Annotated in this window: 58 protein-coding genes, 2 tRNA genes and 4 pseudogenes (2 of these 64 only partly in view); 34 read left to right on the top strand and 30 right to left on the bottom strand. The window is 64.4% G+C overall.

Annotated features, from left to right (window positions below):
* The 11 genes from BLV25_RS10080 to BLV25_RS10030 all read left to right on the top strand — a co-directional run.
* Positions 1 to 783 carry the 3' portion of an enolase C-terminal domain-like protein gene (locus BLV25_RS10080; protein WP_092732832.1) on the top strand. 393 nt of this gene lie to the left of the window's left edge, so only the last 783 of its 1,176 coding nucleotides appear in the window; its start codon lies beyond the left edge, outside the window; the stop codon is at positions 781 to 783.
* A 526-nt stretch (positions 784 to 1,309) separates the two neighbouring features.
* Positions 1,310 to 2,437, top strand: a complete 1,128-nt coding sequence (locus tag BLV25_RS10075; protein ID WP_092732829.1) for a zinc-dependent alcohol dehydrogenase — start codon at positions 1,310 to 1,312, stop codon at positions 2,435 to 2,437.
* 388 nt (positions 2,438 to 2,825) lie between these two features.
* Positions 2,826 to 4,301, top strand: a complete 1,476-nt coding sequence (locus BLV25_RS10070) for an aldehyde dehydrogenase family protein (protein WP_092732826.1) — start codon at positions 2,826 to 2,828, stop codon at positions 4,299 to 4,301.
* Positions 4,302 to 4,501: 200 nt separating this feature from the next.
* On the top strand, positions 4,502 to 5,815 hold the full coding sequence (locus BLV25_RS10065) for a TRAP transporter substrate-binding protein (RefSeq protein WP_162047682.1): 1,314 nt from the start codon (positions 4,502 to 4,504) through the stop codon (positions 5,813 to 5,815).
* 30 nt (positions 5,816 to 5,845) lie between these two features.
* Positions 5,846 to 6,379: a TRAP transporter small permease gene (locus BLV25_RS10060; protein WP_021074384.1), complete on the top strand. Its 534-nt coding sequence runs from the start codon at positions 5,846 to 5,848 to the stop codon at positions 6,377 to 6,379.
* Positions 6,376 to 7,677 carry a TRAP transporter large permease gene (locus tag BLV25_RS10055; protein WP_039401476.1) on the top strand — a complete coding sequence of 434 codons (1,302 nt, stop codon included), beginning with the start codon at positions 6,376 to 6,378 and terminating at the stop codon, positions 7,675 to 7,677. Before BLV25_RS10060 ends, BLV25_RS10055 begins: the two co-directional genes overlap by 4 nt.
* 679 nt (positions 7,678 to 8,356) lie before the next feature.
* Positions 8,357 to 8,974 carry an SRPBCC family protein gene (locus BLV25_RS10050; protein ID WP_039401479.1) on the top strand — a complete coding sequence of 206 codons (618 nt, stop codon included), beginning with the start codon at positions 8,357 to 8,359 and terminating at the stop codon, positions 8,972 to 8,974.
* Between the two features lie 93 nt (positions 8,975 to 9,067).
* Positions 9,068 to 9,139 (top strand) — tRNA-Ala (locus BLV25_RS10045).
* Positions 9,140 to 9,495: 356 nt separating this feature from the next.
* Positions 9,496 to 9,690 carry a hypothetical protein gene (locus tag BLV25_RS10040; protein ID WP_021074388.1) on the top strand — a complete coding sequence of 65 codons (195 nt, stop codon included), beginning with the start codon at positions 9,496 to 9,498 and terminating at the stop codon, positions 9,688 to 9,690.
* Between the two features lie 75 nt (positions 9,691 to 9,765).
* Positions 9,766 to 10,170: a VOC family protein gene (locus BLV25_RS10035; protein ID WP_021074389.1), complete on the top strand. Its 405-nt coding sequence runs from the start codon at positions 9,766 to 9,768 to the stop codon at positions 10,168 to 10,170.
* 50 nt (positions 10,171 to 10,220) lie between these two features.
* Positions 10,221 to 10,901, top strand: a complete 681-nt coding sequence (locus tag BLV25_RS10030; protein WP_092732823.1) for a hypothetical protein — start codon at positions 10,221 to 10,223, stop codon at positions 10,899 to 10,901.
* Positions 10,902 to 11,015: 114 nt separating this feature from the next.
* On the opposite strand, the gene BLV25_RS10025 is transcribed toward BLV25_RS10030, so the two are convergent.
* Both BLV25_RS10025 and BLV25_RS10020 read right to left on the bottom strand, forming a co-directional pair.
* Complete coding sequence (locus BLV25_RS10025) at positions 11,016 to 11,366, bottom strand: type II toxin-antitoxin system PemK/MazF family toxin (RefSeq protein WP_092732820.1); 351 nt, start codon at positions 11,364 to 11,366, stop codon at positions 11,016 to 11,018.
* A 15-nt stretch (positions 11,367 to 11,381) separates the two neighbouring features.
* A complete protein-coding gene (locus BLV25_RS10020) occupies positions 11,382 to 11,651 on the bottom strand; it encodes an AbrB/MazE/SpoVT family DNA-binding domain-containing protein (RefSeq protein WP_092732817.1) in 270 nt (89 codons plus the stop codon).
* A gap of 79 nt (positions 11,652 to 11,730) precedes the next feature.
* On the opposite strand from BLV25_RS10020, the pseudogene BLV25_RS10015 reads away from it, so the two are divergent.
* Positions 11,731 to 11,898, top strand: a pseudogene (locus BLV25_RS10015) (type II toxin-antitoxin system HicA family toxin); the annotation flags it as partial.
* 205 nt (positions 11,899 to 12,103) lie between these two features.
* Complete coding sequence (locus BLV25_RS17435; RefSeq protein WP_021074391.1) at positions 12,104 to 12,268, top strand: hypothetical protein; 165 nt, start codon at positions 12,104 to 12,106, stop codon at positions 12,266 to 12,268.
* A 93-nt stretch (positions 12,269 to 12,361) separates the two neighbouring features.
* On the opposite strand, the gene BLV25_RS10010 is transcribed toward BLV25_RS17435, so the two are convergent.
* Together BLV25_RS10010 and BLV25_RS10005 are read right to left on the bottom strand one after the other, a co-directional pair.
* Positions 12,362 to 12,766: a hypothetical protein gene (locus tag BLV25_RS10010; protein WP_021074392.1), complete on the bottom strand. Its 405-nt coding sequence runs from the start codon at positions 12,764 to 12,766 to the stop codon at positions 12,362 to 12,364.
* A 201-nt stretch (positions 12,767 to 12,967) separates the two neighbouring features.
* On the bottom strand, positions 12,968 to 13,342 hold the full coding sequence (locus tag BLV25_RS10005) for a tautomerase (RefSeq protein ID WP_092732814.1): 375 nt from the start codon (positions 13,340 to 13,342) through the stop codon (positions 12,968 to 12,970).
* Between the two features lie 233 nt (positions 13,343 to 13,575).
* Here BLV25_RS10005 and BLV25_RS10000 point away from each other — a divergent pair, with 233 nt between their 5' ends.
* Positions 13,576 to 15,000: a sodium-dependent transporter gene (locus tag BLV25_RS10000; protein ID WP_092732811.1), complete on the top strand. Its 1,425-nt coding sequence runs from the start codon at positions 13,576 to 13,578 to the stop codon at positions 14,998 to 15,000.
* Between the two features lie 121 nt (positions 15,001 to 15,121).
* On the opposite strand, the pseudogene BLV25_RS09995 reads toward BLV25_RS10000, so the two are convergent.
* A pseudogene (locus tag BLV25_RS09995) lies at positions 15,122 to 15,421 on the bottom strand (acetate--CoA ligase family protein); the annotation flags it as partial.
* 428 nt (positions 15,422 to 15,849) lie between these two features.
* Between BLV25_RS09995 and BLV25_RS09990 the strand changes: the two are divergent.
* Positions 15,850 to 18,126: an outer membrane protein assembly factor BamB family protein gene (locus tag BLV25_RS09990; protein ID WP_176819474.1), complete on the top strand. Its 2,277-nt coding sequence runs from the start codon at positions 15,850 to 15,852 to the stop codon at positions 18,124 to 18,126.
* A 112-nt stretch (positions 18,127 to 18,238) separates the two neighbouring features.
* On the opposite strand, the gene BLV25_RS09985 is transcribed toward BLV25_RS09990, so the two are convergent.
* A complete protein-coding gene (locus BLV25_RS09985) occupies positions 18,239 to 19,042 on the bottom strand; it encodes a TrmB family transcriptional regulator (protein WP_039401492.1) in 804 nt (267 codons plus the stop codon).
* Between the two features lie 378 nt (positions 19,043 to 19,420).
* On the opposite strand from BLV25_RS09985, the gene BLV25_RS09980 reads away from it, so the two are divergent.
* Both BLV25_RS09980 and BLV25_RS17430 read left to right on the top strand, forming a co-directional pair.
* Positions 19,421 to 20,221, top strand: a complete 801-nt coding sequence (locus tag BLV25_RS09980) for a TrmB family transcriptional regulator (protein ID WP_092732802.1) — start codon at positions 19,421 to 19,423, stop codon at positions 20,219 to 20,221.
* 152 nt (positions 20,222 to 20,373) lie between these two features.
* Positions 20,374 to 20,523: a hypothetical protein gene (locus BLV25_RS17430; protein ID WP_021074400.1), complete on the top strand. Its 150-nt coding sequence runs from the start codon at positions 20,374 to 20,376 to the stop codon at positions 20,521 to 20,523.
* 63 nt (positions 20,524 to 20,586) lie between these two features.
* On the opposite strand, the gene BLV25_RS09975 is transcribed toward BLV25_RS17430, so the two are convergent.
* The 3 genes from BLV25_RS09975 to BLV25_RS09965 form a co-directional block, all read right to left on the bottom strand.
* A complete protein-coding gene (locus tag BLV25_RS09975; RefSeq protein ID WP_092732799.1) occupies positions 20,587 to 21,492 on the bottom strand; it encodes a hypothetical protein in 906 nt (301 codons plus the stop codon).
* Between the two features lie 175 nt (positions 21,493 to 21,667).
* Complete coding sequence (locus BLV25_RS09970) at positions 21,668 to 23,089, bottom strand: hypothetical protein (protein WP_092732796.1); 1,422 nt, start codon at positions 23,087 to 23,089, stop codon at positions 21,668 to 21,670.
* Between the two features lie 139 nt (positions 23,090 to 23,228).
* Positions 23,229 to 24,059: an MBL fold metallo-hydrolase gene (locus BLV25_RS09965; RefSeq protein WP_092733012.1), complete on the bottom strand. Its 831-nt coding sequence runs from the start codon at positions 24,057 to 24,059 to the stop codon at positions 23,229 to 23,231.
* A 134-nt stretch (positions 24,060 to 24,193) separates the two neighbouring features.
* On the opposite strand from BLV25_RS09965, the gene BLV25_RS09960 reads away from it, so the two are divergent.
* Entirely contained in the window at positions 24,194 to 25,174 is a 981-nt protein-coding gene (locus BLV25_RS09960; RefSeq protein ID WP_021074404.1) for a PLP-dependent cysteine synthase family protein, read from the top strand.
* A gap of 102 nt (positions 25,175 to 25,276) precedes the next feature.
* Here the strand turns inward: BLV25_RS09960 and BLV25_RS09955 are convergent, their stop codons facing one another.
* Complete coding sequence (locus BLV25_RS09955; RefSeq protein ID WP_092732793.1) at positions 25,277 to 25,687, bottom strand: DUF7475 family protein; 411 nt, start codon at positions 25,685 to 25,687, stop codon at positions 25,277 to 25,279.
* Positions 25,688 to 25,814: 127 nt separating this feature from the next.
* Positions 25,815 to 26,690: a hypothetical protein gene (locus tag BLV25_RS09950; RefSeq protein ID WP_092732790.1), complete on the bottom strand. Its 876-nt coding sequence runs from the start codon at positions 26,688 to 26,690 to the stop codon at positions 25,815 to 25,817.
* Between the two features lie 183 nt (positions 26,691 to 26,873).
* On the opposite strand from BLV25_RS09950, the gene BLV25_RS09945 reads away from it, so the two are divergent.
* Together BLV25_RS09945 and BLV25_RS09940 are read left to right on the top strand one after the other, a co-directional pair.
* Positions 26,874 to 29,009, top strand: a complete 2,136-nt coding sequence (locus BLV25_RS09945) for a response regulator (protein ID WP_256335699.1) — start codon at positions 26,874 to 26,876, stop codon at positions 29,007 to 29,009.
* Positions 29,010 to 29,099: 90 nt separating this feature from the next.
* Positions 29,100 to 30,374: a PAS domain S-box protein gene (locus tag BLV25_RS09940; protein WP_092732784.1), complete on the top strand. Its 1,275-nt coding sequence runs from the start codon at positions 29,100 to 29,102 to the stop codon at positions 30,372 to 30,374.
* Here BLV25_RS09940 and BLV25_RS09935 read toward each other — a convergent pair.
* Positions 30,371 to 30,826 (bottom strand): DUF892 family protein, encoded by a 456-nt coding sequence (locus BLV25_RS09935; protein ID WP_021074409.1) that lies wholly within the window; start codon positions 30,824 to 30,826, stop codon positions 30,371 to 30,373. The genes BLV25_RS09940 and BLV25_RS09935 overlap by 4 nt on opposite strands.
* Before the next feature lie 204 nt (positions 30,827 to 31,030).
* Between BLV25_RS09935 and BLV25_RS09930 the strand changes: the two genes are divergently transcribed.
* From BLV25_RS09930 to BLV25_RS09920, 3 genes are all read left to right on the top strand, one after another.
* Positions 31,031 to 31,951: a universal stress protein gene (locus BLV25_RS09930; RefSeq protein ID WP_092732781.1), complete on the top strand. Its 921-nt coding sequence runs from the start codon at positions 31,031 to 31,033 to the stop codon at positions 31,949 to 31,951.
* Between the two features lie 93 nt (positions 31,952 to 32,044).
* A complete protein-coding gene (locus BLV25_RS09925; RefSeq protein WP_092732777.1) occupies positions 32,045 to 32,500 on the top strand; it encodes a CoA-binding protein in 456 nt (151 codons plus the stop codon).
* Positions 32,501 to 32,589: 89 nt separating this feature from the next.
* Positions 32,590 to 32,820, top strand: coding sequence for a hypothetical protein (locus BLV25_RS09920; protein ID WP_021074415.1), 231 nt, complete (start codon positions 32,590 to 32,592; stop codon positions 32,818 to 32,820).
* Here BLV25_RS09920 and BLV25_RS09915 read toward each other — a convergent pair.
* Positions 32,817 to 33,734 (bottom strand): proline iminopeptidase-family hydrolase, encoded by a 918-nt coding sequence (locus tag BLV25_RS09915; RefSeq protein WP_021074416.1) that lies wholly within the window; start codon positions 33,732 to 33,734, stop codon positions 32,817 to 32,819. The genes BLV25_RS09920 and BLV25_RS09915 overlap by 4 nt on opposite strands.
* Positions 33,735 to 33,853: 119 nt before the next feature.
* On the opposite strand from BLV25_RS09915, the gene BLV25_RS17425 reads away from it, so the two are divergent.
* A complete protein-coding gene (locus BLV25_RS17425) occupies positions 33,854 to 34,003 on the top strand; it encodes a hypothetical protein (RefSeq protein WP_021074417.1) in 150 nt (49 codons plus the stop codon).
* Entirely contained in the window at positions 34,003 to 35,505 is a 1,503-nt protein-coding gene (locus tag BLV25_RS09910) for a sodium/proline symporter (RefSeq protein WP_021074418.1), read from the top strand. Before BLV25_RS17425 ends, BLV25_RS09910 begins: the two co-directional genes overlap by 1 nt.
* A 132-nt stretch (positions 35,506 to 35,637) precedes the next feature.
* Here the strand turns inward: BLV25_RS09910 and BLV25_RS09905 are convergent, their stop codons facing one another.
* Positions 35,638 to 36,270 (bottom strand): hypothetical protein, encoded by a 633-nt coding sequence (locus BLV25_RS09905; protein WP_092732774.1) that lies wholly within the window; start codon positions 36,268 to 36,270, stop codon positions 35,638 to 35,640.
* A gap of 46 nt (positions 36,271 to 36,316) precedes the next feature.
* Entirely contained in the window at positions 36,317 to 37,474 is a 1,158-nt protein-coding gene (locus BLV25_RS09900; RefSeq protein WP_092732771.1) for a hypothetical protein, read from the bottom strand.
* Between the two features lie 216 nt (positions 37,475 to 37,690).
* Between BLV25_RS09900 and BLV25_RS09895 the strand changes: the two genes are divergently transcribed.
* From BLV25_RS09895 to BLV25_RS09885, 4 genes are all read left to right on the top strand, one after another.
* On the top strand, positions 37,691 to 38,197 hold the full coding sequence (locus BLV25_RS09895; RefSeq protein ID WP_092732768.1) for a type IV pilin: 507 nt from the start codon (positions 37,691 to 37,693) through the stop codon (positions 38,195 to 38,197).
* A 430-nt stretch (positions 38,198 to 38,627) separates the two neighbouring features.
* The gene (locus tag BLV25_RS09890; RefSeq protein WP_092732765.1) at positions 38,628 to 38,852 is read left to right on the top strand and encodes a hypothetical protein; all 225 of its coding nucleotides are present in this window, start codon (positions 38,628 to 38,630) and stop codon (positions 38,850 to 38,852) included.
* Positions 38,853 to 39,011: 159 nt separating this feature from the next.
* Entirely contained in the window at positions 39,012 to 39,329 is a 318-nt protein-coding gene (locus BLV25_RS16785) for a hypothetical protein (RefSeq protein ID WP_143114423.1), read from the top strand.
* A 91-nt stretch (positions 39,330 to 39,420) separates the two neighbouring features.
* Positions 39,421 to 41,223, top strand: a complete 1,803-nt coding sequence (locus BLV25_RS09885; protein ID WP_092732762.1) for an ATP-dependent nuclease — start codon at positions 39,421 to 39,423, stop codon at positions 41,221 to 41,223.
* Here BLV25_RS09885 and BLV25_RS17420 read toward each other — a convergent pair.
* The 4 genes and pseudogenes from BLV25_RS17420 to BLV25_RS17885 all read right to left on the bottom strand — a co-directional run.
* Positions 41,187 to 41,354: a hypothetical protein gene (locus BLV25_RS17420; protein ID WP_176819473.1), complete on the bottom strand. Its 168-nt coding sequence runs from the start codon at positions 41,352 to 41,354 to the stop codon at positions 41,187 to 41,189. The genes BLV25_RS09885 and BLV25_RS17420 overlap by 37 nt on opposite strands.
* A gap of 192 nt (positions 41,355 to 41,546) precedes the next feature.
* Positions 41,547 to 41,693: a hypothetical protein gene (locus tag BLV25_RS17415; RefSeq protein ID WP_176819472.1), complete on the bottom strand. Its 147-nt coding sequence runs from the start codon at positions 41,691 to 41,693 to the stop codon at positions 41,547 to 41,549.
* 337 nt (positions 41,694 to 42,030) lie between these two features.
* A complete protein-coding gene (locus BLV25_RS09880; protein ID WP_092732759.1) occupies positions 42,031 to 42,642 on the bottom strand; it encodes a hypothetical protein in 612 nt (203 codons plus the stop codon).
* Between the two features lie 255 nt (positions 42,643 to 42,897).
* Positions 42,898 to 43,440: pseudogene (locus tag BLV25_RS17885) on the bottom strand (Eco57I restriction-modification methylase domain-containing protein); the annotation flags it as partial.
* 65 nt (positions 43,441 to 43,505) lie between these two features.
* Here BLV25_RS17885 and BLV25_RS09870 point away from each other — a divergent pair.
* Positions 43,506 to 43,973 carry a hypothetical protein gene (locus BLV25_RS09870; protein ID WP_092732756.1) on the top strand — a complete coding sequence of 156 codons (468 nt, stop codon included), beginning with the start codon at positions 43,506 to 43,508 and terminating at the stop codon, positions 43,971 to 43,973.
* Positions 43,974 to 44,123: 150 nt separating this feature from the next.
* Positions 44,124 to 44,390 (top strand): type II toxin-antitoxin system HicB family antitoxin, encoded by a 267-nt coding sequence (locus tag BLV25_RS09865; protein WP_092732753.1) that lies wholly within the window; start codon positions 44,124 to 44,126, stop codon positions 44,388 to 44,390.
* A 62-nt stretch (positions 44,391 to 44,452) separates the two neighbouring features.
* On the opposite strand, the gene BLV25_RS17410 is transcribed toward BLV25_RS09865, so the two are convergent.
* The 4 genes and pseudogenes from BLV25_RS17410 to BLV25_RS09850 all read right to left on the bottom strand — a co-directional run bounded on the left by BLV25_RS17410 (position 44,453) and on the right by BLV25_RS09850 (position 46,370).
* A tRNA-Trp gene (locus tag BLV25_RS17410) sits at positions 44,453 to 44,626 on the bottom strand.
* Between the two features lie 75 nt (positions 44,627 to 44,701).
* Entirely contained in the window at positions 44,702 to 44,926 is a 225-nt protein-coding gene (locus BLV25_RS09860) for a DUF5795 family protein (RefSeq protein ID WP_092732750.1), read from the bottom strand.
* 307 nt (positions 44,927 to 45,233) lie between these two features.
* Positions 45,234 to 46,169 (bottom strand): annotated as a pseudogene (locus BLV25_RS17880) (DUF5794 domain-containing protein); the annotation flags it as partial.
* Positions 46,170 to 46,370, bottom strand: a complete 201-nt coding sequence (locus BLV25_RS09850) for a hypothetical protein (RefSeq protein WP_092732747.1) — start codon at positions 46,368 to 46,370, stop codon at positions 46,170 to 46,172.
* Positions 46,371 to 46,727: 357 nt separating this feature from the next.
* Between BLV25_RS09850 and guaB the strand changes: the two genes are divergently transcribed.
* The gene (guaB, locus tag BLV25_RS09845; protein WP_092732744.1) at positions 46,728 to 48,224 is read left to right on the top strand and encodes an IMP dehydrogenase; all 1,497 of its coding nucleotides are present in this window, start codon (positions 46,728 to 46,730) and stop codon (positions 48,222 to 48,224) included.
* A 165-nt stretch (positions 48,225 to 48,389) separates the two neighbouring features.
* Positions 48,390 to 49,001, top strand: coding sequence for a HalX domain-containing protein (locus BLV25_RS09840; RefSeq protein WP_092732741.1), 612 nt, complete (start codon positions 48,390 to 48,392; stop codon positions 48,999 to 49,001).
* Positions 49,002 to 49,041: 40 nt separating this feature from the next.
* On the opposite strand, the gene BLV25_RS09835 is transcribed toward BLV25_RS09840, so the two are convergent.
* The 6 genes from BLV25_RS09835 to BLV25_RS09810 form a co-directional block, all read right to left on the bottom strand.
* Positions 49,042 to 49,935 carry a mechanosensitive ion channel family protein gene (locus BLV25_RS09835; protein ID WP_092732738.1) on the bottom strand — a complete coding sequence of 298 codons (894 nt, stop codon included), beginning with the start codon at positions 49,933 to 49,935 and terminating at the stop codon, positions 49,042 to 49,044.
* A complete protein-coding gene (locus BLV25_RS09830) occupies positions 49,935 to 50,180 on the bottom strand; it encodes a YhbY family RNA-binding protein (RefSeq protein ID WP_021074432.1) in 246 nt (81 codons plus the stop codon). Before BLV25_RS09830 ends, BLV25_RS09835 begins: the two co-directional genes overlap by 1 nt.
* A 138-nt stretch (positions 50,181 to 50,318) precedes the next feature.
* Entirely contained in the window at positions 50,319 to 50,597 is a 279-nt protein-coding gene (locus BLV25_RS09825; protein WP_092732735.1) for a ribonuclease P protein component 4, read from the bottom strand.
* A 103-nt stretch (positions 50,598 to 50,700) separates the two neighbouring features.
* A complete protein-coding gene (locus BLV25_RS09820; protein WP_021074434.1) occupies positions 50,701 to 51,144 on the bottom strand; it encodes a hypothetical protein in 444 nt (147 codons plus the stop codon).
* A 224-nt stretch (positions 51,145 to 51,368) separates the two neighbouring features.
* On the bottom strand, positions 51,369 to 51,563 hold the full coding sequence (locus BLV25_RS09815) for a cold-shock protein (RefSeq protein WP_021074435.1): 195 nt from the start codon (positions 51,561 to 51,563) through the stop codon (positions 51,369 to 51,371).
* Positions 51,564 to 51,654: 91 nt separating this feature from the next.
* Positions 51,655 to 53,187 carry a phosphohexomutase domain-containing protein gene (locus BLV25_RS09810; RefSeq protein ID WP_092732732.1) on the bottom strand — a complete coding sequence of 511 codons (1,533 nt, stop codon included), beginning with the start codon at positions 53,185 to 53,187 and terminating at the stop codon, positions 51,655 to 51,657.
* A 53-nt stretch (positions 53,188 to 53,240) separates the two neighbouring features.
* Here BLV25_RS09810 and BLV25_RS09805 point away from each other — a divergent pair, with 53 nt between their 5' ends.
* Entirely contained in the window at positions 53,241 to 53,537 is a 297-nt protein-coding gene (locus BLV25_RS09805) for an acylphosphatase (protein WP_092732729.1), read from the top strand.
* Positions 53,538 to 53,601: 64 nt separating this feature from the next.
* Here BLV25_RS09805 and BLV25_RS09800 read toward each other — a convergent pair whose 3' ends face one another.
* Positions 53,602 to 54,392, bottom strand: the final stretch of a protein-coding gene (locus BLV25_RS09800; protein ID WP_256335701.1) for a DEAD/DEAH box helicase. The gene runs 2,095 nt beyond the window's last position; only the last 791 of its 2,886 coding nucleotides appear in the window; the start codon falls outside the window, past its right edge; the stop codon is at positions 53,602 to 53,604.

The following is a 54,392-nucleotide window of genomic DNA, read 5'->3' as shown; positions in this document are numbered from 1 at the left end:
CCGGCGTACGCGTCCACGTACTTCGCGCAGCTCGACTCCGGACTCAGTTCGCCGGCGGACTTCGCGGACTTCGCCGAGACGTGTTACGAGTACGGCTACCGGGGGTTCAAAACGCACACGTGGTGTGAAACGGGCGCATACGACGTCGAGGACGAGATCGAGCTGATCGAGGCCGTCGGCGATCGGGTCGGTGACCGAATGGCGTTGATGCACGACCCGGTCGGCAAGTACGAGACGCGTGCGGACGCGCTCAGAGTCGGGCGGGCGTGTGACGAATACGGATATTTCTGGTACGAGGACCCGTACAAGGACATGGGACGGTCGCAGCACGGCCACCGGAATCTCCGGCAGTCGATGGACACGCCCATCCTCCAGACGGAACTCGTTCGGGGGGTGGAACCGACGGTCGACTTCGTCGCGAACGACGCGACGGACTTCGCCCGCGCCGACCCGGAGTGGGACGGCGGGATCACTGGAGCAATGAAGATCGCCAGGGCGGCTGAGGGTCTCGGCGTCGACATCGAGTACCACCTGGCCGGCCCCGCACAACGGCACTGTATGGCGGCGACCCGCAACTCCAACTTCTACGAGCTCGGATTGGTCCATCCGACCTCCAAGGAGCCGCACTCGGAATACCCGGTGTACCAGGACGGCTATACGGACCGCATCGACGGCATCGACGCGGACGGGACGGTGGGCATCCCCGACGGACCGGGTCTCGGCGTCGAATACGATTGGGACTACGTGAGCGAAAACAGGGTTGAGAGGACCGTCTACGAGTAACCGGCGGGGACCGACTCCAGCCGGAGCCATCGTCGGACGAGCGTGACTGACGGTATGCTCGGAAACGCGAATCGAACGGCGTTTCGCCCACCCGGAGGATATTCGATTAAATCGAACGATTTTGCGTCCCCGACCACGAGGATCGCCGCGTGAAACGGCCGAAAGATCGACGCGGCTGATACGGCTGGAATCCGATGACGATAGTTGTCGTTTGATGCATAGCTGCTTCTTATGTATTTATATACAATTTCGTTCGCCGATCGTGGATGATCATTGGATTCAGTCGGTCGCGAGGAACGATGCTCGACCCCTTAAATTACAAAACTACATCAGTAATTTCGTCGGAACTCGGACGTGCCGATCGTTCGCTTCATTCGAACGAATTACTATAATTATTTTTTATTTATTCTAACTCGCCGTGCGATCCTCGTCCCTCCCGGGCGTTTCGTGCCGAAACCGCGGGGCGTCGTGATACCAACCCCCACAACACTTATTAACCCGGTTGCTCTTAGCCGATGTGACTACGATGAAAACGACCGCTATCGTCATGAACGAACCCGGTGAGCTCGAGGTCCAGGAGATAACGATCCCCGACGTTGGTCCCGATGACGTGTTGCTGCGCGTCGAGGTGACCGGGATCTGTGGAACGGACGTCCACATGTATAATGGCGGGATGGATCTCGATTTCCCCGTCGTGCCGGGACACGAGTTCACCGGGGTGATCGAGGAGGTCGGCGAAAACGTGGAGCGGGACTCCAAGGGGACCGAGATACGGGAGGGCGATAACCTGTCGGTCGTTCCGGCGATGGACAACGACGGCACCGACTGGTACTCGCGAAACATGCCGGGCCGTCCACGGTTGAGCGAGAACGCCGACCGGTTCGGCTTCGATAACGTCGCGGACCAGTACGCCGGCGGGATGAGCAAGTACGTCGTGTTGCCGCCCAAATCGTTTTACTACAAGCTTCCCGAGGACGTTCCCCCCGAACTGGGCGCGCTCGTCGAGCCGATCTCGGTCGGGATGCACGCCTTCGAACGGTCGATGCAACCGGGACATCCCCACATCCGGGAGGGGTTCGGCGTGGGGCAAAGCGTCGCGGTACAGGGCGCGGGACCGATCGGCCTCTTCGCCATCGCGTCGGCGAAGGCCGCGGGCGCGGGACAGATCATCGCGATCGACGCGATCGACGAACGGCTTCAATTGGCGTCGGCGTTCGGGGCGACCGATCTGGTCAACCTCACCGAATACGAGGCGGACGAACTCATCACGACGGTCAAGGAGCTCACCGCGGGTAACGTCGGGCCGGACATCGTCATCGAAGCGGCCGGCGTCCCCACGGCGGTCGAACAGGGGATCGAACTTCCCCACGACGGCGGCACCTTCGTCGAGGTCGGACACTTCGCCTATAACGGCGAGGCCGAGATCAACCCGACACGAATCGTCCAGAAGGAACTCGACGTCCTCGGGAGCCTCGCCTACCCGCCGACGCAGTTCGAGTCGGCGATCGCCCTCATCGACCAGTTACAGGACGAGGTCCCCTTCGGGGATCTGTTCAACTTCAAAACGACGTTCGAGGACGCCGAGGACGCGTATGCAGCACAGGAAAGCGGCGAGGCCTATCGAGCAACGATTCACCCCCATGGATTGGAGTAACCGCGAGCCGCACCTTCGAGGACGTGTCCGTGATGACCCGTACTGACGGACGACGCGGGCGGTCCCGGTAGCACGACCGGACTCCGCAGCGACGCTGCCCGCAGATACACGTGTATCGGTACTTTGGATTCGGTCCGTACTCCTTCCGGATCCATGTTTCCTCCGAATCGTGTTCCCTCCGAATCCGTTCTTCCGACTTCGTGTCTTTTCCGACTTCGTGTCTCTTCCGACTTCGTGTCCCTTCCGACTTCGTGTCCCTTCCGAATCCGTGTCCCTTCCGGTTCGTGCTCTCCGTGTTCGGTCAGGAGGTCGTGCCTCGGAGCGTGTGCCCCGTTCGATCCCGCGCGTCCCAAATGTTAATGTACGAGCGCCGAGTTCCGACGGACGCATGTCGCTAGACCAATCAGAACGCACGGACAAGGATATGCTCATCGACGGGTCGTGGATCGAGGGCGACGACCGAACGGACGTGATCAATCCGTACGACGGGACGACCGTCGGAACGATCCCGTCGGCGAGTCGCGAGCAGGTAACCGACGCCATCGAATCCGCCAGGGACGCAGCCGAGCGAACGTCGCTTTCGGCGTACGAGCGGTACGAGCTCCTGTCGATCGCTGCGGATCGCCTCGAGGAGCGGGCCGAGGAGGTCGCGGAAATAATCACGAGCGAACAGGGCAAACCGATAACGGAGGCGAGAACCGAGGCCGACCGTTCGGTGCAGACGCTTCGACTCTCGGCCGAGGAAGCCAAGCGTCAGTTCGGGGAGTACGTTCCGATGGATCCCCAGAAGGGAATGAGCCGGGATCACTGCTTCACGCAGCCGGAACCCGTGGGGGTGGTGGCCGGGATCACCCCGTTTAACTTCCCCCTTATGTTGATGGCACACAAGGTCGGTCCGGCGGTCGCTGCGGGGAACGCGTTCGTCGGAAAGCCGGCAACCGCCACTCCGCTTTCCGCGCTCGTGCTGTTCGAATGTCTCGACGCCGCGGTCGAGGAGATGGACGCGCCCGACGGTCTCGTGAACGTCGTTACCGGAAGCGGGTCCGTGGTCGGCGAGGAGATCGTCGATCACGAGGCGGTCGACTCGATCTCCTTTACCGGTTCGACCGCGGTCGGGAAATACCTCGCGAACAACAGCGGGATGACCGACGTGACGCTCGAGCTCGGCGGCAACGACCCGACCATTCTGTGGTCGGATACCGACGTCGAACGGGCTGCCGCCGAGATCGTGGACGGGGCGTGTTCCAACGCGGGGCAGGTCTGCAACAGCGTCGAACGGGTGCTCGTCGACGAGAGGGTCGAGGACGAGGCACTCGCGGCACTCTCCGACGCCGCAAGCCGGTTGACCGTCGGCGATCCCGTCGACGACGAGACCGACGTCTCGGCGATGGTCAGCGACGAGGAGTTCAACGGCACCGTGGAGCTGTTCGAGGAGACGGTCGCCCAGGGAGCGACCGTCGAATACGGTGGCCGGTACGGCGGCGATCTCGGCGAGCGGGTCTTTGAACCGACCGTTCTCGGCGGCGTGACGCCGGACATGCCCGCAGCCAGCGAGGAGACGTTCGGACCGCTGATCCCGGTTATCCCGGTTAGCGACTTCGATGAAGCGCTGGAGGAGGCGAACAATACGGAGTACGGCCTCGAGGCCGGAGTTTTTACCCAAGACATCGACCGCGCGAAGCGGGCGGCGGATGCGATCGACGCCGGCGGAGTGAACGTCAACACCGTCAGCGGGTTCCGGACGGACCATATGCCCTACGGCGGGTTCAAGGACAGCGGGACGGGGAAGGAGGGGATCAAATACGCCGTCGAACACTTCAGCAGGACGAAGCTGGTCGGGTTCCACGACGGGATGAACGGCTAATACGGCTCCGCCCGATCGACGGCGTTCGGCGTTTTACTCGACTGCTCGTCGACTTCATCCGCTCCTCGAACCGGGTTCGATCGACCGAATCGTTCGCTTTTCCCCGCTTCGGATGCCGTTTCGGTCATCACCATATGATACCTATTAAACCTCATATTCGGGGGAAAGATTTATATTATGGGTGTGAGTACAGATGTCTCGTGACACCTGATAGCACGCGGTCATCACGGCGCAGAGTTCTGAAAGGAGCTGCTGGTTCCGCCAGTCTTCTCACGCTAGCGGGATGTGTTGAAGACGGCGGCGGCAACGGTGGCGGCAATGGAAACGGCGGCGGCAATGGCAACGGTGGCGGGAACGGCAACGGCGGCGGCAATGGCAACGGCGGTGGAAACGGTAACGGTGGCGGCAGCGCCGAGCTGGAGTTCACCATCGGCGGCGTGATGTCACCCCCCGGAAGCGGATGGGAGGGTGCACAACCCTCCGGTCACTGGGAGTTCGAACGGCGAGTCGAAGAGCAAAGCGACGGGCGCATCCAGGTCGAAAACGTCGCCGAGGGCCAGATCTGTGGCGAACTGGACTGTCCGGAGAGCGTCCGTAACCAGACCGTCGAGATCGGGAGCGCCTCGATCGGCAACTCGAGCGCGAGCTTCCCGATGAACGACATCTGGATGATTCCGTACACGTTCCCGAGCGAGATCTCGCTCGCACACACGCTCACCCAGGCGGAAACGTACGAGCAGTTCTGGGTGCCGTTCGCCCAGGAGTACGGCGTCATCCCGCTTTGGTACCACGCGCCGGCGTTACGGGCGATACACATCGGCGTCGATAGGGCGGACAGTACGGACTTCACCCATCAGGTTCCCGGCGACGTGGAGGGGATGGACTGCCGGAGAACGGCGAGTCAGGTCTCCGGGATCGCGCTCAACGAGCTCGGCATGAATCCGGTCTCGCTCTCCTGGGCGGACGCCCTCCAGGGGCTCCGGTCGGGAACCGTCGACGGGGCGGAAGCGGCCGCCTCGCCCATCTGTGCGTACGGCGGGAACAACGCCGAGGCGCTCGCCTCGAGCATCATCAACAAGTGGACCATCCACAACGACACGAAGTGGGCCAACGTCGAGTGGCTCAAGAGCCTCTCGGACGAGAACCTGTCGCTGCTCGCGGACGTGTCGAAGTCCGTCTACGAGGATCTCGTGCAGATGAACATGGAGGAGATCCATCAGCAGCGACTCGGAATGTACACGGACGATCCCCCGGAGTCCTCGTGCACGATCGAACACGACCTCGAGTACAACTACCTCAACGAGGATCAGATGCAGCAGTGGGAGGACGCCATCGGCTACCAGGACAATCTGGATCTGTACTCGGACATCATCGATTCGGCAGGGCAGATCGGCGTCGACGGCGAAGCGTTCCACGAATACCTCGTCGACACAGCTCGGGAGGACTCCGTCCCATCCAGTCACAGCGACTTCACCGTCGACGCGTGGTGGGACGAATACCTCTCGGAAATGTAACGCGGGTGGTTCATTTTATTCGGAGAAAATATGTCAGCTTCCACTAAATATGGTGAGACGTTGGGAAAGCTAGAGGAGAACTTCGAGGGGTACATCGCGATCGTTTTGATCAGCCTTTATACGCTTCTGATCTTCTACACCGTGGTCCAGCGGGTCACGTTCGAGAATCCGCCGTCGTTCACGCTCAACGGAACGCTCTTTCTGTTTACCTGGATGGTGTGGGTGGCAGCGGCGTGGGCGATCCGCCACGAATCGCACTTCCGATTCTCGCTGGCCAGATCGAAGCTGTCGAACAGGGCGAACTACGTGTTACGGTACGTCGATTTCCTCACGTGGGTTTCGTTCGCCGCCATCATCGGGTACTACTCGATAGAACTCGTCCAACGGCGGCTCGCGACCGGTAGGCCCATCCTCGGCACGCCGATCCCGCAGTGGATGGCGTATTTGGCGATCCCCGTCGGGATGGCGCTCATCATACTCCGGGCGACCCAGCAGATAATCATAATCAAACGGAAGTACGAGAGCGGTGAAGACGTCACCCCGACATCCGACATCTCAAAATGAACTCAATACTCCTCTTCGCGTTCTCGCCGACCGAGTTCCTGGTTGGTATCACCATACTAACCGTCATCGCGTTTATATTAGGTATCCCGATATATCTGGTGTTCGGGTTGTGGGCGCTCGGATACCACGTCGGGTTCGGGAGCTTCCCGCTGATCAACATGTCCCAGAACCATTACGGGGTGCTACAGAGTTTCTCGTTCACCGCGATCCCGCTGTTCATCCTTGTTGGGGATCTGATACGAGAGGCGGGGATCGCCGAAAACCTCGTCGCGTTTACCCGGGAGGTCATCGGCTGGATCCCGGGAGTGACGGGCAATACGGCGATCGGTACCGCCGCGATCTTCTCGGCGATCACGGGATCGAACGCGGCAACGACGGCATCCGTCGGCTCCGCGCTGTATTCGCCGCTCTGTGAGCAAGGGTACGACAACGATTACGCCGCAGCCACCATCGCTTCCGGCGGCGTGTTGGGAGCGATCATCCCCCCGAGCCTTCTGCTGATCATCTACGGGGCGGCCTTCGGCGTCTCGATCGTCGATCTGTTTCTCGCTGGCGTCATCCCCGGATTGGGGATGTTGTTCGCCCTTCTGGCGACGAACACCGTCATCGCGTATCGCAACGATTACGGCGTCACGGATGAGTTCGGAATCGATCCCAAGCAGCTCCTGATCAAAACGTGGCACGCAAAGGTCGGTCTCGGTACGATCGTGGTCCTGCTCGGCGGTATCTTCCTCGGGATCTTCACTCCAAGCGAGTCCGCCTCCGTCGCCGTCGTGTACATCCTGGTTGCGGCGATCGGCTCCCGCCAAATCACGTCGATCGATGCGATCGTTCGTGCCTGCTACTCCTCGATCCTCCTGATCGGGATCATCCTGCCGATGGTCGTCACGTCGATCCTGATCCAACAGAGCCTCTCGGATCTCGGTCTTCAGGAGGCGATCTCCAACGCGATCATCTCGCTGGGGAACCCCGTGTTGATCGCGTTGGTCATGACCGTGATCATGTTGTTGGCGGGATCGGTCCTCGATGGGACCCCGAACATGCTCCTTACCGCACCGATGCTGTCCGGAGCAGCGGCTTCGCTCGGCTGGTCGCCCGTTGCCTGGGGCATCATCTTCATGATGGGCGCTTCCATCGGATACATCACCCCTCCATACGGGCTTAATCTGTACGTCATCAGCGGCATCGCGGATATCGATTATATCAAGGTCGCGAAGGCCGCGAAATGGCACTGGGCCGGATTCGTCGTCGTCTGGATCGGCGTTATGGTCTGGTATACGGGGGCCGGTGGGATGTAGGTAGCCGTCCCGTCTCTGACGACGCCGGTGTCCGACCACGTGTCGGCCGTTCCCGACCGACGTGATCGAAATATTTGAAAACGAACTTGTTCGTCATCCTTTCGTTTTACTTATCTGTTTCACGCCACGTCGATTTCCGGGTCGTGATACCCACAGCCGAGACCTCGCCGGAGGGCTGTTCGGAGCCGGTTGGCGCTCGCAACGAAACCCCGGCGTCGCCGCGGCGTCTCTCGCGTGGAGCACGGAGATCCCGTGGAGCACGAGGAACGGTATCGGGGATACCGTTCGGATCCGGACTGAGCGTGCATATGGGGTAGTCCTTGGTTCGGGATCGGAGGGCGTCCAGCCGGTACCGGTGGTCGCGAACGCGATTCACGATTTCGTTGAACGCGATCCGCTCCGGACTTCAGCAGCGTTCGGAGCGTTTGAGACGGATAATTAAAATATAAAGACTGTATATTCAAATGATATAATGTCATATCCCCGACCGTCGCGCTTCGTCGTGGACTCGGACGTTCGCCCTTCCCGAAAGCCGTCGATCCGACCGGCGTTTCCGGTGCGGCGTCCGAATCCCGGTGGAGAGAACCACGAACCCACCGTGTCTCGCTTTTGCGCCGGGACGAACCGCCGCCGGCGACCGAGCACGAGGCTTTAGGTCCACGCGGCCGGTAGCTCCCGCGTGGACGAACTCGTCGTGCGGACGACCGTGTACGCCGAGCCGACCGCGGTCTACGACCTGCTGGCCGACTTCACCCGGTATCCGCGCTACGCCGAGTACCTCGACCACGTCGACCGGATCGACGGGGACATCGACGCGGCGGCCGGCGTCGACGGCGACGACTGCGGCGGGGAGGGCACGGGAGCCGGGAGCCGATACGCGCTCACGTTTCGCTGGTGGAAGCTCACGCACACGGTCCGCTCGGAGGTGACCGCCGTCGATCCGCCGTCCCGGATCGAGTGGGCGATCCGGACCGACATCGACGCGCACGGCCACTGGCTGATCGAACCGGTGGCGGGCGCTGCGGCGTCGGACGCTGCGGACGATGCTGTCGAGGCGGACGGAGCGGCGGACGCCCCCGCCTGTGAGATCGAGTTCCGGGTCCGGTTCGACCCGGATTCGGCACGCGCCGGCGCGCTCGATCTCCCGCGGTTCGTCTCCTTCGACTGGGTGCTCCGCAAGGCCACCCCGCTGATCCGCGAGGAGGCGGCTCGAACCGTCGAGCGGGCCGTCGCCGACCTCGAGGGAGACCCGCGGTCGGTCGACCTCGAGGTGTCGGTCGACTCCGACCGGATATAGATCCGACCCGGGATCGCGTGTGTGAGTCGATCCCGGAAGGCCGGCGATTCGAAGCCCTTATGATGGAACCGCCGGTACGATCGGTCGCGGCGCGGGCTCGTAGATCAGTGGTAGATCATCCCCCTGGCACGGGGAAGGCCCGGGGTTCAAATCCCCGCGAGTCCATCGGAGCGACTGAGTTCTACGAGGGAGCGAGAATGGTCGAGCGGTGATTTTGAATCCTACCAGTCGCGCGCAGCGAGCAACGTGAGCGAGCACGTCTGGTTCCGGTTCAAATCCCCGCGAGTCCACTCGGCTCACTTCGTTCGCCTCGTTCCCTCGCGTGGTCCCCCTCGCTCCCTGCGGTCGCTCGCGGGACCCCCGCGAGTCCATTCCGTTCCTTCCTCGGAGGGTGGTTTTCAGAACCAGTCAGTACGTGACACTGCTCTCGACGAGGTGGCGATCGTAAAGCGGATCGGAGTGGTAAAGGGTGGACTTCAGTTATACTTGGGATTTATATTCCGATACTAGTAGCTGCCTGTATGGTGAGTAAGAGAGGTGTTGCCACAGGTGTCGGAGGAGTTGTTGGCGGCGCTGTGGGTATCGGGCTGACTCTACAGAGTACGATCCCCGTCGAGCGACTTATAGGGGTCTTTCGAACGACGCCCGATGAAGCACTCATCGTCTCCATGTTCCTCATCGCTACCGTGAGTCTGATCGCTTTGTCCGTCTACTAACGGGAAAACGAGGATCCGAGATGTACCATCTCGAAAATGAAAACACGTAACGCGAGTCGCCGCGAACGTATCCGAATGGACGTCATCCACGTGGCGATCCCCGTCTCCGACCTCGAATCCACGCTCGAGTTTTACGTGGACGGGGTCGGCCTCGAACGGTCGAAATCGTTCACCGGCGACGACGGGATCGAAAACGTCTACGTGTCGGGCGATTCGGCCCCCGAGATCCAGTTCACGTACGATCCGGAGACGCCGCTCGAGCGCTCCGGACGCGACGCTCGCCCGCTCCGGGAACACGTCGCCATCGGCGTCGAGGACGTCGACGAAACGTTCCGCCGGCTCGTCGACCGGGTCGATCCGCCGGTCGTCGCCGAACCGTATCGGGAAGCGGCCAGCGGAAGCCGCATCGCGTTCGTCCGTGACCCGGACGGGTACGTCGTGGAACTCGTCGAGCGGACTACACGACCCGAGGACTCGTAACGCGCCCTCGACCCCAATCGCTTACACGGGGCCGCCGGATCCCACACGGTATGGGGACGCTCGCGATCGACATCGAGACGGCAAGTCCGGACGAGGCGCCATCCACACAGGAGCAGTTCCGGGAGACGAGCTACTTCGAGCTCGTCGCGATCGCGGTGGGGTATCGTGATGGGAGCGGGACGGAGTCGGACGTCCTCTTTCGAGCGGGCGGCTGGGAACAGGAGCATACGGCGGACCTCCTCGAGCGGCTGTTCGCGTGGTGTGAGGGGAGGGACGTCGAGACGGTGCTCACCTACAACGGGAACGGGTTCGACCGCATTCACTTGGAAAACTGGTCCCGATCGCTGGACGAGAACGGCGTCACCGCCGGGATGGCTCGGCGAACCGAATCCCTGTTTGCCACCCACCGGGATCTCGCGGAGGTCTCCCTCGACAAGTACCGAAGCCGAATCTCGGGCGGCGGAACGAGCTTTGAGCGGATCTGTCGGTGGGAAGACGTCGACGTCGCGGAAACCAGATACGCCGATTACGACCTTCACGAAAGCGTCCACGAAGGGTACGGGAGCCACGTGAAAGGGCAGCATATCGGTGACTCGCTCGGCGAGCTGTATGTGGATCTCCACGTCAGCGGCGCAACCGAGACGACGACGTATCGACAGCTGAAACGGATGCTGACGGAGTACGCGGTCGCGGACGTGCTTCCGCTGTTCGAGCTCGACGCGAATCTGTAATTACGGAGCCGCGATCGGAATCCACCAGTGCAGGTGTGGTCGAGCGGCTTTCACACGAGCGTCCGGGAGCTTGAAGTCGGTCAGTACAGACGATACACTGACGGAACTTTTCGTTCAAATGCCGAGGCTATTTTTGATTGCCGAGTCGATTTTCACTATATCTGATGACGGGACAGATCCAATGTTCTCTTTTACGCGGTCGTCGATGTCGACAACCCGGATTTGACTGAGATCTGCTACTGAATCGTGATCGAGGGCAGTATCCGAAGCCAGTACTTCCACCTCGAACGGGTAGGTGTCTCCAGACGTGTATTGCTTTGTGAATGGAGCGATGATGGTTGTCGGTGAGTACTGATTTCCAACATCGTTCTGGATGACAACACAGGGCCGGCTCTTTCCTTGCTGCTCACTCCCTTTCGTGGGATTCAGTTCAACGATGACAATGTCGCCGCGGCGTACCTGCACAGTTGACTCCGGAATTCACTCGCTCCAGTCGGGTGCGTCACCGAGATGCCCGGTTGCTTCTGCGGATGCGTCTTCCATTTCTGCAGCCAACTCACGAGACCGCTCGGCTCTCTTTCGATATCCTTCAGCAAGCCGTTCCTCATCCGTCGGCGGTTTGAGTATGATCTCGTCATTCACTTCGACGAATTCAATTTCGTCACCGCCTTCGATGCCACGACGGTCCCGCAGCTCCTTCGGAATCGTCACCTGCCCCCGATCTCCGACTTTCCGTTTGTGTTCAGGCATACCTATTCATACTTTTTTCATACTGATATAGATGTCGGTGGCATAGTCATTCAATTCGCAAGCTCAACGGAACGGAGATCACGCGATTCTCGTCCGGGACCCGCCTGCCGACCACGACGTCGACGCACGAACGGTCCCTGTCCCACTCCACGACGAACTCTCCGAGGGGACACTGAAGAGCATCGGCGAACAGGCTGGAATGAAGGATTTCCAAGCGTTCAAGGATTGGATCGACCGGAACCGCTAAGAGCCGAACGTAGATCCATCGACATTCTCTCTGTAGACTTATTGGACGTGAACCAACCGTTCGGTAGATCCACTCGTCGATTATTAATTACGGCTGGCTTTGTTGAAATCCTCAGTAGGTGATCGTTCTGAACCAGCTCCGGTCAGTACAGCAGAGGCAGCTACCGGCCCCAAACAATTATCTGAAGCGTTTGTGGATCTCAGGTATGGCTGCAATAGAGTTCGTTCTATTTTGGACGCCGATCGCCTTTGGTATCTTCGTCGCGGCGTCTTATATTGGAACAAAACTCGCGCTCCGCTCCTACTTTGATGACGAAGAGATCGAAGTCTCGGATGTCTTTCGGCTCGAAGATGACGAAGGAGATCAATAGCTTTGCACCGCTTACGTGCTGAAAGCGGAATACGCGTTTGGTCAGCGTGGCTGTTCTCGGACGTCCGTCGCCACTTCCGGTTGTCCGTTCTCCTCACTCGTCCTGCCGCGTCTCCCGTTGTTGCTCGACGCACCACCGGTAGAGGTCCTCCTTCAGGTCGGTGGGCGTGTCGTCGAACAGCATCCCGAGCCGCCAGCCGAGGTTATGCCACGACAGTCCTTTCAGCGCTCGCGGACCGAACTCCTCGCCGTTTTCCGCCTTCGTCCACCCGGCCTTGAAGGATCCAACTCGGTCGTTCCCGGGTTCGGGAAAGACTCGTTGGTCCGCGTCCCAGTCGTGTTTCAGCCCGTCAAGCCGCTCCTCGCCCGCGTCGGACCCGTCCAATTCCCTGACGCCCGCGACGAACAAGCCCGCCCAGGTCCGACCCTGGGCGTCCTTGATCTCCTTCATCTCCTCGTACCGGTCGTCGTCGAGCTCGAACCGTATCTCTCGCGCCATACTCACACATCTATTTCGAAATCATTTATGTCTTTTATCTCACTTTGAGTTTTGTCTCTGACCTGCTTAATAGGCCTGAAAGTGGTGAAAACAGTCTTTTATATACTAACTACACGATGAATATAGGGTGAACGGATAACGGAACGGGGGAGAGGAGGGAAGGAGATCCGTGGGCGATGGCGGCCGTCGACGCCCCGTCCGCTACTCCTCGTTCCACTCGTCGCCGACGCGGTCGACGCCCATCATCGCGTCGCCCGGGTGTTCGGTGAAGACGGTCTTCATGTTCTCGTCGGGGACGTCGAACGTCGCCCCGACGTGCTCCATCACCGCGAGCGCGAACGCCCGCTTGCGCTCGGAGGACCGTCCCTGCCGGATCTCCGCGTCCAGGAACACCAGCGGCCCTTCGACGGCGCGGCCGAGATGGAGATCGGTCGGTTCATGGTCGCGGATCGTCACGGCGACGTGGCCCCGCGTCGTCGCCATCTCGGTCGTATATAGCTCCGTGACCGTCTCCGCGAACGCGGTTTTCTCCGCGGGCGAGAGCGCGAGCGTCGTATCGAACTGCAGCAACGGCATACGGCGACTTCCGGCGCCTCGGTCTTGTATGTTGGCGCAGCCGATGTCGCGGCATTGACGACACGGTGCGGTACCGTTCCACGACGCACGCCATCCTGACGATCGACTCCGTCCGCAGCTGGTCGACTTTCGTCGGGAACGACGCGAGGACGGCTGCAGACCGTGTTGCGTCCGTCGTTCGATCGCCGGTCGAACGACCGGTATTTAAGCTTTCACTGTGCGCATACCGACGTATGACTACCGCACGGTGGTCCTCCGGGCTCGGGTTTGTTCTCGCAACGGTAGGGGCGGCAGTCGGCCTCGGGAACATCTGGCGGTTCTCCGCCGTCGTCGGACTGAACGGCGGCGGTGCCTATCTCGTCCCCTACCTGCTCGCGGCGTTCGTCTGTGCGGTGCCAATGCTGGTCTTGGAGCTCGCCATCGGACGTCGTCTTCGGACGGACGTGGTTTCCGCATTCCGTTCCGTGAGGTCCGAGTACACGGCGCTCGGCTGGCTTATCCTCGGTGGCGTGCTCCTCATTCTGAGCTACTATCTCGTCCTCACCGGATGGGTGCTCGGATTCTTCCTCTCGTGGCTGGCCGGGTCACGGACGACGTTCGCGCCGTTCACCGCGAGCTGGCTCCCCGTTGCGTACTTCGTCGTCGCGACGGCGGTGACTGGTGGCGTCGTCTCGATGGGGGTCCGTGGCGGGATCGAACGACTGTCGAAGATCGTGATGCCGACCGTGTTCGCCCTTCTCATCGTGCTTGCACTGTATGCAGTCACGCTCTCCGAGTGGGAGCTGGCTGTCGCCTTCCTGTTCACTCCCGAGTTTTCGGTGCTCACGGACCTCGGCATCTGGAGTGCGGCGTTCGGACAGGTCTTTTTCTCGATGTCCGTCGGTCAGGGTATCATGCTCACCTACGGGAGTTACGTGGACGAGGGAACGGACCTATTCAAATCGTCGCTCGTGATCGCGATCGCCGACATCGGGGCGGCCGTCATCGCCGGCCTCGTCATCTTCCCGATCGTGTTCAGTTTCGGCCTCCAGCCGACCCTCGGGACCGAGCTCGCGTTCACCACGCTGCCGACCGCCTTCGCGACGATGTCGTTCGGGCGGGTGATCGCCGCCGCGTTTTTCGGACTCCTCTTTTTCGCCGCACTGTCCTCGTCCGTGGCGCTCCTCGAGGTCGGCGTCGCCGCCGCGGAGAACACGACGCGACTCTCCCGTCAACGGGCGACGCTGCTTTTGACAGGTGGGGTGTTCGTGGCCGGCGTCCCCTCCGCATTGAGTTATAGCCCCGTCACTCTCGCAGTCGCTGGGCGTCCGATCCTGGACCTGGTCGACGGATCGGTCGGAACGTTCGCACTACCCATCTCGGCGCTTTGTCTCGTGTTCGTCTTCGTCTGGGTTGCCGATCTCGAGACCGTCCACGAGGAACTCGGCCGGCTCCTCCCGGTGGTTCGCTATCTGATTCCGGCCGTCCTCCTCATCGTCACCGCCGCCCGAATCCTTGGCATCGCGCGTCCCGCGTGGCGACTCCTCGTCGGTCACGCTCGAACCGACCCGCTCGGCCTGCTCATCGCCGTCGTCCTCCTGCTCGTCTTTGTGGTGATTGGATGGGGACTCCGAAATCGACACCCTGATCCGCCCCGCCTCCGGAGTCGTCGCCGGTGACCGGCGTGCCGACGCGGTGGCCTTCCGGAAACACGTACCTGGCGTGGTTTCGGACACGGACGTCGGGACGGGGATGTAGATGTTCGTTACCGTTCACCCGACAACACGTCTCGATCGACCGTTAGCCGCAGATCAACGGACATACGCCGTCCGGGCCAACGACGAGTGGATTAACGTCGAGTTCCTCGACTCGCACACCGAGGATGGTCGCGTCGGGGTCGTGACTGGCTGCCCGATCGCGAAGGGCCCGGTAGGTATCGCGAACGTCCTCGCTGTGGATCCCCACTTCGACGCCGCCGATATCCGACTTCTGAAGAACGTCCGGGCTGGCGATCGTCATAACGACCGGACCGCCGATCTCCTTCGCAACCCTCTCCGCCTCTCGGGCACTCTCGACGACGCTCCCCGATGGCGTTGCGACCCCATACGCGTCCGAGTAGCCGCATCGCTTCGACGCTCAGATGGCCACTCTCGCGTTCGATCGCCGTCGAGAGTATCTCACGGGCGCGTTTCCGATCGACGTTGAACTCAGCGGCGGATCGTAGTCGCGGTCCCTGCCGTCTTCATGCTCCGCGAGTGATTCGAGACCGGAAACCGCTCTCGTTGGATCGAAGTAGTTGGGGCCCCGTCGGTCGCCAGCGTGTCCCCAGCACGCTCCGCCTTGTCACCACCCATCAGACAGGCGACGACCGAGCCACGAACGGAACGTCCATCTCGGGGGACACGCGGAACCTCCATATAAAAGGACACCGCAGCAAACGTCGTCCGTCCCCGCGTGATGACGGCGTCGGTTCAACGGGCGTTTGCGTCCACGGAAAGCACTTATCAGTCGACTGTTTGGGTCGGCGTATGCGCCGCAGAGCCCTCCTCCTCGGATCCGCCGCCGGAATCGCGGCCTCGGCGACCGGCTGTCTCGGACGCGTCGGCGCCCCGGAAGCCGTCGACGGGACCGCAACCGACGATCTCGACGATGACGCTGGCGACGACCCGGACGACCCGACCGGCGACTGGACGCAGTTCCAGGCCGACGCCGCCCATACCGGGGCGACGGCCGCGGCCGGCCCGGACGGCGGCGGGCGGGTACGCTGGTGGAGCGACACGTGGGGACTCCCGACCGGCCCGGTCATCACGGACGGACGGGTATACGTCGGCAGCGGTCTCCGCAACCAGTCCGTCTTCGCGTTCGAGCGGGCCACCGGAGACCGACTCTGGCGGGCGCCGATCGGCGACGACGTCGAGCGTGCCCTGGCGGTCGACGATGGGACCGTGTACGCCTCGGCGAGCGGCGTGTACGCGCTCGACGCCGGGACGGGCGAGACGGAGTGGACGGAGCGCGTCGACGCCTCGTGGGGACTCGCGGTCGCCGATGGCGCCGTCGTCGCCGCGTCCGGCGGAGGCGGTCCGATCCTTTCGCTGGACGCGTCGACCGGCGAGGAACGCTGGACGCGTGAGATCCACACGATAACGACGCCGTCGGTGGCCGACGAGCGCGTCTTCGCGGTCGGGAACGACGATCTGATCGCGCTCGACGCCGGGACGGGCGAGACGGAATGGACCGAGTCGATCGACCGCGCCGGCGGCGCGCCCACGGTCGCGGACGGGACGGTCGTCGTCGGCACGCGGGAGGACCTGTTCGCCCACGATGCGGCGACCGGCGACCGCGAGTGGACGCTCGAGGGGAGCTTTCGCGGCACCGACGTCGCAACGAGCGACGGGACGATCTATCTCGCGGGGCGGCAGCGGGAGGATGACGAGTGGCTATCGCGGGCGCTCGCGGTGGATGCGGCGACCGGCGACGTGCTGTGGACCCGGGACGACGACGGCCTGGGAGCCGGAAGCGTCGTCGTCGCCGACGGGATCGTCTACGTCGCCACGCGACACCGGGTGTATGCGATCGACCGCGCGACGGGCGACGTCGAGTGGTGGCTCCGGTTCCAATGGCCCGTGGGGAGTCCGGCCGTTTCCGACGGGACCCTGTACGTGACCGTCGGCGGCCGGTTGCTGGCGATCGGATCGGGGACGGGACGTGCCGGGGTGTGGCCGTTCGATGCGGAGCCGGTCCCGGACCGCGACGCCGCCCCGCCCGAGCCGAGCTACGTCGGGAGCGACTTTCCCTTCGGGCTGGCCGGCTTCGACGTGCGGTCGGACTGGGACGTCGCCGTCGACGAGGGCGCGCCGATCGACGTGTCGTTCGTCATCGACGGGGATCGCGTCGACGACGACGAGACCGTTACGCTCACGCTCGCCGTGACGAACGAGGGCGACGAGACGCTGCGGTTCACGACCGGCGCGCCGACGCCGTTCGGCATCCTCCGGTTGCGGGGTACGGAGAACCGGATCGTTCCCTGGACCCCGTCCTACGAGGACAGCGGCCACGTGCACACCGCCCCCCATCTCGGGATCACGGGCGTGAACGCCGTTGCTCTCTCCGCGGAGCTGCCCCCGGGAGAGACGATGCGGGAAACCTACACGATCTCCGAGGAGACGCACGGCATTCGACCGGATACCTACGACTTCTCCATCGCGCAGACCCTCTCGACGGGCGACGTCGGGGGCGACGGAGACGGCTGGGAGTTCGAGGTGACGGGAACCGTCGAACTCACGGCGGACGAACCGGAGTCGGGCGACGTGGTTCACGATCTCGTGGTCGCCGACGAGGTGGATCTCCCGACGACGTTTCTGGGTCGGTTCACGGTCGACGTCCTCGAGCCGGTCACCACGACCCATCCCGGTCTGATCGAGGTGACCTTCGAGAACGTCACGGACGAGCGGTCGCTGGTCACGTCGCTGCGGCGCTGGCCCCTCGGATCCGTCCTCGGTCTCGGCCCCGACGGCCGCCGCCTGGTGCTCCTCCCCGCGAGCACGTACGCCCCCGGGTTCGTCACCCGAACCGACGACGGCTGGTGGGAACCCACGTTGCTCCCCCACGAATCCGTCGTCCGGGGGCGGAGCACGACGGCGTACGATCCCGGCGAAACGACCACCGAGCGGTTCATCGTCACCACCCATCCCGGGACGGACGCACCCCGGAACGGTGACGGCTACGCGTTCGAACAGGGGTTCGGAGACGACGACGTCGACGTGACCTGGGGATTCACGCTGTCGACGCTCGACCCGGACGGATAGCGAACGTCCTCCCGATTCGCAATGCCGTTTTGATACGCACGGCCATAGTACGTGCGGTGAGCGTCGTCAAGGGTCGTGATCCGCCGTCGCTTCGGCGAGCGTCGTCGAGATCTCACGCGGCCGGGTCCCGTGCAGTCAGGAGCCCCTGTGCCATGAGTCGGCGGGCGATCACGACGAGACCGTTCCCGAACCCCTCGCCGAAGATCGCTTGTTCCTCCTTCGTCCCCGGGATGATCGAGCTCACGAGGATCGTCGATCGGTCGACGAGTAACAGCCGGCCGATCGCGGCCTCGTCCTCGGTGGTGCCCGCGCCGTGTAACCACTCCAGCCCCGAGATGAACGTCGTGGCGTCGGGGACGGCGCCCTGAATCCGGTCCTGCAGCGATTCCGTTAACGCCCCGACGAGCAGTTCGACGTCGTCCTCGATCCCGTTGAGAACGGCGACGAGGCCCTCGGTCAACAGCGACTCGTCGCCGATGACGAGGACGACCTCCTCCGTCGCCGTTTCGATGAGCTTCTCGGTTCGCGTTTCGATCCCGTCGTTTCCGGACAGCGACCACACCTGCTGGACCGGCTCCTCCTCGTCCTCCTCGACCGTTTCGACCGTGTCGAGCACGTCGTGGAGTCGCTCGACGCGGGCGTCGTACTGGTCGCGGAGCGTCGTAGTCGCTTCCTCGAGGGAGACGGCACGGTATCGCTGTGGATTCGAATGGTGAATCTCGACCAGGCCTTGGGCCTCCAGTACCCGAACTGCGTCGTATACCCTGGTCCGAGGCACCTTCGTCAGCTCGCTGAGTCTTTTCGCCGTCCCCGTCTCCACCCGTGACAAGCCGACGAAACACCGTGCCTCGTACTCCTTCAACCCGAGCTGCTGGAGTACCTCGATCGCCTCCTCGATGGTTTCGGATGCGGTCATTGTGTCCCAACCGTTCCGGCTGAACGGAACGGGTCATCGATTGGTCCGGGATACGGATAGTGTTTGTCACTCCGTTAGTGATCGTGGAATCGCATACGATGCCGAAACCACTGAAAGTCCCCGTTAGACCATAAACGGCGACGTTGGATCTGAATTCTGTGATACTGCGAATAACAACCTCTCACCGACGAAAGCGGTCGAGTCGAGTCCGACGATCTCGACCCGGATTCTTCACCCGATTACTCACAACAAATATATTCGGGAGGACCACGTAGCTCACAACCAGCACGCAGTGCAGCACCGTGTCCCGCCCACGCGCTGCTGCCTGCTGCCCCGGCCACCTCGCGTGGCGGGGTTCGATATGCTTCACCCCCATCGATGACCACCGACCTCACCCAGGACCCACAGTCCGCCGCCGTCGAGCAACTCGAACGGTTCGGATTGAGTTCGTACGCCGCACGCACGTTCGTCGCGCTCGCGAGCCTCGGCACCGGGACGGCCAGGGACGTCAGTCAAGCATCGGAGGTCCCCCGAACCCGCGTGTACGACGCCGTCGACGAACTCCAGGACCGGGGGCTCGTCGACGTCCAGCAATCCTCGCCCAAACGGTTCTGGGCGATCTCCGCCGAGACCGCGAGTCGGACCTTCGAGCACGAACTCCAACACCGGACGGAGATCCTCCGGACCGCGCTGACCGAGCTGGAACCCGTCGAGCGGCGGGACGAGCAGCGCGGCGTCTGGACGGTCGACGGCCGGACCGCGGTCACGGACCGGGTCGTGGAGTTTTTCGGGAGCGCGGAGGAGGAGATCGTCTATATGACCGTCGAGGACCTGCTCACGGACGAGCTGATCGACGCGTTGAGCGACGCCGCGGACCGGGGCGTCTCGATCAAGCTCGGCGGCGTTTCGGCGGACGTCCAGGAGCGCATTCAGGACGACGTTCCCGGTGCGACGATGTTCGAGTCGCTGTGGATCTGGTCGGACACTCCGGCCGGGCGGCTGCTGATGGTCGACCGGGAGAAAACGCTCGTGAGCGCGCTCGTCAACGGCGTGGACGCGAGCCCGTCCGACCCACGCTCGGAGACCGCCATCTGGGGCGAAGGCGAGACCAACAGCCTGGTCGCCGTGCTGAAAGCGATCTTCACGTGGCGGCTCGACGACGTCGATTCCGATCCGTAACGTGGTCCGGCCCGGACGACGTCCTCCCACACACCCAACACGTATATCGTTCCGTCCGGTAGAGGCAACAACGACGGCTCACCGGGCCGCGGCGTTACGCCGGGTCGGCGTGCGTACCGCAACCCGAGCCCGAACGAGCCGAGGACCGAACGATGCCTTGGGGAGTACACACGGAGTTCACCGACGAGGAGGGACCGGACGTGGAGATCGACGAGGATCGGGAGACCGTCGACCGCGGCGAGGAGGGATCCGAAACCACGGAGACGTTCGACGTCGACGACGCGATCTCGGAGCTGGAGTGACCGAGCTCGTTCGGGCCTTTCGTCCGTGATGCAGCGAGGGCGCCGGCCACGGCGCGACGGACGTCACACCGAGAGCACGGAGTCCGCCTGCTCGCGAACGAGTCGACGGCGGACGCGGTCGACCGTCTCGGACGTCTCCGCCGCGTTGGCCATCAGGACGGTCTCGCTCGGGAAGAGGTGTTCGCCGAGGACGAGCCCGTGCTCGCGGGCGGTCGAGCCCGTGACCGTCAGGTAGACGCCGATGCCGGTCTCGACGATCGCCGCCTCCTCCTCGTCGGCGTCCCGCGACGGGTAGGTGAAGGAGACGTTCTCGGTCGCGTCGGTGCCGAGCACCGCGGTCACCAGGCGCTCGTACCGCGGCGAGATGCAGAGGTCGCCCTCGTAGTCGGCGAGGAAGTCCCGGTCGAGGTCGGCGCCGGCGGGCAACAACTCCGGCGTCGCCATCAGCGTGTGATGGACGGTATCTCCGAGCCCGGTCACGACCCGTACGTCCGACTCCTGGGGGTCGATCCGCGCGTTGACGTCCTCGAGATCGCTCACTCCGGAGGGGCGAAGGTCGACGACCTCCTCTAAGACGAGGTCGGCCGAATCGAACCCGAGCGCGAACTCGTGGGTCCGGAGCGCGCGGAAGGGCTCCTCGCGGCCGACCAAGTGCACCGGCACGTCGCCGACGTCGATCAGGACCGAGTCGAAGACGATCCGGCGGGGCATCCCGTCGCGGTCGTCCCGAAGCAGCGTGTACTCGGGCGCGTGCGGCTCCGTCGGCGAGGAGTAGTCCGCAAGTCGCTCGTAGGGCCCCCGAGAGTCCTCGAGGTCGCCCTTCGTGACGGCCTTCTCGTACCGGAGGGTCGAACTGACGTCGTCGGCGAGCGACTCGGCGTCCGTCCCCGCCACGCTCGCGAAGCGTTCCAACACGGCCTCGAGCGGGCGTCCCTTCCGGGGGACGGCGATCGGTACCGGCGTGGTCATCGGCGGTACTCCGCGCCGGAGGCTCAAACGGGTTGCGGAACGGTTCGGGTCGGGAAGCGGGTCCAGTCGGACCGGGAGAGGAAGCAGGTTCTTCGGGCCGGGAAGCGGGTCCGGTCGGACCGGGAGGGGAAGCAGGTTCGGTCGGCGTCCGATCGGCTCGCGTCGACGCTCCGACTCAGGTGCCGAACGCGTCGCTGAGCCGGTCGCGGAACGCCTCGAGCTCCGCCAGCTCCTCGTCGATCCGGTCGATCTCCGACTCGAGCGACGCGACGTCGTCGTCGACGTCCTCGAGGTCGTGAACGCGCGCGTCCAGGTCCGCGATGTCGTCCCGCACGTCGCCCAGCTCCGCGTCCAGATCGTCGACGTCCTCGTCGACCGCGCCGACGGTCGACTCGAGGTCGCTGACGGTCGCCTCGAGCCGTTCCACGTCCGACTCGACCGCCTCGACGTCGGCGACGCGGCCCTCGAGGCCCTCGAGCTCCGCGAGCGCGTCGTCGAGCGTCGACTCGACCGTCTCGACGTCCTCACGGACCGACCGGCGTTCCTCGGCGGCGGCCTCGAGCCGGGACTCGGCGTCCGCGAGCGCGTCGGCGACCGCCTCGGTCCGTTCGCGGGACTCCTCGAGGACCTCCGTGGCGGTTCCCTCCTCGTCGATGAACTCCTCGAGCGCGTCCGCATAAGCCGCCAGGTCCTCCATCCGCGATTGGAGCCGGCTGATCCGCACGTCGACGCTCCGCGGGGCCCCCAGGTCGAGTTCCTCACGAAGGGTGTCCAGATCCGCCTCCGAAACGTCGCCGGACCGGATCTCCGCCGCGAGCGCCGAGGCGACGGAGACGTCGACGGCGTCGTCGTCGGCAGCAGCGTCACCCGCCTCGTCAGCAGCGTCACCGTCATCGGCAGCAGCGACGCCATTCTCGGCAGCGTCGCCGCCCTCGGCAGCAGCGACGGCGGCGTCGCCCTCTCCGCCGGACGGGGCCGCATCCGCGTCCGTCGCGGCCTTTTCAGCCCCGGTTTCGGCGACGGCCTCGGGGGCCTCCGAGTCCGCGACGGTCACTGCGGGCGTCGTCTCCGCGTCCGTCGGTCGAGGCGTCGGTCCGCCCTCCGCCGACTCGGCGTCCCCGGCGACCGCCGCGGCTTCGGCGGCGTCGTCCATCCCCGGCAGCGAGTCCCGGTCGCCGGCGACGACCTCCCGGACCGGGTCGTTGCCGTCGCCGCCGAGCACGTCGTCGATCGCCTCGCCCTCCGGGACGTGCTCGACCGTCGGCGGGGAGAGGAAGGCGTCGGGGTCGATCCCCTCGCCGCGGATCCCGAAGACGGTCCGGACGGTCGCGCCGGGCTCCAGGAGGCGATCGAACTCGACGCGGTGGTCGCTGTAGGCGGTCCAGTTCTCGCTGCCGAAATCGGGGTGGAAGCCGACCCGCTCCATCGGGAAGTCCTCCGGGATCGTGTCCGTCAGGCGGACGCGGACCGGCTCCGAGCGGTTCGATTCGATCCGGAAGGTGACCGCGGGGACGGGGAACTCGTCGGTCGCGAACGACTTCTCGACGGTTATCCCGTCGGATTCCACGACGCGTTCGGACCGTTGGGGATCGCTCATAGGCAAGGGGTTCGTTACCAGCCTCTTAAATCGCACGGGGAAACTATCAACGACGAGAACTACAGAACGGGACGGCGACCCGCGAACCGAGAAAGCCACGGACGGGAGAGCGATGGCCGGCGGAGCGACCGGCCGGCGGTCAGAGGTCGACCCGGTCGCCGATCTCGACGATCTCGAGGCGTCGCGGGTGGTCGAAGCTCCGGACGTGGGGATACAGCGCCGTCGGGTCCGCCGTCAGTCCCTTCCACACGTCCCAGTGGGTCGGCAGGAGGCGGTCGATCCCCAGCGCGTTCGCGGCGTCGACGATCTCGGTCTCGTCGGCGTACCACTTCGTGTACTTCGGCTCGCGCGTCTCCTTGTCGGGGATGGCGCCGGCCGACCCGAACGCCAGGATCCCCAGGTCGACGTCGTATTCGTCGCCGAGCTCCGCGAACGCGTCCGTCGGCTTCGTGTCCCCGCCGTGGAGGATCGTCCCCGAGTCGTGTTCGATGACGTAGCCGACCGGATGGGTCGCGTCGGGGTCGTTCACGGCGACGACGTCGACCGCGAACTCGCCGACTCGGAGCCGATCGCCCTCCGTGACCTCCGTGAACTGGTCGGCCGAGACGTCCCACCGGCCGGTCCAGTCCTCCTCGTCGGCGACCGCAAGCGAGTCGTCCGGCGCGACCAGCTCGGCGTCGGTGTTCGCGAGGATCGGCGCCTGGGAGGGCCCGTGCGCGTGGTCGCTGTGTTCGTGGGTGATGAACAGCGCGTCCCCGACGGTCACGTCCGTCGGATCGAACGGAACCGGGATCATCCGGATCGTCCGCGGCGGATCGCCGAGCCCGAGGTACGGGTCGATCCACAGCACCGTTCCCTCGGCGCCCTTGATCGCGAAGCCGTTACAGCCGAGATACCACAGCGCGACCGTGTCGGGGTCGGCGTCCTCGATCGCGCGCGGCAGCCAGTCGCCCCAGTCGGATTCGCCCAGAGCGTGTGTCATACCGCCGACTGGGGCCGGTGGGTCCCTAACCGTTGCGAAGGCCGGCGACGCGACGCACTCCCGATCGCGGCGCCATCGCTTCGATGGAAACCTACACAAACCGGCACACCCTTGCGTCCGGTATGACCGCCTTTCGGGAGCCGCTGTCGTCGGTCAACGAGACGATCGGCGAGACGCCGCTCGTCCGCGTTCACGCCTCGCCGGACGCCGCGCCGGTGTACGCGAAGCTGGAGTCGTTCAACCCGGGCGCGAGCATCAAGGACCGGATCGGGAAATATATGCTCGAACGGATGCTCGAGCGCGGCGACGTCGACCCCGGCGGCACCGTCATCGAGCCGACCGCCGGCAACACGGGGATCGGGATCGCGGTGGCCGCCGGCCGGCTCGACCTGGAGGCGGTGTTCGTCGTTCCCGAGCGCTTCTCCGTCGAGAAACAGCAGCTGATGCGCGCGCTCGGCGCGGAGGTCATCAACACGCCCAGCGAGAAGGGGATGGGCTACGCGATCGAACGCGCGCACGCCCTCGCCGACGAGCTCGAGAACGCGGTCGTCCCCGAGCAGTTCTCGAACCCGCTCAACGCCGAGGCGCACTACGAGACCACGGCGCCGGAGATCGACGCGGCGCTCGACGGGGAGATCGGCGCCGTCGTCGTCGGCTGCGGCACCGGCGGCACGCTGATGGGGCTCGCCGAGTACTTCCTCGAGCGCGACCCGGACACCCACGTCGTCGCGGTCGAGCCCGAGGGGTCGGCCTACCGGGAGTTCTTCGACGAGGACGTCGCCCACGAGGAGTACAAGACGGAAGGGATCGGCACCCACGACGTCGAGACGAACGCTCTCTTCGACCCGGAGTTGGTCGACGAGATCGCGACGATCCCCGACCGCGACACCCACGAGGAGATGTCCCGGCTCGCGGCCGAGGAGGGTCATCTCGTCGCCTCCTCCTCGGCGGCCAACAGCCTGGCCGCCCGGCGGGTCGCCGACCGGATCGATGCGGGGGACCTCGCGGTCCCACACGACGCGGTCGTTACGGTCTTTCCCGACTCCTCGGAGCGGTACCTCTCGAAGGGGGTCTATCGGGACTACGAGGAGTGGGAGGGCTAGCTTCGACCGTCCTCACGCCCTGACCGACTCCGTTCCCATACTGCCTTGACCGACTCCGTTCCCATACTGCCTTGACCGACTCCGTTCCCCTACTGCCTTGACCTACTTCGTATCCTCGGCGTACAACGCGACGGCGACCGCCGCCAGCACGAGCTCGACGGCCTTCGCGACGACCGCCATCGGATTGAGGCTGCCTCGCATATAGAACGCGTCGACGCCGACTCCCTGGAACGCGAAGAACGCGAGGACCGTGACCGCGGCGTAGCCGGCCGCCACGAGGTAGAACTCCCGGCGCCAGTGGCGGGTCAGGTAGAGGCCGGTCCCGCCGAGGAACCCGAGCCCGTTCATCAGGAAGAGCACGCCCAACAACCGGTTGAATCCGAGGACGTTTGCCCCGAGCAGCAGATGAATGGCTCCGGTGACCACGGCCGCGAGGATGGCCACGTATCCCAGGGGCCGGGCTGGCGGTTCGAACGGAGATCCGTCGTCCGACGCGTCTGTTTCGTCGGTCACACCGGTAGAGCGGGCACCCATATGGGAGGTAACCATTGCCACGGTAATGAAGGGCAGGGGCGGCCGATCCCGGTCCGCTGGTCGGCCCGCACCGGCTCCGCGGAACGGCTCTCGGGGCGCTCCGCGCTCACCGACTCGTGATGCGCCGACCGCTCTCGCCGAGACCGTGGACGATCTCCTGACACCGAGTACAGCGGCGGACGCCCGCGGCGATCCTGATGAACCCGTTTCCGAGTTCGTTGCCGTGGTCGATGCCCCACGGCAGCTTGCAGGCCGGGCACCGACGCGGATGGTGTTTCGCCGGCGGCCCGCGGTCAACCGCCGCGGTCGGCGTCGTGAGGTAGTCCTTGTGGCGGCGGATGCTTCGCGTGATCTCCGCGATCGCCGCGCCCGACAGCCGACCCTGGAGGACGTCGAGTTGGCGGCACACGCGCTGGTATCGCTCCCGGATCTCGTCGTCGGTCAGATCCTCGAAGTCCCCGTCGTCGACCGCCTCGGAACCGTCGCGCCCCGCGGTTGCGTCGTCCGCGGCGCGGTCCGCCGACTCCGCGTCCGCCCGGTCGTCCGTCTCGTCGCGACGGCGCCAGACGAAGGCGGCGTTCAAGTCGTAGAACTCCCGGAGGACGCTGCTGTAGATGCCGTACGCGAGCCTGCGCTCGACCGTGTCCTGGAGGTCGACCTTGAGGATCGGCCGCTGGAGACACTCGTCGTACTCCGGCTCGTGCTCCGCAAGCGACGCCGACCGCGACAGAATGCCGACGAGTTGACAGTAGGGGTTTCGCGAGAGCAGGTCGTTGCGGATCGCCTCGCCACGCCCGTCGAAGGCGGTCTCCGAGAGACACGCCACGGCGACCGTCGCGTCGAACGCCCCGATGACGGCATCGGGATCGGCGACCGGCCGCACCTCGATCCCATCGAGCCAGTCCGCGAAGAGGTCCTGCAGCGTGTACGACTCCTCGAGCACGAGCACCGAGTAGTCGTCGATGAGATCCAGATCGGTCATTTTCGGTCCCCCCGAGCCTGATTCCGTGTTGGTCGTCCAAGGCATATAGTTCACGGTCAGGGGGTAGTACGTGCCCGGCGTCCGTCGCCTGGCGTGACGGCGGACGCCGGGATCGGACGGAACGGATGCGGAAACCCGCCGATGGGAAATCACTATTACGCCGGCGGCGCCACCATCCGAGGTATGGACTCCCCGATCCGGGTGCTCCACGTCGACGACGACCCGGCCTTCCTCGAGCTGGCCGCGACGTTCCTGGAGCGGGAAGGGGACGGGGTCGAGGTGGTCACCGCCGCGAGCACGACCGAGGGCTACGACGTGCTCGAGCGGGCGCCGATCGACTGTATCGTCTCCGACCACGATATGCCCGACCGGAACGGGATCGAGTTCCTGCGGGCGGTCCGGGAGGAGTACCCGGATCTGCCGTTCATCCTCTTCACGGGCAAGGGCTCCGAGGAGGTCGCCAGCGAGGCGATCTCGGCCGGCGTCACGGATTATCTCCAGAAGGAGACCGGCACGGACCAGTACGCGATCCTCGCCAACCGGATCGAGAACGCCGTCGAGCGGAACCGGTCCCAGCGAGCGGTCACGGTGCAGAAACGACGCCTCGAGACGCTCGTCGATAACGTCCCCGGGGTCGTCTATCGGTGCCGGAACGAGCCCGGCTGGCCGATGGCGTATCTCGGCGGCGAGTGTGAGTCCCTCACCGGCTACCCGGCCGAGCGGATAGAGTCCGGCGATCTCACCTGGGGTGGCGACGTGATCCATCCCGACGACCGGGCTCGGGTCCGGGAGGCGGTGCAGGCGGCGATCGACGCCGGCGAACCCTTCGAGTGCTCCTACCGGATCCGGACGGCCGACGGGGAGACCAAGTGGGTCTGGGAGCGGGGCCGCGGCGTTCCCGACGACGACGTTCCCGACGCGGATCCAGGATCGACCGGCGCCGGCCCGGGTGCGCGCGCTGCCGATTCCGGCGTGACCGGCGCCGCTGCCGATCCCGGCGTGACCGGCGCGGACGACGTCGCCGATGAGACGCGATTCCTCGAGGGGTTCATCACCGACGTCACCGACCGGAAGGAACACGGGCGCGAGCTCCGGCGGTACGAACGCCGGTTCGAGGCCGTCTTCGACGATCCGAACGTGCTCGTCGGACTGCTCGCCCCCGACGGCACGGTTCGGGCGATCAACCGGACCGCGCTCGAATACGTGGATGCCGACCCCGAGGCGATCGCGGGCGAGCCGTTCGCGGAGACGCCCTGGTGGCCGGACGACCGCCGCGAGGACGTTCGCGAGTGGATCGAGACGGCGGCCGCCGGCGAATACGTCGAGTACGAGGCAACCCATCCGACCGATGACGGGGCGACGATCTTCGTCGAGGGAACCTTTCGACCGGTGGTCGACGACGCCGACGACGTGGCGGACGTCGCCGGTGCCGGCGCTGCCGACGAGCTGGTGACCGTCTCCGACGACGCCGACGGGGCGGGTGACGCCGCGGAGACGGCCGCCCGTGAGGGCACCGACCGCAGCGGGACGGTCACTGGGATCGTCGTCTCCGCCAAGGACGTCACGGAGCGGCGTCGCCGCGAACGCGAGCTGCAACGACACGCCGAACGCCTCGACGAGCTCGCGAGCGCCGTGTCACACGACCTGCAGAGCCCGATATCGGCCGCCGCGGGGCGACTGGATCTCGCGCTCGAGACCGGCGACCTCGACCACGTCGAACGGGCGGCCGCGGCCGTCGACCGCGTCGACGACCTTCGGGCGGACATCGTCGAGACGCTTCGGACCGGCGAGATCGTTTCGGAGCGCGAGCCGGTTCGGCTCGAGGAGGCGGTCGAGTCGGCCCTCGTCGCGGTCGATCCGCCCGACACGACCGCCGTCACCGTCGAGGATGACGTCGAGATCGAGGCCGACCCCGACGCGTTCGCCCGCCTGCTCGAGAACCTGCTTCGGAACTCGATCGAACACGGCGGCCCGGACGTCACGGTCCGGTTTGCACGGATCACGGACGGTACCGCCGGTATGGGGAGTCGTGACGGAGCGGATGCGCCAGGAACGGGGACCGAGGTCGAGGATGAAGCGACTCAGCGCCGACCCGATCGCGCCGGCATCGTCTACGAGGACGACGGGCCGGGAATCGACCCGGCGGACCGCGACCGGGTGTTCACGCCGGGATTCTCGACGAAGACCGACGACAACGGAATGGGGATGGGGATGGCGAGCGTTCGACAGATCGTCGCCGCACACGGGTGGTCGATCCGGGTCGGGGACGCCGAGGTCCTCGACGGCGTCCGGTTCGAGATCCGAACGGATGAGGACTGACCGACGACCTCGTCCGCCGACGCCCGTCGTTCGAGCGACCATCGGCAGGAATTTATCCGCCGCGGCGCAAGGTCCTCCGGACGGTGAAGGATGGACACGGACAGGAATGCCGACAGGCTGCCGGTCGCCTCCGAGGAGTTCCACCGAACGCTCGTGGAGAACGCCGCGGAGGGGATGTTGACGATCGACGAGAACAGTCGCATCGTCTACGCGAACCCGGCGATCGAGGACATCCTCGGTTACACGCCCGAGGAGCTCGTCGGAAGCTCGAAGATGCGGATCATCCCCGAGCGGCTCCGTCCGGTCCACGGCGCGGCGCTCGCGTCGTACGTCGAAACCGGCGAGCGGAACATCGACTGGAACGGCGTCGAGCTGCCCGCGCTCCACAAGGACGGCCACGAGGTCCCCACGCTGATCAGCCTCCGTGAGCATCGCCACGACGGCGAGCAGTATTTCACCGGGATCGTTCGGGACGTCACCGACCGGAAGGAACGCGAGCGCGAGCTCCGCCGGCGCAAGGACCGGCTCGACGAGTTCGCCGACGTTCTCGCCCACGACATCCGCAATCCGCTGTCCGTCGCGCAGGGCTACACCGAGCTGGCCCGCGAGGACCACGACGCGCCCGAGCTCGACCGCGTCGCCGACTCCCTCGGCCGCATCGAGGAACTCATCGACGACCTGCTGGCGCTCTCGAAGGACGGTGCCCGGATCGGCGAGACCGCCCCCGTCGACCTCGCGGACTGCGTCCGGGAGTCGTGGGCCGGCGTCGACACCGGCCACGCCGAACTGCGGATCGAGGCACCGCTGGGAACGATCGACGCCGACGGGAGCCGACTGCGTGACCTCCTCGGGAACCTCTTCCGGAACTCCGTCGAACACGGTTCGGAAAGTCCACGTTCGCGGGCTCACGGGGACGCTCCCGAACACGGTTCGCGGGCTCACGGGGACGCTCCCGAACACGGTTCGCGGGCTCACGGGGACGCTCCCGAACACGGTTCGCGGGCTCACGGGGACGCCGTCAAAGACGGCGGTTCGAACGTCACGATCACGGTCGGACTCCTCGCCGACGAGGCCGAGTCGGACGACGGGACGCCGGACGGATTCTACGTGGCCGACGACGGGCCCGGGATCCCCGAACCGATCCGGTCCGAGATATTCGACCGCGGCTACTCGACGCGGGATGGCGGGACCGGATACGGACTCGCGATCGTTCGCGGCATCGCCGAGGCGCACGGCTGGGACGTGTCCATCGCGTCCGCACGCGACACCAACGACCGCGAGGCCGGAAGCGGTGGGGAACCACCGGACGCAAGCGGCGCCCGATTCGAGTTCCGAAACGTCGAGTTCGTTTCGACGGACGCCTAGTCGGACCGGTACTCCTTCTCGAAGCCGCGGAACTCGGTGCGGTGGGCTTCCTCCTCGGCGAGGATCGTCACCGCGAGGTCCTCGGTGACGGGGTCGTTGGCGTCCTCGGCCGCGTCGATGAGGTCGCGATAGGTGGCGATCGCGTCCTCCTCGGCGTCGAGCACGCCGCGGATGACCGAGAGGACGTCCGTCGAGTCGGCGGGCGGCTGGAGGGTGTCCTGGCGGGCGGTGAACTCCGCGGACCCCGGCGGCCGGGCGTCCAGCTGCTTGAGTCGCTGCCCCAGCTGTTCGGCGTGGGCAAGCTCCTCCTGGATGTCCGTCTGGAGGCTCTCCTTGATCTCCTCGGCGCGCACGCCATCGAGGACGATCGCGTTCGTCTGGTAGTTCATCACCGTCTCGATCTCGTCGCTGTACGCCTTCCGGAGCAGCTCGATGACGCGGTCGTTCGACATACGTATCACTATTTCCACCCGAGGGTAATGGGTGTTCTGGCGGCTCCGGGGGACGGGGACTCCGCCGGAGCGGCCGGCGCCGGGAGAACCGAAATACACGGGGTCCCGGTTGCCGCCGATGGGATCGCCACCGGGACGCGATGATCGGCCGAATCCGAGGAAACACCTTAGGAACCACCCCGTGTATGAACCCGTACCCGGAAGATGTACGACGACATTTTGGTGCCCGTCGACGACAGCGAGCCCGCGAGCACGATCCTCGGTCACGTCACGGACCTCGCGAGCTGGGCGGACGCGACGATCCAGCTCCTGTTCGTCGCGGACACGGGGCGCCACAGCGTGACCGTGGTCGAGAACGAGGTCGTCGACGGGCTCGTGCGGAAGGGGACCACGATCGTCGAGGACGTTCGGGACCGGCTGCGAGCCCCCGGCATCGAGTGTGAGACCGACGTCGTCCAGGGAACGCCGGCGACCACCATCGTCGAATACGCCGATCGGTACGACCACGACCTGATCGTGATGTCGACCCACGGCCGAACCGGCGTCTCACGGTACCTCCGCGGGAGCGTGAGCGAGGCGGTCGTCCGTCGCTCCCCGGTTCCCGTCCTCACCGCGCGGATGCAGCCCGACGAACGGCTGACGTTCCCCTACGAGGACGTCCTCATCCCCACGGACGGCAGCCCCGGCGCGACCCGGGCGGTACGCCACGGCGTCGCGCTCGCCGACTCGCTCGGGGCAACGGTTCACGCCCTCTCCGTCGTCGAGGAGGGATGGCTCGATCGTGACGACGAACCGGCAGCCCCGAGCGCGGACCCCGAGCAAGCGGCGGGCGGCGAACAAGCGGCGGACCCCGAGCAAGCGGCGGGCGGCGAACAAGCGGCGGGCGACGCCGTCGAGGCGGTCGTCGCGGAGGCGGAAACGCACGGAGTCACGACCACTCGACACGTCGCCGACGGGAATCCGGCGGACGTCATTTTCGACCGCATCGACGCCGTCGATGCCGACGTCGTCGTGATGGGGACGACGGGGCGGCGCGGCGCGGACCGCGTCCTGCTCGGAAGCGTCGCCGAACGGACGGTCCGGGACGCGCCCGTCCCCGTGCTCACGGTCGGCGACACGGAGTGACCCACCCTATCCTGCACTATCCTCCGCCGCTCGGACGTAGAGCCCGGACTCGGCCACGTCACTTTTAGGTCGACTCCGCGTAGCATCACGTCTATGCCCGCTGACGAACCGACCGCGTCCGACGCATCGGCCGACATCGAGGCACGCGTCGACGGGCTCCTCGACGCCGACACGGTGGCCGTCGTCGGCTGCTCGACCACGCCGGAAAAGGCGGCCCACCGGATCCCGAAGTATCTCCAGGAGCACGGCTACCGGATCGTCCCGGTCAATCCGTACGCCGAGACGGTCCTCGGGGAGCCGGCCTACGACGCCGTGACCGACGTCCCGCGGGACGTCACGGTCGACGTGGTCGACGTGTTCCGGCCGAGCGAGGAGGTTCCGGGCGTGGTCGACGACGTCCTGGAGCGACGGGACCTCGCGGGGGACGTCGGCGGGCTCTGGCTCCAGCTCGGGATCCGCAACGACGAGGCGGCGGCGCGAGCCGAGGCGGCGGGGATCGCGGTCGTGCAGGACCGCTGTATGAAGGTCGAACACGAGCGACTGCGGTGACGGCGTCGTGGGTGCCGTGATGTGACCGCCCGGAGTGCCGTGATGCGGGTCGCCGTTAAACACTACTCCCTCGACGCCGTAGGTTGGGTATGCCCTCCATTGATACCGACGACGTCGAGGCGGTCGTCCGCCTCGTGGCCGAGCATCCCGGCTGTACGGCCGACGAACTCGTCGACCACGTGGCCGAGCTGGGAATCGACCCGAACCGGACGAACCGGCTCCTGCAGGCCGCGGTCCGTCGCGGCGCACTCATCGAATCGCGGTCGACCTACTGGGCCGTCCGGGACGACGAGGACGAGCCCGAGGGGATCGACGGCTAGGGCGAACGCAGCTCCGCCAGGAACGACTCGACGACCTCGTAGTGGGCGTCCGGGGTCTCCCAGAACGGCATATGGCTGCTCTCCTCGAAGACGTGAACGTCGGCGTTCGGGATGCGGTCGGCGATGTCGCGGGCGATCTCCGGATCGATCTCGTCGTATTCCCCCGAGAGGACGAGCGTCGGCACGTCGACCTCGGGGAGGCGGTCACGAACGTCCCAGTCCCGCAGCCGGGCGGTATCGAGGAGGACGTATTCGTTCGGGCCCCACATCAGACCGTAGACGTCGAGGCTGATCCGGTCGAACGTCGATAACACCGGATCCGGGTACTCCTCGGTGCGGCAGACGTGCTCGCGGTAGGCCCCGTCGAGGGCCGCCTCGTACGCCGGAGCGTCGTACGCCCGTTCCGCCTCGTGGTCCTCGATCGTCGCCCTGTCGTCCGCCGGCAGCTCATCCAGGACGCTCCGCATCGACTCGAAGGCGGTTTGCGTGTCCGCCAGCGTGTTCGCGAGCATCAGGCCGTCGACGTGGGCGCCGTGCTCGAGGACGTACTCCTGGGCCAACATTCCGCCCCACGACTGGCCGTAGAGCGTGAACGACCCCTCGGGGTCGATCGCTTTCCGAACCGCCTCGAGCTCCCCGCGGTAGTGGTCGACCGTATATCGATCGAAATCCCCGGGTGCGGGACCGTCGGACCGACCGACCCCGAACTGGTCGTAGAGATACACCGTCAGGTCCTCGCCGGCGTGCTCCGCGAGCGGCGCGAGGTAATCGTGCGGCATCCCGGGACCGCCGTGCACGCCGACGAGGACGTCGTCGCCGGAGCCGAACCGCCGGTAGTAGAGCTCGTAGTCGTCGATCTCGAAGTATCCCTCCCCGTGGTCGTGCGTCTCGAAGTACGCCGGGTGCTCGGTCATACCCCCCGGTTGTGCGCCGCCGCTAAAAAATCTGAGCGTGGCCGAATCGAAGTCTGACGGCGCGTCACGGCCGTTTTGCGGGCCGAACATTTATACAATGATGTAAGTGATCACTCCCCATGGCATTATCAGCCATCGAACACCTGGTGCTCTGGGGACCGCCAGTCGTGATGCTGCTCCTCACGATCGGATACTACGTCCGATGGGGGAAGGAGGCGGACGAACGCACGGAGACCGCCGATCGGACGGCACCGGGGGGTGAGCGCTGATGGTCGAGTCCTCGACGATCACGTTCGCGCTGTACCTCATCGCCGTGTTCGCGATCGGGGTCTTCGGCTACGTCGCCACCAAGACCTTCGAGGACTTCGCGCTCGGGGGCCGCGGGATGAAGGACTGGGTCGTCGGGATCAGCGCCCAGGCCTCCGACATGAGCATCTGGTTGCTGGTCGGGCTGCCGGCGACCGCCTACGCGCTGGGCTTTTCGGCGGTCTGGATCGGCGTCGGCGTCATCTGCGGGACAGCGTTCAACTGGTTCTTCCTCAGCAAACGGATGCGGCGGTACAGCGGGCTGCTGGAGAGCATGACCGTGCTCGACTTCCTCGAACGGCGCGTCCGCGACGACTACGGCGTCATCAAGCTCGTCGGCTCCGTCTCGCTGGTGCTGTTCTACACGATCTCGACGTCCGGCGAGTTCATCGGCTCCGGGAAGATCCTGAACGCGGTGTTCGGCTACGACTTCTTCACCGGCGTCGTCATCGGCGGCGCGCTGGTCTTAGTGTACACGCTCGTCGGCGGCTTCATCGCCGTCTCCTACACCGACGTGCTCCAAGGGGTCGTGATGATCGTCGCGGTGCTGTTGTTGCCGATCGTCGGGTTCCTCGGCATCGGCAGCATCGCGGGCGGACTGGCCGAACTCCAACAGGTGTCGGGCGCGGCGCCCGGCATCTTCGGCGGCAGCACGGGCAGCATGGCGGTCATCGGCTTCCTGGCCGGGACCCTCGGGATCGGGTTCGGCTATCCGGGCCAGCCCCACATCACGGTCCGGTACATGAGCATCGACGACCACCGCAACCTTCGTCGGGCCTCGCTCATCGGGATGGTGTGGGTCATCTTCGCGACCTACGGCGCCATCTTCCTGGGATGGGCGGCCGGCGCCACGATCGGCGCGGTCGAGAACACCGACCAGGTGATGCCGCTGCTCGCACAGGAGCTGCTGCCCGGCTGGCTCGTCGGCATCCTGATGGCCGGCGCGATCGCGGGGATGATGTCGACGAGCGACTCGAAGTTCCTCGTCGCGACGAACGCCGTCTCCTACAACCTTTATAAGCGGTTCATCGACGAGGACGCCAGCGACCGAACGCTGCTGTGGGTGTCCCGGGGCGTGATGGCGGCGATCATCATTGCGGCGATCGCCCTCGCACAGCCGTCCGGCGTCGTCTTCACCGTCATTCTCGGCGGCTGGGCCGGCATCGGCGCCTCCTTCGGTCCGATCCTGATCGCGGCGTTGTACTGGAAACGTCTCAACAAGTGGGGCGCGTACGCCGGCGTGATCGTCGGTATGGCGACGGTCGCGATCTGGCTGTTCCTCGACGTCGGGATCGTCTACGAGCTCATTCCCGGCTTCATCCTCTCGGCGATCGCCATCGTCGTCGTGAGCCTGGCGACCGAGGAGCCGCCCGAACCGGTCAAACGGGAGTTCGAGGACGCGACCGGCGCCTCCGGCCTCCGCGTGGAGGACGCCGACACGGCCGGTGCGCCCGGCGACGACTGAGCCCGGTCACCGGCTCGTGGGCGTCAACGGACGTCGGTGCCGGTGACGGCCACGCGATCCGGCGGGTGGCCGGACCGCTTCCGCACTGCCGGCGGGTAGCCGGACCGCTTCCGCACTGCCGGCGGGTGGCGCTCACCGCGGCTCGACGGTGATCGCCAGATCGTCGATGTAATGGGTCGCGTCGGCCTCCCAGATGACGGCCGTCCCGACGGCGACGTGGAGCGTGTCCGTCGTCAACGTCGGCGTCGTCCACTCGAAGGCGTACTCCCGCCAGCCGTCGGTCAGCCACAGCGGCTCCCGAAGCCCGCCGTACGGCGTCTCGCCGAACTCGGACGAGTTGACGCCGAGCTGCGGGAAGTCCTCCTCGACCGCCGCGGGCTCCGGTCCGAGTCGCATCACCGCGTGCCGGATCGTGTTGAACGACTCCGACTCGCTCCAGAACCGTCCCGTGACGGTGATCGCGTAGGCCCGACCGGGCTCGATCGGCATCGGCCGGGAGGCCCACGTCACGCCGTCGTCGTGATCGCCCTCGTTCCACACGCGGAGCGAGCGGTCGCCCTCGGCCGCTTCCGCCTCCGAGACGGCGACGTCCCACTCGAAGTCCGCGAGGTCCACTTCCGGGCCGATCGTCGCCGCGGCGTCCCACTCGCCGAGGCCGTCCTCGAACCCCTCGGTAAGGGCGGGTCCGTCGTCCCGTCCCGTACATCCCGCCACTCCCGCGGCGCCGAGCGCGGCGCCGGTTCGAAGCAGATCGCGGCGTCTCATCCGCCGATCTACCAGCCCAAGCAGGATAACCACTCGGGCACGGCGCTCAGCGTCGGCGGACCCGAAGCGCCTGCAGCAGCACGACCACGAGCGCCGCGATCGCGGCCGTGACCCCGAAGCCGGGTTCCTCGGTCGTCGTCGGCTGCGTCGGCGGTTCCGTCCCGCTCGGCGACGCGGTCGTGGGCGCCGGCGACGACGTGGTCGGCCGTTCGGTCGGGCCCGGCGATCCGGCGGGGGTCGTCGGTGAGGTCGTCTCGGTCGGCGACGCAGTGGGGGTCGCGGTCGGTGACGTAGTGGGGGTCGCGGTCGGTGACGCGGTTTCGGTCGGGGAGGCGGTAGGCGTCGGGGAGGCGGTGGGCGTCGGCGACGCGGCCGGCGTGGCGTCCGTCCCGACGGTGAATCGGAACGTTTCGGCTGCCTCGTCGGTCGTCAGGTCGTCGACCCCCTCGATGCGGAGCGTGTACGTTCCGTCGTCGACGGCACCGAGATCGAACAGCCAGGAGGCGGTGCTGGCGTTCGTCGATCCGAGCCCCTGTTCCTCCCGCGCGAGGGTGTCCGCGTCGACGCCGTCCGGAAGCCGGTCGGACTGGGCCTCCGTCGGGTCCGTCGAGAGGACCTCGCGCTCGATCGAGAGGTTGCCGTCGTGGTCGATCAGGTCGACCTGGAGGTCCTCGGCCGCGGCGTAGTTCCAATCGACGACCACGAGCAGGGACTCCTCGCGCTGTAGCTCCGAGGGATCCTCGAGCTCGGTGCCGACGCTGTTGTAGAGGGTGACCGTCCGAATGCGGGGCTCCTGGACGCGTACCGTGAGGTCGTCGCCGGCGTATCGCCCGGGCGGCTGGTCGGCCGGGATCGCGCTCGACAGGCGGAACGGTTCGCCCTCGCTCCGCCCGGCCTCCCCCTCGAGAACCGTGCCCGTGACGTCGCGGCCGGTCGTGTCGTACCACGCCTCGACGTCCGCCTCGCCCTGGAAGACGGAATAATAGCTCCCGTTATCGAGCACGATCTCGCCGGATCCCGCCGCCGGGTCCCACCGACCGCGTGGGGCCGCCGCCGCGAAGCCTGACGACTGTGCTGCCGCCTCGCCGATCGGACTCGCCGTTTCCGGCGCCGTCGTCGCGTCGTCGGCCGCCAGCCCCCAGCCGCCGAGCACGCAGAGGACGATGACGGCGCACGCGAGGGCGCGGATCCACTGGGACGCCATACCTATTACCACGGTCGTGAGGCCTATGAATCTATCCGGCAGCGATCCCGGCATCGACTCGGTGCACGCGCGATCTATGGAGAAATCGGTCGAAACCAGTCAATCAATTATCAACTTCGATAATTTTGAGCGAAATATTAAGTATCTGCTTCCGGTTGTTCCACTCAACAACCATCACGCGGGGACACTCCGGGGATGGTTGGTGTGAGACAACCCATGAACCTGAAACAGCTATTCGCCGACGATCGTGCAGTCAGTCCGGTGATCGGCGTGATCCTGATGGTGGCGATCACCGTCATCCTCGCAGCCGTCATCGGCACGTTCGTCCTCGGAATGGGGGACGACCTACAGAACAACCAGCCGACTGCGAGCTTCGATATGGACTTCGATACGACCCAGACTCCGGACGCGGTGACGATTTCCCACGCCGGCGGTGACACCATCTCGGAAGACGATAGTTTGACCGTCGCCGTGACGTCGGACAAGCGTCTTGACGATAGTGATAGTCACGTTGCTGATGGTACTGCCTGGGGCGATATCTCGGATCCGTACAGTTGGGACACCACTGGCGGAGTCGGTGCAGGTAGCTCACAGACGCTCTACCTTTACAAAGATGATAGTGGTACCAGCAACGCTGAGTGGAGCGGCGAAACCGTCTCGGTGAACTGGGAGTCCGCCGACGGCAGCTCCTCGGCGCAGCTCGCGTCGCAGACCGCGCCCTGATCCGGTCCGACCGAAGCTCTCCACTCCCCGCTGACGTTCGTGGCGTCGACGTCGACGCCACACCTTCCGACCTTCGTTTTTAAGTCCAGAACTCGTTCTGCCGGCGTACCGCTCGCGATTGACGTCGAAATCGGGCGGTATCACGGTCATCGGCGCCGAGAACGCCCCGGTAGGCAGTGAGTATATTTATGCGACCCCGCCGAAGCACCGGTGTCGGAGCGATCCGACCGATGGCGTCGATCCGAACGTCGAAACCCCCACACCACCCACCATCCGATTCGTCCCACGATCGGCGCCGTCGACTTTTCGAGGATCCCCTGCCCCCACCCCCATCGTTGCCGCGACCGAACGGGCCGTTCGATCGGTTGCATCCGCCGGGAACGCGGGTAGCGAGTCCATAACTACCCCGATCGGGCTGTTCTCCCCGCGTATGCCCGCCACCGAATCGGACGACGTCGAGCTGGTCGTCCGGCTCGTGCTCGATAACCCGGGCTGTACGGCCGCCGAGCTCGCCGAGCTCGTGGCCGCGGCGGGGCTCGACCCCCGCCGGACGAACCGGCTCCTGCAGGCCGCGGTCCGTCGCGGCGACCTCATCGTCTCACAGTCGACGTTCTGGGCGATCCGGGACACCTTCGACGGCTTCGAGGAGATCTAGCGGTTCTCACGCATCTTCCAGTATCGCTTCTAATGCACATCCTTACAAAAGCGAATGTAACTGAGGTCATTTGATCCCGTATGCTTATCGAAAGTATCCCTTCCAAATCTTCTGATCGGCTACTGATTATTTAAGACGGTGTTCCATATCCACGAGGTAATGCTATCCTGTGGAGAATATACTGAGAAGGGAATCAACTGGATCAAGGCCAATCCAGCGGTTGTTTCTTTTATTTTCCTTTCCGCGATTATGACAGCTGGCTCCGCATCAGGGAGTGCAGTCTCAATTCTATGCGGGATGCAGCAACAAGCCTCTGTCTTGGCGAACATTGCTGCCGCCTTCGCCACAATTCTCTTAGTAGGTATCACCGGAAGCTACGCTGTATCTACTCAGGCTCCGCTATTTCGCCGGGCGATTCCGGATCGCGTTCGGCGTCTTCGTCCATTGGCCGTACGTCACACTAAAATCAATAAATGATTTGAAGGCGATTCGGAGAGATATTGGCTCTCACCTTGTTGGTTCGCTGCATAACCTTGTTGAATATGGGGTTTGATACCACAACAGAACAATGGACCTGATAAAATGGCAAGGGGAAAACTACAAAAGTATCTTAGAAGGAGAATTCGATGTTTCTCAGTCTTCTGTCCTCATAGGTAAAAATAATGCAGGTAAGTCGAATATTATAGACTCATTTGAATCTATATATGGGGTTATTACTGGAAATCTATCAAACACTTGGCTCCGTAAAACTGCCACCGGAAAACAATCGGATATCCCTGTCAAATTGTCACTGTATTTTAAATTATCTGATGAAGAACACTCAGAGCTGATAGAAGAGCTTGATTCTCGAAACGATATTGATTCAGACATTCTGAAATCGATTAAAGACAACAATTGGCTATCTACTGTGAAATGGGATTTAGAGTTTACTAGCAAATATCCTGATCGGGACTTCTATGCCAACTACGAGGGCGATTTAAAATCGTTAGAGGAAATTGACGATCCGCTCAAATCTCATTCTAATAGTGGATACCGCCCATTAGAACAGTCGATACAACCTCGAATCAATGATCATGTTGAAAGTTGGGGTTTTGTTAACCCATTTAGAAAGCCAAAAAACAACGTTCTCCCCGGTGAAGATTTTACTATTGAACTTGATAAAACTGGAGATAATCTCGTTAATGTTTTAGAATCTTTGGATAGGCGGAATGAAGATGAAGAAATTATTCAGAACATTTCTGACTCATATGTGGAAATAATGGAGGGGGTCACTGACTTAAGAATAGAGTATGACCGAGAGCCGGGCAAAGATCCTAAAAACAGATATACAATTTTTGTTGAAGAAGCGGGCATTGAGACATCCTTCAAGGCTGATGAGATTTCATCAGGGTCAAAAGAGATATTGGTATTACTGACTCAGATATATCTCGCAACAAGAAACACGGACCTTCTCTGTATTGAGGAGCCCGAACTCCATCTTCATCCGGGTGCTGTTCAAAAAATATACGAGATTATCCAAGAGGTGCAAGCTAATGGGGGGCCACAAGTACTCGTCTCAACTCATTCTGATGTGTTCGTTGATCGAAGTGATGCGAACAGTATTGTGCGAGTTCAGCGCGACGAATATACCCACCTTCAGAGTGTTTCAGAGGGCGAAATTGGAACGGCTTTAATTGACTTAGGATATGAAAAAAGTGGGTTGCTTCAGTCCGAAGCAGTTGTGTTCACCGAAGGTAGATCTGATAAACGTATCCTTCGAAAGTTCGCAAAGAAAGTCGGACTGGATTTCGACACCCTTGGTGTTTCTGTAGTTGAATTAGAAGGAATCGAGAATATGAAGACGGACTCAAAATCGTTAGTCAAGCTCCTCTATTCCTTTGACATTCCCTATCTATTCATTCGGGATACACATGGGAAACCGCGTGTACAAGCCCGAGGCGAACTCTATGAGGCGATGGGACGAACTGACGAGGATGAAGAGCGTCAATGGTGGGTGACTTCGATGGATAACATCTATGTTTGGGATGCCTATGGGATTGAGAATTATCTAATGCAACCACGCGCAATTGCAGAAGAGGTTACGGGTGTGACTGAAGATAAAGTCCAGCAAATAATCAACGAGTCCGAAGAGGTTGAAGACAAAGAAGACGTTCTTAACAAGATCTATGCTACACAATTTGAGGACGGAGAAGAGCCTGAAAACCCGTACAACAAGGACCGGGACGGGATGAATATTGCAGCGGAGATGCATATTGACGAAATTGATGATGAAGTAATTGAGGTACTACTCAAGATAGGCGAACTTGTGGATGGGTGGGACCCTAGCCAGATGGACTATTCTTCTTCGATTGACTCTATTTTAACCTCATAATCACGTTCATAGCCGACAGATTTGAACCGCTCATCCCAGATTTTCTGTACGAATTTCTCTATTGTGTCGTCGTCAACATCGTCTTCCATCCACTCTTCGGTCTCAATAACCACGCTGGCTTTTTTTGCCATATAAAATATAGATATTTCTACACACATCATACTTCCCCTTGATGAGCACAATCTCTAGACCGAGTACCTGGAGTTTCACGTTTCTTCGAGGAGCAGGAAGGGGAGGAAGGTTTTCGGCTGTTCGATAGAGACCAGTGGCACTATCTGAACATCCCGCTCGAGCACCTTCCGGAGGTGTTCTCTGACGAATCATCACTCGATGCTGAGCAGGTTGTGAGGCGATGTCGACAGTCGAAGACGGCCAGAAACCGGCTTCAGAAGATCGTCAACGCCGAACAGAAGGCACTCGCCGCCCAGGCGATCCAGCCGGAGATCGTCCGTATCGAGTGCCCCAGACATAGCTGTTCATCAAACCCTACAAAATTAAAACTACTATCTACGGTAACTGTTTCTCGTACACAGAAGTGGTATATAAGTCATCGATCTTTGAACCATCGATATCGGACACCATACGCCCGTATGAGCCGTTTTTCCATATATTTCACCTCGACGAGCGGCGGTGAATTCACCGTTCTATAAGAGACAGTGGACGAGCAGACAACAGGGCTCTATGAAACGTTCGCGGACGATCTCATCGGCGACACAGACGACTACCGGAAACATCCGATCGACATCTGCGGCGAGTAGCTGAACGGACATACCAATGATCGGGTATCGGCACTCTATGATGTCTGTCTTAGCTCTCAGTCACAGGTGAGATGAGGATCTCGAGAATTTTTCGAACGGCATAATTGGAGCATTCCAGAGCATTGATGAAGAACACCGAAAGCGGGATTTGAGGCGCCCATATGTGGACAATATGGACTGCCAGCTCTATATTGGAAGCTGTATCGAGGTCGAAGTGGGGTACATCTGAAAGTGGAATCTTTACGATGTTGAGAATAACCGAGACGAAGAGCCCATCCATACCTCGGATATATTCTGGAAGAACGTTCGAATAGATGAGACCGATCTTTGAATCGAAGTATATCATAATCCCGGTGAATAAAACTGATTCCATAAAAGATCCAACCATAATTTTGAGACTTTTCACCATAGAGTAGCGGGAAACGTCTCGAACTACCTTGAACTCATTACCCGTTCCGTCGTTCGGCTTGTATGGTGGTACGATGTGGTACTCGATCAACGACCAGAACCGTCGACCAATTTTTAGAATCGCGAGAGTGAGGGCGATTTTGAACGCTAGCGTAACTGTGATCTGATAAAAATTCAGATAGTAGTGCCATATATTGACCCCCGAACCATTTCCATCCGGGAGAGATATCGAATACAACTTGCTGAATCCCATACGAAGAATACGTACACCAGTATTGGGCTCAGAATTACAGCTAAATATCGAAGATATGGGTTTTCTTGACGCTCTAAATCCATCGTGATGAGGGATTCAGTGTCTATTGACAAATATATACATCAAATCGATGTGGATCCGACCATTCTGGGATGTGACGACTCACGTTGGACGTGTTGTAAGCAAGCTGAACGTGGAAGTTCTGGGAGACGCCGGGAAGTGGCGAGAGCCACCTACGTTATGGGGGACACGTAGCTACTCCCCGACGGCCTCCTCCACGATCTCGATCTCCTCGTCGGTCAGCCCGTACAGCTCGTAGACGATCTCGTCGATGAGTTGGTCCGTTCGTTCGATCTTCTCGTCGAGTTCCTCGGCACGTTCCTTCGTCTCCAGGTAGTTCTCGAGGTCGTCGGCTATGTCGTCGACGTCGGGGAGTTCGAACGCCTTCAGGCGGTCGATCAGGGATTTCGTCTTCGTCGCCGTCTCGCGGAAGTTCGCGAAGCCGCCGGCCTCGTCGACGGCGACCGGGACGAAGTGCTCGATCAGGTCCGCCTCTCGCTCCGTGAGGTCCGTGATCCGGAACGCGGGCAGGTACTCCGTCTCCGTGTAGCCCCACTGATCCGTCTCGTGGACGTCCTCGTCGTCGGGTTTGTAGTGAGCGGTGAGTTGTACCTCAATAGTATTTCTTGAAATGCGTTTAATTGTTGAACTTCCTGTCCGTAACTTCCTCTTCTGATCCGATGTCTGCTGGAGTATTGTCGGTGTGGAGCCTTCTGGGGGTTGTTCAAAACCAACCTCTATCGAAAGCATCCCAATTCTATGATAAACATCTATTTTAACAAGTACTATATAACTCTGAAAATATGCCAACTGACGCGCAAAATGCAGTCGTCAGTGCTTTGATGCAATCTGTTGTGGTCAGTCTACCACTCTGGATTGCGGTACTCCGGTACATCGCTAAGATAGGAATAACAGAGGAGGATATTGATGCAAGTGACGGACGTGATATTCATAAATATAAGCTAGAGATCTACAATAGATTTCAAAAACGGCGGGGAATGGCCATTGGGTTTATTTTATCAGTACTGCTACTCATCGTGCTTGCTGGGGTTTTGACGATAGTATATCTTCAGCAAGTTGGAACAATTCAAATCGTAGGAAGCGGTTCCATTGATCTAATCACTTCGAAGCAATCGCTGGGTTACGCACTTTTGGTTATGCTCGTCATTATGCCGGTTCAATTCACCTGTCTAATCATATATGCTGCGTATCTACAATCCAAGGCGGACACTTTCCGAAAGTCAGTCAAGACTCACAAAAACCAGCGCTGACTGACTTTGAATTGAGTTTTATATTAAACGATTCATATATCGTCGAGACCGAGTACCTAGAGTTTCACGTTTTCACAGAAACACGAGATCTTTGACGCTGGGAAATCGCTCGACAGAACGCTTATTCCGAATCGCCGTTTGTCGGGAGATATGGCTTCAGGCAGAGAGATCCGCCTGATCAAGGACGACGAAGAACTTTGGTCGGCGATCGATGTGGCGACCGGCGTTGCTTCCTGCGGAGAGACGCGTCTGGAGGCCTTGGAGATGCTCGACGAGGCGGTCGCGCTTCACACGGGCGAAGCAGGACGCCCCGTGACCGACGACGATCTCCGCGAGTGGGGACTCGATCCGGAGCCACCGGACGAGGAAGACGTCTCGGACCCGCCGTGGTTCGACACCGACGAGATCCCTCCGTGAGGGATCGGAATCGGATTACATAGAAACCTCTCAGAACTGAAAAGTCACGTTGAAGACCGCTATGGGGCTGGAGGGATTTGAACCCCCGATTGACTGATATCTCCGGTCTGCCTCGGTACTCCAGAGCGTCGTCAACACGGCCGATGATCAGTCGTCCGCTCGGTATATCAGTCTGGAGTTCGTCACCGGGCGTCGCCTCTGGAGTCAGTCGCCATGCCTGGCTTGGCCACAGCCCCGTCGTGATCTCGCGTTCGTCCGTTACCGAGGTTTCGCTAAAGGGGTTTCGATCCGATCCGATCGGCCGCCGGCGGTCACTCCCGGTCGTCGTCGGCCCAGTCGCACTCCTGGCACTTTTGACCGACGACGAACTCGGTCACCGAGGGCATGTACCCGACCTGGATCACGTCCCCGCCGCACTCCGGACAGTCGCGGTCGGCGTCCTCGATCGGCTCCGCCTCCAGAACCGGCTCGCCCTCGATGCGTTCCGCCAGCGTCTCGGGGGTCACCATCCGTCCCTGCACGACGCGATTGCTCATACGCGTCAGTGGCGGGGCACTCCCTAAAGGGCGACGGTCACAGCCACGGGGCCCGGGTCGCGCCCGCGTCGGCACGCGCCGGGTCGTCCGCCTCGCCGCCCTCGAGCGGCTCGACGTCCAGCTCCTCGCGGTCCCGGTCGTCGGCCGCCTCGGAACCGGCGTCGGCCTCGGAACCGGCCGCCTCCTCCGAGAGTCCGAACGCCGCGGGTGCGCGGGCCGTGTTCGCCGGGTCGCCGTCGACGAGCACGCCCGACGATCCGCCGTTGGGGGCGGGCCGCGGGACGGCGCCGTGGGCGTTCACGTCCACGGCGACGAGCGAGGGGTCCACGCCCGCGATCCGGTCGGGCGCCTCGGGGGCGTCGATCGGCAGCGGGCTCGGCTCGCCGCGGGGCTCCTTGCGCCCCGCGACGTCGCCGTCGGCCACGTCGACGCGGTCACCCGCGCCGCCGTCGGGATCGTCGTCGGAATCGCCGCCGAGGCCGCCGCGGCGACCGCTTGCGGTGACCGAGGGGTCCGCGTCGGGGTCGTAGGCGAACAGGCCCGTGACGATGAGGACGGCCAGGGCGATCGGGGCATCCGTCTGCAGGATCCCCAGGATGGGCAGCGCCAGGACGCCCAGCGCGACCGCGGAGCCGAACCGGAAGCGATCGATGTTGACGTGGCCGCGAAGCTGCGGGGCCGCGAGGGCGACGAACAGCGCGAAGCCGACGCCGACCGCCGCCGCGGCCGCGCCGCGGGCGACGATCGTGGGGTCGCTCGAGAACGCCAGCTCGGCGCCGGACGGGGAGACGCTCGCGATCAGCCCGAGGGCGATGATGACGCTCGGACTGGGCAACACGTCGCCGATCTTCGCGGAGGCCGTCTTGGCCGCGATCGTCAGGATGACCAGCCCCGCGAACCGCTGGAAGATCTCGAGGTCGAGCAGGCCGGCCAGCGTCGGGGCGATCGCGGCCTGGAGCGCGGCCAGCGGCACCACGAGCGCGCCGATGAGCAGCACCGACGCCACCTGCTCGCGCCGGGTGCCGTCCATCTCCGCGAGGATGACCGCCATCGTCGCGGAGCCGCCGAAGATCAGCAGGCCGGTCTCGAGGATCCCGACCGGCGTCGAGAGCGCCCCGGCCAACACGAGCGCGGGGAAGATCCCGTCGATGAGCGGGAGCGCCATCACCGTGGCTAACAGCTTGGTGGCACCGCCCACGTGACGTTCCAGCCGGAGCGCAACCGGGTGCTGGGAGACGCTCATTCAGGCTGGCAAGCCCTGACCGTGGGGCAAACGGCAGTAGCCGGACGATCCACGATAGCCGAGCCGCCGGATCGTGGATTCGAATCCGGACCGGTCCGAACAGTTGCCAGCAAATGTGAATGTGCCGGAGTTCGCTTTCGCGTCGACGACGACGCTCGGCTGGCCGGCAACACTCATACTGGCGGAACTGTCGGAGTCCATACGTGCATCTACTGAACAGAAGGGCATAAACGTTGTGCGAGGAGCGTTCGCATACGACGCCGATATCGCGTTACGATCGGATATTATTCCAATATTTTTGATCGAACGTAGCTTTCTTGGTGGTGCCACGGAACGAGGGATCGAGTCCCGCCGGATGATCGGTCCGTCGAGGTCTCGGCCGATCCGCGATGTTTCGGCCGTGCCGCCGATTCCTCAACCGTGCCGCCGATCCCTCAACCGTGTCGTCGATGCCTCGACCGATCCGTCGACGTGTACAGATCGTGGTTGTGAGTGTGACGCAGTTGCACGTCACTGCGGACTCGCAACGTTTTTGCGGACGACGCGATGACGGTTTATATGGCGAGAGACGATCCTGCGACCGGCCCCTTCTCCGAGAAGCTTCGTGTACCCGAGGCGTTGACCTTCGACGACGTGCTGTTGCGGCCGAAGGAAAGCCGCGTCGAACCCGACGAGGCCGACGTCTCGACGCGCGTCTCGCGGAACGTCGAGCTCAACGTGCCCGTGCTCTCGGCCGCGATGGACACCGTGACCGAATCCGACCTGGCGATCGCGATGGCCCGCGAGGGCGGCATCGGCGTGCTCCACCGGAACATGACCGTCGAGGAGACCGCCGAGGAGGTCGAGCGCATCAAGCGCGCCCACGAGCTCGTCATCCGGCGCGAGGACGTCGTGACCGTGACGCCGGGGATGACCGTCCGGGAGGCCGACGCCACGATGGAACGCGAGGGCGTCTCGGGCGCGCCGGTCGTCGACGAGGACGACGTCGTGCTCGGGATCATCTCCGGGACCGACATCCGGCCGTACCTCGAGGTCGGGGACGAGGACGCGGTCCGGGAGGCGATGACCGACGAGGTCATCACCGCCGGCGAGGACGTGACCGCCCGCGAGGCGCTCGAGCTGATGTACGACCACAAGATCGAGCGCGTTCCGGTCGTCGACGCGGAGGACCGCCTCGTCGGCCTCGTGACGATGCAGGGGATCCTCCAGCGGCGCGAACACGAGCAGGCCGCTCGCGACGAGGACGGCCGGCTGCTGGCCGGCGTCGCGGTCGGTCCCTTCGAGGAGGAGCGCGCGGTCGCCGCCGACGAGGCGGGCGCCGACGTGCTCTTCATCGACTGTGCACACGCCCACAACCTGAACGTCCTCGAGTCCGCCGAGGCGATCAAGGGCACCGTCGACGCCGACGTCGTCGTCGGGAACGTCGGCACTCGCGAGGCGGCCGAGGCGGCCGTCGACTTCGCCGACGGGCTCAAGGTCGGGATCGGCCCGGGGTCGATCTGTACGACCCGCGTCGTCTCCGGCGCCGGGATGCCCCAGATCACCGCCGTCTCCGAGGTCGCTGACGTCGCCTCGGCGGCGGACGTTCCGGTCATCGCCGACGGCGGGATCCGGTACTCCGGCGACGCGATCAAGGCGATCGCCGCCGGCGCGGACGCGGTGATGCTCGGCTCCTACTTCGCCGGCACGGACGAGGCGCCCGGCCGCGTCATCACGATGAACGGCAAGAAGTACAAGCAGTACCGCGGGATGGGTTCGGTCGGCGCGATGCAGTCGGGCGGCGGCGACCGCTACCTCAAGGACGCCGACGAGGACGAGGACTTCGTTCCCGAGGGCGTCGAGGCCGCGACCCCGTACAAGGGCTCGCTCGCCTCGGAGCTGTATCAGCTCGTCGGCGGGATGCGGTCCGGGATGGGCTACGTCGGCGCCGAGACGATCCCGGAGGTCAAATCGCGCGCGGAGTTCGTGCGCGTCTCCGCGGCCGGCCAGACCGAGGGGCATCCCCACGACGTGATGATCACCGACGAGGCGCCGAACTACAGCCCCGACGAATAGGGTGGCAATCCCGTCCCGACCGAGACCCGGAGGGACCCCGCGGTCGTGGATCGTCGTCCCGTAAGCGGGATCCGATACCGGCGAACGCGATCGACAAGGGGTATTTTGATATAGCGGGGCGATAGAACACCCGAACGAGCGACCCAGTCGCGATCTCGATGACATATGAGTGAGGAACCCCCTCTCGTCCTCGTCGTGGAGGACGAGCCTGACCTGGCAGACCTGTACGCCGCGTGGCTCGGCGATGAGTACCGCGTTCGAACGGCGTACGGCGGTCGGGAGGCGCTCGACGCCCTCGACGACGAGATCGACGTGATCCTGTTGGACAGGCGGATGCCGGGGCTCTCCGGCGATGAGGTGCTCGAGGCGGTCCGCGACCGCGGGATCGACTGCCGCGTGGCGATGGTCACCGCCGTCGAGCCGGACTTCGACATCGTCGCGATGGGGTTCGACGACTACCTCGTCAAGCCCGTCACGAAGGACGCCCTCCGCGAGACGGTCGACGAGCTCTACGAGCGCAGCCAGTACGACGCCGGCGTTCAGGAGTTCTTCTCGCTGGCCTCGAAGAAGGCGCTGTTGGAGTCCGAGAAGAGCCAGGCGGCCCTCGAGGAGAGCGAGGAGTACCGCCAGCTCACCGCGGACCTCGAGGCGCTCAAGGAGGACCTCGACGACACCGTCACCAGCATGGACTCGCACACGGACTTCGAGACGCTGTTCCGCGGCTTCGGCGACGGAACGCCCGACGACGCTGCGTTCGAGGAGCTGGACGACGGATAGCCGACGACGCGACGGAGGACGGCGATCGACCGTCGACCGGTTAGGCGCTCTCGCCGAAGGCGGCCGGTTCTTCCCACGCATCCCGCCCGGAGACGGTACGCTGCGGGAACGGGATGGTGATGTCCTCCTCGTCGAAGCGTCGTTTCACGGCGGCGACGTACTCGCCGCGGGTCTTGACGAAGTCGGCCCGCGAGGGGTTTTCGATCCAGATCCGCGACTGGAGTCCGACGTAGGAGTCGGCCAGCTCGGTGAGCCGAACTGACGGCGCGGGGTCCGCGAGGACGTCGTCCCGCTTTTCCGCCTCCTCGACGATGATCGTCGACGCGCGGTCGACGTCGTCCTCGTAGTCGATCCCGAAGAGGAACTTCAGCCGGAGCGTGTCCTTGGCGACCGGGTTCTTCACGACGCCCTTGGTCAGCTCGTAGTTCGGGACGGTGAGCAGCTCGTTGTCGAAGGTCCGAACCCGCGTGACCCGGAAGGAGATGTCCTCGACGACGCCGGAGTGGGTCCCGTTGTCCCACTCGATCCAGTCGCCGATGCGGAACGGGCGGTCGGTGTAGATGAAGATGCCGGCGACGAAGTTCCGGATGACCTCCTGGAGCGCGAAGCCGATGGCGAGCGTGGCCGCGGCGGCGATCGTCGCCAGCGACCGAAGGAAGCTCCCGTAGCCGGCGAGGCCGAACGCCACCGCGATCCCGGCGAAAAGCACGATGATCGACGCGATCTTGGTGAGGGGACGTCGCGCGTGCGGCTCGAGGCCGCGCTCGTCGAGGACCCGCTCGACGAGCGGCGAGATGAGCGCGCGGTTGCCGAGGAACACGAGCACGATCACGCCGATGAAGACGAGCGCGGCCGCGAGCGTCTCGGCGATCGCAGTGCCCAGGACCGGGGCCAGCGCGTTCGCGATCGGGTCCACCTGGGCGGGAACCGGCATCAGTGGAACACCGCCGTGTTCCCGCGGGTCTCGATCAGCTCGGCGTCGACCGCCGCGGCCAGCTCGTCCGCCAGCGTCGCGGTGTCGGTGCCGCCGCGCGCCGACCGGAGGAACTTGACCTTCACGAGCGTGCGGTCGTCGAGCTGGTCGGCGAGTTCGTCCACCACGGCGTCGATCCCGCCCTTGCCGACCCAGACCGTGACGTCGAGGTCGTGTGCCTGCTGTCGGAGCTGATGGTCCGTCATACACCCACTCAGACGCCGCCGGCAGTTGAATCTTGAGGCTTCGCGGTCCGAGCGTCACGCCGACACACGGGGGCGGGTCACCGGGGCGTCGGCGACGGACGATGTACGGGTGACCGACCTCGAAGGCCGGTCGGCAGCCTAGGAGAACGGATACCGGTGCGTCGCGCCGCACTCCAGACACCGGACGACGACGCGACCCGGCCGGGTTCGAACGCGGGCGGTCACGCCGGGGCGCAGGTAGACGTCGCAGTCGGAACACGTCCTGCGCTCGAACTCCCGAGGCAGGCGGGCCCGGTTGCGCTCCGCGATCCGCTTCGCGCGGCGGACGTACGTGCGGGCGCGGTCGTACTCGCCGGCGACGACCGCCTCGCGGGCCAACGGCAACAGCCGCTCGATGCGCTCCTCGGGGATCCCCATACTCGAATCCGCCGTGGCGGCCGGAAAAAGGTATTGCGAAGCCGATCGGTCGTTTCGTTCGGCGAGCGGCGTACGCGGCGAGACGGCCTACCCGCGAGACGGCCTACTGGTCCTCGAGCGCCTGCGCGATGCGCTGGAGCTGTCGGGTCGCGTCGCGGACCTCGTCGCGGAGCTGCCGGACCTCGCGGACGAGCTCCTCGTTGCCGACCTCGTCGCCGCCGCCCTCGCCGGGACGACCGCCGGGGCCGCCGGGGGCGCCGCCCGGACCGCCGCCCATTCCGCCGGGGCCACCGCCGCCGCCCATCATTCCGGACATCATCTGTGCGAACGGGTTGCCGCCGCCGCCCATCCCGCCGGGGCCACCGCCGCCGCCGCCCATCATCTCCTCGGGGCTCGGGCGGTCGCCCTCGCCCTCCTCGCGTTCCTGTTCGCGTCGCTCGCGGATCTCCTCGACTCGCTCGCGGAAGGACTTCTCCTCGTCTCCCTCGGATCCGTCCGCGTCCGATTCCGCCGGTTCGTCCGCGTCGGTGGACTCGTCGTCTGCCATGGGCGGGCTTCGAGGTCCCGTCCGAAAAGCGTTGTTCCTCGTGACCGATCGACGCTACGGAACGGGCGAGAGACCGTGACCGCGTGCAGTCGGGCGATTCCGTCAGGCCGTTTTTATAAGTCAGTCATAACTCGGCGTGGACGCTCCGGGTAGCGTTGCGTTGCCACTCGCCGGGAACGCGCGGTCGGTAAAAACGCGAGTTCGATCGACGTCGCTGGTCGGCCTCAGAGACGGGTGAGGTTCGTCGCCCGCGGCCCTTTTTCAGCTTCCTCGATCTCGAATTCGACTTCCTGTCCCTCTTCGAGGTCCGGGCCGCCGACGTCCTCCATGTGGAAGAAAACGTCCTCGTCCGCGTCCTCGCTCTCGATGAATCCGTAGCCTCCGGTGTCGTTGAAGAAGGCCACTGTACCTGTCGCCATCGCGTTCGCATAGACGCACAACCGGCAAATAAACGTTTGGGACGCGAATCGGATCCCGGAACGCGAATCGGATCCCGGAACGCGAGCCGCCTTACACGCTCTCGACGGCGGTTCGAACGACCGACTGTACCTCGGCGACGAGCGCGTCGACGTCGTCGCTTTCGGCGTACAGCCGGACGTAGGGCTCGGTGCCGGACGGTCGAACGAGCACCCAGGAGGCGTCGGGGAACTCCAGGCGGACGCCGTGGTCCGTGGAGACGTCCGCTTCCGGGAACGCCTCCGGTAGCGCGGTCGCGAGACGGTCCATCGCCGGCGCCTTCCGCTCGTCCGGACAGTCGACGTTCACCTTCCGGTAGGGGCGTTCGGTCACGGGCTCGCGAAGCGCGGCGAGCCCCTCCGCGGCGACGAGCCGGGCGAGCACCGCCGCCGAGCAGACCCCGTCGATCCAGCCGCCGAACCGGGTGTGAGTGTGCTTCCACGGCTCCGCGGCGAAGGCGACCGCGGTGTCGGCGGCTCCCCCTTGCTCGGACGCGGCCTCCCGGACCGCGGCGATGCCCTCGTGGAGCGCGCCGAGGCGGACGCGCTCGACGCGCCCGCCGGCCTCCCGGACGCGCTCGTCGATCCGGCCGGAGGCGTTCGGCGTCGTCACCACGACCGGGTCCGCGGCCTCGCTCGTGCGCGTGTACCGCTCGGCGAGGATCGCAAGGACGGTGTCCTCGTGGACGATCTCCCCGTCGGCATCGACGATCACGATCCGGTCGGCGTCCCCGTCGTGGCCGATCCCGAACGCGAATCCCGTTCCGTCCGCGTTCCCTCCAGTATCCTTCCCCATATCCTCGTCCGTATCCTTCCCCATATCCTCGCTCGTATCCGCTCCCATACCCTCGTCCGCGCCCGGCCGACCGGGGTTCTCGATCCCGTCGTTGGCGTCGGCGATGAACGCGCGAAGGTCGGCGAGCGTCTCGGGCGTGGGCTTGCTGCCGCGACCGGGGAAGTGGCCGTCGACGTTCCCGTTGAGCGTGACGACCTCGGCGCCGAGGTCGCCGAGCACGGCCGGCGTCGCCAGCGAGGCCATCCCGTTCCCGCAGTCGACCGCGATCCGGAGCCCGTCGAGCGGCGCGCCGAACTGCCGGGCGTAGGCGGCGACGGCCTCACGGTACGCCGCGAGCACGGCGACCGACTCCGGCTCCGTCCAGCGGTCCCAGTCGGCCGACGCGACGCCCTCGGAGACGCGCGTTTCCACCGCGTCCTCCGCGTCGCGGTCGAACTCGACGCCGTCGCGGAAGAGCTTGATCCCGTTGTCGTGTGGCGGATTGTGCGATGCCGTCACGGCGATCCCGTACCGGTCCCGCGAGGCGAACGCGAGCGCCGGCGTTGGGAGCATCCCGGCGCGTCGCACCCGCGCGCCGCCGGCGGCGGCACCGGCCGCGATCGCGTCGGCGAGCGCCGGCCCCGTCACGCGACCGTCGCGAGCCACCACGATCTCCGGCGCCAGCGTTCCCTCGGCGGCCAGTGCGTCGTCCGCGATCGCGTCGGCGACCGCGCCGCCGACCGCGAGCGCGAGCTCGGGCGTGACGTGCGCGTCGACGTCGCCGCGGATCCCCGCGGTTCCGAACAGGTCCATACCCGGGGTTTCACGGCGCCACTTATAAGACTCCGCTGGTCGTCGCTCCGACGATGACCGATCGAGGTGCCGACGGCGATCGCGTTCGGGCGCACGTCCACGTTTCGGGCCACGTGCAGGGCGTCTACTACCGCGCGACCACCAGGGATACCGCACGCGAGCACGGCGTCGACGGCTGGGTGAAGAACCTGCCTGACGGACGCGTCGAGGCCGTCTTCGAGGGCCCCCGCGAGGCCGTCGAGTCGATGGTCGAGTGGTGTCACGAGGGGAGCCCGCGCGCGACCGTCGAGGACGTCGCCGTCACGTACGAGGAGCCGGCCGGGATCGAGGGGTTCGAGATCCGACGGTAGCTACCGGTCCGTGACCGGCATCCGGCGTGAGTCGGGTCCGCTGACGGTAGCCGTCCCGCTACGGTTAGTCCCAGAACGACTGCGTCCGGGCGTACTCGCGCTCCTGTTTCAGGATGTCGCGGTAGAACTCCGACTCGTCCTCGCGGAGCTTCGAGATGATCCGGGCGGCGTTGTGCGGGCCGACGCCGCGGGCGGCCATCGCGATCACGGCCCGCTTGCCGTGGCTCTGCACCAGGCTGGCTGACCGGTAGGCGCGCTCGGTGAGCCGCTCCTGCTCGTCGTCCTTCTCGTCCGCCCGGACCGCGGCGACGGTCTCCTCGTCCCACGGGTTGAGCGCGGCGACGCGGGTCGACCCGCACTCGGGACAGCTCGGCTGGTCCCGGATCCGCCTGACCGGCGTCCGTCGGGTCCAGTCCTGACAGTGGAGACAACACAGCAACGTTCGGTCGTCCCGAATGCGCTCGCGGACCGTCTCGATGACGTCGGCGTCGGCGTTCTCGGGCACGAGGAACTCCCGACCCGAGGACTCGCCGGCCGAGCCGATCGGGGTCCGTTCCCGCGCCGCGACGAGCTCGATATCGCCGTCCCGGATCCGGTCGAGGACCGCCGCGGCCCCCTCGACGTCGAGGTCCTGGTGGAACACCTCGCGGACCGCCTCCTCGTAGACGGGCGTTCCCTCGAGGGCCGCCAGGAGACGGTCGCCGCCGAACCGGCCCGATCCCTCCTGATACCGTTTTACCGTGCCGAACTTCGCCGCCACCTGCGCGAGAGTGAACGTCAGCGTGTCGGCGTTCTTCAGCGCGAGCTCGAGGTACGACGCCAGGTGGTCCGGGTCGGTCTCCTCGAGGATCGCGA

The organism is Halopenitus persicus, from assembly GCF_900107205.1.
Taxonomy (GTDB): Archaea; Halobacteriota; Halobacteria; order Halobacteriales; family Haloferacaceae; genus Halopenitus; species Halopenitus persicus.
This window is presented reverse-complemented; position numbering and strand designations above follow the sequence as displayed.

What these genes read in the sequence shown, in the direction of transcription:
- BLV25_RS09945 (WP_256335699.1), top strand. Translation starts at nt 26,874, where the DNA reads ATGGACTCCCCGATCCGGGTGCTCCACGTCGACGACGACCCGGCCTTC.
- BLV25_RS10075 (WP_092732829.1), top strand. Translation starts at nt 1,310, where the DNA reads ATGAAAACGACCGCTATCGTCATGAACGAACCCGGTGAGCTCGAGGTC.
- BLV25_RS09980 (WP_092732802.1), top strand. Translation starts at nt 19,421, where the DNA reads ATGACCACCGACCTCACCCAGGACCCACAGTCCGCCGCCGTCGAGCAA.
- BLV25_RS17430 (WP_021074400.1), top strand. Translation starts at nt 20,374, where the DNA reads ATGCCTTGGGGAGTACACACGGAGTTCACCGACGAGGAGGGACCGGAC.
- BLV25_RS17435 (WP_021074391.1), top strand. Translation starts at nt 12,104, where the DNA reads ATGGCTGCAATAGAGTTCGTTCTATTTTGGACGCCGATCGCCTTTGGT.
- BLV25_RS09810 (WP_092732732.1), bottom strand. Translation starts at nt 53,187, where the DNA reads ATGGACCTGTTCGGAACCGCGGGGATCCGCGGCGACGTCGACGCGCAC.
- BLV25_RS09820 (WP_021074434.1), bottom strand. Translation starts at nt 51,144, where the DNA reads ATGGCAGACGACGAGTCCACCGACGCGGACGAACCGGCGGAATCGGAC.
- BLV25_RS09910 (WP_021074418.1), top strand. Translation starts at nt 34,003, where the DNA reads ATGGTCGAGTCCTCGACGATCACGTTCGCGCTGTACCTCATCGCCGTG.
- BLV25_RS10010 (WP_021074392.1), bottom strand. Translation starts at nt 12,766, where the DNA reads ATGGCGCGAGAGATACGGTTCGAGCTCGACGACGACCGGTACGAGGAG.
- BLV25_RS09850 (WP_092732747.1), bottom strand. Translation starts at nt 46,370, where the DNA reads ATGGACTCCGACAGTTCCGCCAGTATGAGTGTTGCCGGCCAGCCGAGC.
- BLV25_RS09975 (WP_092732799.1), bottom strand. Translation starts at nt 21,492, where the DNA reads ATGACCACGCCGGTACCGATCGCCGTCCCCCGGAAGGGACGCCCGCTC.
- BLV25_RS09860 (WP_092732750.1), bottom strand. Translation starts at nt 44,926, where the DNA reads ATGAGCAATCGCGTCGTGCAGGGACGGATGGTGACCCCCGAGACGCTG.
- BLV25_RS10070 (WP_092732826.1), top strand. Translation starts at nt 2,826, where the DNA reads ATGTCGCTAGACCAATCAGAACGCACGGACAAGGATATGCTCATCGAC.
- BLV25_RS09840 (WP_092732741.1), top strand. Translation starts at nt 48,390, where the DNA reads ATGAGTGAGGAACCCCCTCTCGTCCTCGTCGTGGAGGACGAGCCTGAC.
- BLV25_RS09835 (WP_092732738.1), bottom strand. Translation starts at nt 49,935, where the DNA reads ATGCCGGTTCCCGCCCAGGTGGACCCGATCGCGAACGCGCTGGCCCCG.
- BLV25_RS17425 (WP_021074417.1), top strand. Translation starts at nt 33,854, where the DNA reads ATGGCATTATCAGCCATCGAACACCTGGTGCTCTGGGGACCGCCAGTC.
- BLV25_RS17415 (WP_176819472.1), bottom strand. Translation starts at nt 41,693, where the DNA reads ATGTCTGGGGCACTCGATACGGACGATCTCCGGCTGGATCGCCTGGGC.
- BLV25_RS09885 (WP_092732762.1), top strand. Translation starts at nt 39,421, where the DNA reads ATGGACCTGATAAAATGGCAAGGGGAAAACTACAAAAGTATCTTAGAA.
- BLV25_RS10035 (WP_021074389.1), top strand. Translation starts at nt 9,766, where the DNA reads ATGGACGTCATCCACGTGGCGATCCCCGTCTCCGACCTCGAATCCACG.
- BLV25_RS09805 (WP_092732729.1), top strand. Translation starts at nt 53,241, where the DNA reads ATGACCGATCGAGGTGCCGACGGCGATCGCGTTCGGGCGCACGTCCAC.
- BLV25_RS09815 (WP_021074435.1), bottom strand. Translation starts at nt 51,563, where the DNA reads ATGGCGACAGGTACAGTGGCCTTCTTCAACGACACCGGAGGCTACGGA.
- BLV25_RS09915 (WP_021074416.1), bottom strand. Translation starts at nt 33,734, where the DNA reads ATGACCGAGCACCCGGCGTACTTCGAGACGCACGACCACGGGGAGGGA.
- BLV25_RS09870 (WP_092732756.1), top strand. Translation starts at nt 43,506, where the DNA reads ATGCCAACTGACGCGCAAAATGCAGTCGTCAGTGCTTTGATGCAATCT.
- BLV25_RS09880 (WP_092732759.1), bottom strand. Translation starts at nt 42,642, where the DNA reads ATGGGATTCAGCAAGTTGTATTCGATATCTCTCCCGGATGGAAATGGT.
- BLV25_RS10000 (WP_092732811.1), top strand. Translation starts at nt 13,576, where the DNA reads ATGACTACCGCACGGTGGTCCTCCGGGCTCGGGTTTGTTCTCGCAACG.
- BLV25_RS09890 (WP_092732765.1), top strand. Translation starts at nt 38,628, where the DNA reads ATGCCCGCCACCGAATCGGACGACGTCGAGCTGGTCGTCCGGCTCGTG.
- BLV25_RS10005 (WP_092732814.1), bottom strand. Translation starts at nt 13,342, where the DNA reads ATGCCGTTGCTGCAGTTCGATACGACGCTCGCGCTCTCGCCCGCGGAG.
- BLV25_RS09990 (WP_176819474.1), top strand. Translation starts at nt 15,850, where the DNA reads ATGCGCCGCAGAGCCCTCCTCCTCGGATCCGCCGCCGGAATCGCGGCC.
- BLV25_RS10055 (WP_039401476.1), top strand. Translation starts at nt 6,376, where the DNA reads ATGAACTCAATACTCCTCTTCGCGTTCTCGCCGACCGAGTTCCTGGTT.
- BLV25_RS10020 (WP_092732817.1), bottom strand. Translation starts at nt 11,651, where the DNA reads ATGCCTGAACACAAACGGAAAGTCGGAGATCGGGGGCAGGTGACGATT.
- guaB (WP_092732744.1), top strand. Translation starts at nt 46,728, where the DNA reads ATGGCGAGAGACGATCCTGCGACCGGCCCCTTCTCCGAGAAGCTTCGT.
- BLV25_RS09920 (WP_021074415.1), top strand. Translation starts at nt 32,590, where the DNA reads ATGCCCTCCATTGATACCGACGACGTCGAGGCGGTCGTCCGCCTCGTG.
- BLV25_RS10060 (WP_021074384.1), top strand. Translation starts at nt 5,846, where the DNA reads ATGTCAGCTTCCACTAAATATGGTGAGACGTTGGGAAAGCTAGAGGAG.
- BLV25_RS09905 (WP_092732774.1), bottom strand. Translation starts at nt 36,270, where the DNA reads ATGAGACGCCGCGATCTGCTTCGAACCGGCGCCGCGCTCGGCGCCGCG.
- BLV25_RS09830 (WP_021074432.1), bottom strand. Translation starts at nt 50,180, where the DNA reads ATGACGGACCATCAGCTCCGACAGCAGGCACACGACCTCGACGTCACG.
- BLV25_RS09900 (WP_092732771.1), bottom strand. Translation starts at nt 37,474, where the DNA reads ATGGCGTCCCAGTGGATCCGCGCCCTCGCGTGCGCCGTCATCGTCCTC.
- BLV25_RS09825 (WP_092732735.1), bottom strand. Translation starts at nt 50,597, where the DNA reads ATGGGGATCCCCGAGGAGCGCATCGAGCGGCTGTTGCCGTTGGCCCGC.
- BLV25_RS09895 (WP_092732768.1), top strand. Translation starts at nt 37,691, where the DNA reads ATGAACCTGAAACAGCTATTCGCCGACGATCGTGCAGTCAGTCCGGTG.
- BLV25_RS09985 (WP_039401492.1), bottom strand. Translation starts at nt 19,042, where the DNA reads ATGACCGCATCCGAAACCATCGAGGAGGCGATCGAGGTACTCCAGCAG.
- BLV25_RS17420 (WP_176819473.1), bottom strand. Translation starts at nt 41,354, where the DNA reads ATGGCAAAAAAAGCCAGCGTGGTTATTGAGACCGAAGAGTGGATGGAA.
- BLV25_RS09925 (WP_092732777.1), top strand. Translation starts at nt 32,045, where the DNA reads ATGCCCGCTGACGAACCGACCGCGTCCGACGCATCGGCCGACATCGAG.
- BLV25_RS09970 (WP_092732796.1), bottom strand. Translation starts at nt 23,089, where the DNA reads ATGAGCGATCCCCAACGGTCCGAACGCGTCGTGGAATCCGACGGGATA.
- BLV25_RS09950 (WP_092732790.1), bottom strand. Translation starts at nt 26,690, where the DNA reads ATGACCGATCTGGATCTCATCGACGACTACTCGGTGCTCGTGCTCGAG.
- BLV25_RS09865 (WP_092732753.1), top strand. Translation starts at nt 44,124, where the DNA reads ATGGCTTCAGGCAGAGAGATCCGCCTGATCAAGGACGACGAAGAACTT.
- BLV25_RS16785 (WP_143114423.1), top strand. Translation starts at nt 39,012, where the DNA reads ATGCTATCCTGTGGAGAATATACTGAGAAGGGAATCAACTGGATCAAG.
- BLV25_RS09940 (WP_092732784.1), top strand. Translation starts at nt 29,100, where the DNA reads ATGGACACGGACAGGAATGCCGACAGGCTGCCGGTCGCCTCCGAGGAG.
- BLV25_RS09960 (WP_021074404.1), top strand. Translation starts at nt 24,194, where the DNA reads ATGACCGCCTTTCGGGAGCCGCTGTCGTCGGTCAACGAGACGATCGGC.
- BLV25_RS10030 (WP_092732823.1), top strand. Translation starts at nt 10,221, where the DNA reads ATGGGGACGCTCGCGATCGACATCGAGACGGCAAGTCCGGACGAGGCG.
- BLV25_RS09935 (WP_021074409.1), bottom strand. Translation starts at nt 30,826, where the DNA reads ATGTCGAACGACCGCGTCATCGAGCTGCTCCGGAAGGCGTACAGCGAC.
- BLV25_RS09930 (WP_092732781.1), top strand. Translation starts at nt 31,031, where the DNA reads ATGTACGACGACATTTTGGTGCCCGTCGACGACAGCGAGCCCGCGAGC.
- BLV25_RS10040 (WP_021074388.1), top strand. Translation starts at nt 9,496, where the DNA reads ATGGTGAGTAAGAGAGGTGTTGCCACAGGTGTCGGAGGAGTTGTTGGC.